Origin of the sequence: Flavobacterium sp. (assembly GCF_044341265.1) — a bacterium.
Lineage (GTDB): Bacteria > Bacteroidota > Bacteroidia > Flavobacteriales > Flavobacteriaceae > Flavobacterium.
In genome coordinates this window covers 1-50,057 of record NZ_JBIISA010000030.1, presented here as the reverse complement: position 1 = coordinate 50,057, position 50,057 = coordinate 1, and the positions used below count along the sequence as shown (strand labels likewise).

The window sequence follows — 50,057 nt, the reverse complement described above, 5'->3', positions numbered from 1 at the left end:
TGATTAACTTGAAATAATAATTCAATTAAACATTTTATATTTGGGCATCAAAAAAAAAGAAAATGAAAATATTAGGAATAGGATCACGTATAAAGCATTCAGAATTTGGATTAGGAGTTGTAACCAATGTAACTTCTAAACATTATTGGGTAACTTTTATCGAAAATGGATTGGAAACTATCGATGTAGACAATGAATTTGAAGTAATTGAAGCTGTGGAAGATGAAGTAGATTCAGTAAGTTTTTATGAAGTGGAGAAAACTTTGAAAAACATTCTTCAAAAATGGAGTGATGTAACTCAAATTGTTCCCATAGCAGACAAATGGAAAGGTGGAAAATTGGTAATGGAACCAGGAACACCAACTCAAAATAAAGAAGTGCCAATCGATACTTTTTTCAATAAAATTATTATGGTTAGAGATCGACTTCGTGTTATGGAACAAAAGATTAATTCAAGTAATTTAGATAATGCTGAAAAAGTTGAATTGCAACAATATATTACTAGATGTTATGGAAGTTTGACGACTTTTAATGTTTTGTTTAAGAGTACTAATGATTATTTTGTTGGTGAGAAGACGAAATAGTGTTCAGTAATCAGTAGTCAGTGTTCAGTTTGCGAACTGCCAACTGAACACTGCTAACTGATATTTCTCTTCCTTTGACGATTTTCAATATAATCTTCAATGGCTTTTTTGGTAGTGTACCAATTTCTACCTTCTTTATGAGCGTCAATTTTTCCTTGACGCGCTAACAGACTTACATATTCTTGGCTGTATGGAGAATTAGGTTCACTAACGATATTAGAAATTTCTTGAAAATCATAATCATTATCGGGTAACGAACTTAGATAAATATTTAATGTTCTTTCTTGAGCCTGACACATTAGCACCATTAATTTTTGATAATTTCCATTATTGGCTTGGTTTAATGCTTCATAATATTTTTTTCTATCAGTAGATAAAATAATGGCAGGCGGAAAACCTTTTCGCATTAAAAGTAAATTCATTGCTAGACGAACTGTTCTTCCATTTCCATCAAAGAATGGATGAATCCAAACAAATTTATGGTGAAAGATTGTAGCCAATTCAATATCGTTTAATTGCAATGGATTGGTATTTACAAAATCAATCAATTCATCTAATAAATCGGAAACTTTATTGGCATTTGGTGGAATAAAATTGGCTCCAGAAATTCTAACGCCGCCATTTCTAATTCTTCCTGCAAAATCCTCTTCTATCATGTTTAGAACTAAACTATGAATATATAGTATATCGATTGCTCGAATTTCATAACTATCATCAACAATAGAAAACAAATAATTGATGGCTTTCTCGTGATTTTTTGCCTCAAAATGTTCGCGAAGTGATTTTCCTTTTACGGTAATTCCTTCTTGCAAAACCATTTGCGTTTCTTGAAGCGTCAATGTATTTCCTTCAATACTGTTGGAATTATAAGTCCATTCTATAGATAATGATTCTTTAATTTTTTGCAAAGCAATATTTGGCAATGGCCTGCTTCTTTTTAAAACAGCCATTTTATCGTACAATCTATCGAATGTTGATTGTAATTCTTCTCTATATTTAATATCAATGTTCCACATAACAACGCAAAGATATTTCTTAATATCGGATAAAGCAAATTTAAAATCTATCCGATATTAAAATTTTTCAAAATTCAATATCAATGACAAAATTCAATTGCAATTGATTTAATCAACATTTTAAGTTTGGAATTTGGAATTTAATTTTTGGAATTTAAATATTTACTCAATTACCATTTCCTTCAATTGCTCGCGATAAGCTTCAAGAATGGCAACTTTAGAAATCAGTCCAAAGAATTTTCCATTTTTGGTAACAGGAAGTATAGGTTGATTTGAAGTTTCAAATTTCTCCATGATGGTTTCCATTCCGTCATCGTGGTTGATGATTTCTTTTGGCTGACTAAGGATTTCTTTGATTTCGGTGAATTTTATTCGATATGGATTAAAAACGATTGAACGAATATTTTCAAAATCAACAATTCCAAGAAGTTTATTCCTTTCGTCTAAAACAGGAATGATTTGTTGGTTTACATTTGATAAATGTTCGATAAGATTTTCTAAAGATTTGTCGAGAGAAATTGTTTTCACATCAGTTTCAACTAATCCAAGGAAATCAATACTTTGCAAGATATTTTTATCTTTATCACTTGTAAAAACGTCACCTTTATCAGCCAATGCTTTAACATCCATTGAATGAGGTTCCATTTGTTTGGAAACCGCAAAACTTATTGAAGAAACAATCATCAATGGAACCATTAAATCATAACCTCCAGTAATTTCACCAATTAAGAAAATTGCGGTTAAAGGCGCATGAAATAAACCGGATAAAATTCCAGCCATTCCTACAATGGTAAAATTAGTTACAGGAAGATGCGAATTGATATTGGTCAAATCCATAAATTTTGCTACAAAAAAACCAAGATAAGAACCTACAAATAGAGAAGGAGCGAAGTTACCACCATTTCCGCCAGAACCTAATGTTAAACCTGTCGCAAAGGATTTTAATAAGACAATCAAACCAACAAATCCTAATAAAATCCATTCGTTACTTTTATGATTTTCTAATAAAGTATTTTCTAGTAAACTTTCTGGATGAGCTGTTGAAAGTGTTTTCATGCTTTCATAACCTTCACCAAAAAGAGTTGGAAAAAAGAATATTAAAACGGCTAAAATAGTCGCACCAAATAAAGCTTTTTTGTAGGTGTTGTTTTTAAATCGACTAAAAAAATGTTCTACTTTTCTGAAATTTCGGGCATGATAAACAGAAACTAAACCAGCTAAAATTCCAAGTAAAATGTAGTAAGGTGTATTGTGAAAATCAAAATTTTGTTCTTGTTCAAAACTCAATAAAACATCCTGACTCAAAAGCACTTTAGAAACTAACGCACCAGTTGCAGCAGAAATGATAATCGGAATAAAAGCAGATATGCTCACATCAGTCAAAACGACTTCAATTGCAAATAAAACTCCAGCGATTGGAGCATTAAAAGCCGCACCAATTCCGGCAGCAACTCCGCAAGCCAGTAGTAAAATTCTATCTTTTTGAGAAAGTTTATATTTTTGAGCAAAATTAGAACCAAAAGCAGCTCCAGTAATTGTAATCGGACTTTCCAATCCAGCAGAACCACCTAATCCAACGGTTAAGGAGCTTGTTATGATTTGGGCATACATTTGTTTTTTTGGAATGATTCCTCCTTTTTTAGCAACGGCATATAGTATTCGCGAACTACCTTTTTCTATTGAACCATCAAGGAATTTTTTGATAACAAAAACAGTCAGCAAAATACCTATAATTGGAAAAATACTATTGGCATAAGGTAGCTTTAAATATTTATTAGCATAATTGGCAAAAATGAAAACATTATGCGCAAAACTTTTAAGAATAATAACAGCCAAAGCACATGAAATAGCAACAGCAACAGCCGATAAGTATATAAAATTACGTTCAGACAAAATTGTTTTTGCCAAGAAGAATAAGGATTCTAATCGGCGAGCAATTTTTCTAAAAAATAATTGAATGATTACTGACTTTCTGTTTGGCATTTTGATTTATTCACTGCGAAAGACAAAAGTAGTGTTTTAAAATTTTACATAAAAAAATCCGATGAAGGATATTTCTTCATCGGATTTTGAATTTAATTTATTTCGCAACTTTTTTTGCTGAGTATAACTTCTATTGGTTTGTAAACTCTTTCACCAAAGGTAGAATCATAATAATCATTCGAATCATAATTTCCACACAATGGAAATTTATCAATTTCAGTAAGTTTAATTTCTTTTGTTCCATAAAAAGTCCAGTCATTGTTTCCATATTCGCAAAAACTTTCAATTTTTAAATAGTAATTTTCAATGTCAAGTCTACTTGGAATGATTACGCTATATTCGTCAGATAAAAATGGGAATCTATTATTTTGAGTTAAAATGTAGACTTTATTATTCACTACTTTATCTTTTTTCTTCTTGACTAAAGTTACTTTCAAATTTGGAATCGTATTCTGATTTTCAATTGTGTGAACTTTTAAAACTATTATATCTGAAAAATCATATGGACAATGTTGTGCGTTAATTACATTTGATACCAAAAAAAATAAAAAGATTAGTATTTTTTTCATATCAGTTATTATAAATTCAACAATTTAATGTCTCCAGCTGCAGTGATGATATAGTAGCGATTGTTTCTAATTATAGTGTTTTTAGGCAATTGGTCTTCTTTAAGTTTGATTCGAATTGTGATATCGTAAAACGCTTGAATAGTTGGTTCAGTAATATCAGGATTCATAACAAAATTGTGATCTTTCACTAAAGCTTGGTTGTAATATTGTGTTGTGTTTTTCTTAATATTATGAATTTCTCCTTTTGGGTCAAAATTGGCATCAGCTTGAGAATAAGCCTGATAGCTTCTATAGCTTTCCATTGGATAGGTTACATTAAAACCTTCTTGAAGTATTTTTTCTTTTTTGTTCAAATCGGTATTCATAATAAGTGAATAATTTGCCATTTGGTCTTTAAAAACTTCCAAAGCTTTTCTTTGCATTGCGCTTCTAACTTGGTCGAAATTGGTAGTTACATAATCTACTTTTGCAATATCATAAATTTCGTTTTTCCCACAAATGGAAAGAATTTTATCAAAGTCATTGTTATTTCTAAATTTGATTAAGATGTTCTTTTTCAATTCAAATCCAGATGGTTTTTCGTTATACGTTTTTGGATTAAAAATCTTTTTATCAACAGCATAATCATAAGTTGGAACAAATGAAATCATATCGGTTTCAACCACAATTTCTTTATTGAAAAGTGCTAATTCTTTCATAACATTTCCAATTCGTTCGTCAATTAAGTTAGTTGCTTCTTCGGCAGTTTTTCCTAATTGAAGCACGGCAAATGTTGCAATTTGAGCAGTAGCACGTTCGTTATAAATTCCTTTAATAGTTAAAACCATTTCGTCTTGACTGCTTGAAGTGGTTTGAATGGTGTTTACTCTATTTATAGTATAACCACCATTTCCGTAAGCGCCATTTCCATAATCAGCGTTTCCTTTTTTTTCGTATTGAGCATTTCCCATGTCTTGCGCATTAGCAAAGTTTAATGCAATTGTAAGAGCGATTGTTGTAATTAAATTTGTCTTCATTTTTTTTAAGTTTTTAAAATTAATGATGCAATGATACTCTCGTTTTTCAAAGTTGGTTTGGTAAAACTACTTTCAACTAACTGTAAAGTTTTTTAATTACATTTACAGCACTTTTACAGTTGGTTTTCAGTAGAAATATCGAATTGTAGCTTTACTTTTGAACCGAATAATTAGAATGACAGAACTTGAAAAATTTCAGGAATTGAAACAAAAAGTGCTTTTGAAATATCAAGAGCATCATCCTTTTTTTCAAGGAACTTGGAAGACATTTAGTTCTCAGGATATTCAAAATTTGATTGGTTTAATCGAAGAAAGGTGTAAGCAAACAATTAGTGAAAAATGGATTTACACGCATTTAAAACCCGAAACCAACAACAAGATTCCACGAAAAGATATGCTGAATATTCTATCGGAATTTGTAGGTTTTTCAGGTTGGGATGAGTTTACATTTGAAGAGAAAAGTGTTCAAACAATTCAAGGAAGTCAATCAGAAAAATCGAAAATATCTAAAAAATGGCTTTTACTATTATTTATTCCATTGGCTTTGATTGTTGTTTTTTTTAGCAAAAAAGAAGAATCTAAACCCAAAACAATTCAGCTAAATAACGAATATACGAATGAAAAAGTAAATGCAGAAGAAGTCAAAGTTTTTGAAGTAAAAGATTCGGTCAAACGAGAATTAGAGATAAAAGAAGGTAAAGTTCAAGTTTCAAATAATGGTAATGAGAAATCAAAGTTGGTCATTCAAAGTCCGTTTTACGAACCTAAAACTATTGTTATAAATTCCAACGGAAGTGTAACTGAACCTCCAAAACGAATTGATTTAAAACCAGATGATTATGCTATGATGCTTAAAGCATTTATGTTATCAGATATTAAAGATTGGCAAACTAGAAAAGAGCAATTGAATAAAATATTATCCGATAATTTGGAAGTAATTGTGATGTTGAAAGACGATTTGGGAGCAGAATATTTCAATAAAAGCGAGTTTTCACAAAAGTTGATTGTACCAACGGCATCATTAAAAAAGATGAAGATTGTTGAAATTAAAAACGATGCTAATGATAAAATCCAGTTCATTAGAATTAAACAAGAATAGAATGAATAAGAAATTTTTATTTATCGTTATTTTATTGTGTAGCTTTTTTGTTAATGCTCAAGATGTTGTGAAAGAGAGTGTTTCAGAAAAGAAAGCTGCTTCAACAATGTCTTTAAATAAAAGATTTTCTGCCAAAGTTTTGAATGCTTATCAAGAAAATTCTAAAACTAAAGTAGAAGATTTGTTTTCCTATTTTCAGATGCTTACTGATGCTTCATTGAATGATGATTTGAAAAATGAAGTAGTCAAAAACATCAATTTATTATTTCAAAATCCCAATACATTGGTTATTGATTTTACTTCAGATTCTTTTGATAAAATTACGTTACAACAGTTCATTCAGAAGCTTTTAATTTCGGAACCCATTTTATTTTCAGTTTCAGATGAAAGTAGGTATGATTCTGTTGAATATCAAAGTTGGAAAACAGGATACACTGTTTCAAGAACAAAATCAGGAATAGTTTCGAAAACTAAAATTGTTCAAAAAGTATATTTTTTTGAAACTCCAAAAATGTTTGGTGAAGAAACTAAAGTTGTTTTTTCTACGCTTCTAGGTGAAATGTAATTGTTCAATTAGATTTTGAAATAACTGTTTTTATAAGATTTGACACGAATTACACTAATTGACACTAATTTAATTTTACTTTATATATTTCACGAATCATTATCTGATTTATCAGATTCCATTAGTGTAATTTTCCATTTTCAATTTGTGTAAATTAGTGTAATTCGTGTAAAAGATGATTGTTTATTTGGCTTTAATATTTAACTCACGTTACTTTATATTTCTCAATGCTTCACGCTGACTTAAAGGTTTTAAATTGGTTGAATTTACATATTCTGAAACTCCACTTGTATTAAAACGACTGTAATCTCTCAAAGCCCAACCAATTGCTTTTTGAATAAAAAATTCTTTAGATTCTTTATGTTTTTCACATTCTGATTTTAGTAAATCGAAATTGGTCTTTTCTTTATAACTCAACTGAAAAATAATGGCACTTCGATTCAACCACATATTATTTGAATTCGAAAAGCTTTCAATAACGTCATAAGTTTCATTTGGAAATAGTTGCAAATAGCCACCCAATAAATATTTGGCAACAACATCAACCGAATCCCACCAAGAGTTTGTAATAATTAAGTTTTCAATTAACTCAATATCTTCTAGAACATAGTTTTTCTTGAATTCTTTCACCAATAAATCTATAGCGCATTGATGAAATTCTCGTTCGTTTTTATTGAATAATTCCCAAGCAATTGTTCTGAAATTTGCTTTTATTTCAGATTTGGATTTTTCGTAATTCTCTTTAAAAATTGCTCTTCTTTCCTCGGTTTTAATTCCCAAAAAAGAAAAATTATTTTTCATATAATTCTCCATCGGAATAGCTAATTCTCGATTGGCTTTTGGATGTAAATCTTGTTCTAAATTTTGTATAAAGTTCATTCTAATTCTTTCAATTTCTCTTCACAATGATTACGTAACTCTTCAAAAAACAAAGTAAATTCTTCTTCAAATTCGGAATAAAACTCTTGAACTTCAACAATTGATTCTTGCATATTGGCACGATGTTTCGTTCGATAATCCATTTGGAACAAAATCATTTCTAAGCCAGCTAATGACGCGTAACTTACTAACCAATTTCGTGCAATCATATAAGGTAACATTCCTTTCGTTTTTTCTGTTAGAATGTCGTAATTATCTTGAAGTAATTTGTAGAATTCATCTGCATAATCTTCTAATTTTTCATCAGAATAGTTGTTCCAATTTTTAGCTAAAAAATGATCATAAACAATATCCATAATCACACCAGAATAATGACCGTATTTTTCGTGTAAACGATGTTTACTTTTTCTATAGATTGGATGAGCATCAGTAAAAGTGTCAATATAACGATGCAAAAGAATACCTTTTCGAATTTCATCAGGATAATCCAAATAATGATGCCCGCGTACACTATCAGCCATAAAATTTCCAATTTTAAGCAAATCGTTGTTTCCAGAAAGGTATATGTGAGCTAGGAAATTCATTATAGGTTGTGGGTTGTAGGTTTTGGGTTTTAGGTTTTTTTTGGTTTAGTAGTTTGTAACTAGGTAAATGTACTAAATTAATTCAAATTTTTTTATTGCTTTCAACTTGTTATATTTGTCTAAATTTAAAAGTAGGTAACCTAAAACCTACAACCCATAACCTAAAACCTTTACAAATGACTTTAATAAAATCAATATCAGGAATTCGTGGAACCATCGGTGGAAAAGTAGGTGATAATTTAACGCCAGTTGATGCTGTAAAATTTGCTTCTGCTTATGGAACGTTTCTGAAAAATAATAGTTCAAAAGAAAAACTAACTGTTGTAATTGGTCGTGATGCAAGAATTTCAGGATCAATGATTCATAATTTGGTTCAAAATACATTAATCGGATTAGGAATAAATGTTATCGATTTAGGACTTTCTACAACACCAACAGTTGAAGTTGCAGTTCCATTGGAAAAAGCAGATGGCGGAATCATTTTAACTGCTTCTCATAATCCAAAACAATGGAATGCTTTGAAATTATTGAATGAAAAAGGCGAATTTTTGAATGGTGCTGATGGTGCGAAAATTTTAGAAATTGCAGAAGCAGAAGCTTTTGATTTTGTTGATGTAGATTCGTTAGGCGAAATCACTACCAACGATTCTTATATGGATATTCACATTGATGAAGTTCTAGATTTACCTTTAGTGGATGCTGATTTGGTAAAAACTAAGAAATATAAAGTGGTTGTAGATGCAGTAAATTCTACTGGTGGAATTGTGATTCCGAATTTATTGGAACAAATGGGCGTTGAAGTGGTAAAGTTATACTGCGAACCAAATGGTCATTTTCCGCACAATCCTGAACCTTTGAAAGAACATTTGGGAGATATTTGTAAATTGGTAGTTGAAGAAAAAGCCGATTTCGGAATCGTGGTTGACCCAGATGTTGATAGATTGGCTTTTATATCTAATGATGGCGAAATGTTTGGCGAGGAATATACTTTGGTAGCCATTGCCGACTACGTTTTGAGTAAAACACCCGGAAATACAGTTTCTAACATGAGTTCGTCTCGTGCTTTGAGAGATATTACTAACAAACACAATGGAAGTTATCAAGCAAGTGCTGTTGGTGAAGTAAATGTGGTGGAATTAATGAAAGCTACAAATGCTATCATTGGTGGTGAAGGAAATGGTGGAATCATTCATCCTGAATTACACTACGGAAGAGATAGTTTGGTAGGTGTGGCGTTGTTTTTGACTTATCTAGCAAACCAAGAGAAAACGGTTGCTGAATTAAGAGCAAGTTATCCGCAATATTATATGAGCAAAAACAAAATTGAATTGACACCACAAATAGATGTTGATGCCATTTTAGTTGCAATGACCGAAAAGTATAAATCAGAAGATATTACTACAATTGATGGAGTAAAAATTGATTTCGCTACTGAGTGGGTTCATTTAAGAAAATCAAATACTGAACCGATTATAAGAATTTATACAGAAGCTCCAACGCAAGCTGAAGCTGATACATTAGCTTTTAGAATTATTGATGAGATTAAGGCAGTTGCTGGAATATAAAAGTTAATAAAATTCAGTAAAATTGAAATTAGAATAAACCCATGATTAGAGTTTATATTTTTTTATCTGCATTATTTTTTATTTTTGGTTCTGAAACTAATAAAGAACAAAATTTGATAGTTTCTTATTCAGTAATTGCATGTAGTTGCGCGCAATGGAAAATAGAAAACAATAATGTAGATGAGAATATTTATCTTGAAAGAGCAGATGATAAAATTTTAGATGCTAATAAAGTTTGGGATGGAGAAACTTTACCTTTAAAATTTAAAGTAAAAGGTTATTTTAAAAAGCAACTCGGAGTTCCAAAAGATTACTCATCAAAAGGAAAATTAGAGTTAGGAAAAGTTTTCATTTACAGTAAAATTGAAAAGATTAAATAATTGCTTAATAATTTAAAAAACAAAACCCTGAAATAGTTCAGGGTTTTGTTTTTTAAGAACTACAAGACAACATAGAACATCCAATTTTTTCTCTTGCCCAATCAGGTCTTTTTGCATACCATTTTTCTGAATTTGGTTGATCGTGATATGGGTTTTTTAATAACTCGTGCAATTCTTTGATAATACTAAAATCATCTTTGTTAGCTGCATCAATAGCCATTTGAGCCATATAATTTCTTAATACATATTTCGGATTCACAGCATCCATTTTTAGTTTACGATCTTCGTCTGAACTACTTTCTCTTTTTAATCTTTTGATGTATTTTTTAAACCATTTCTCCCAATCTTCTAGAATATTTTTTTTGATTTCTTCCGGTTTGTAAAAGGCATCATCAATAATAGCAATTCCACAACCTGGCGTGTGCGCTTTTTTAACTCTACTTAACTCTCTAAAGAAAATAGTCATATCAGTTTCAGATAATATTAAAACATTTTCTAATTCTTCTATTAATTTGATATCCTCTTTTGAGACAATTTTTAAACCCAATTTATCTCGCATCATCTGAATATAATCTTTCGTGAATTTGGTTTGAAAATCATTCAAAACATTTTCTAAAGGAACAGCTATTTCAATTAATGGATAAAGTGCATTTGCTAATTGAAATAAATTCCAAAGAGCAACATCTCCTTGATTGCCAAATCGATATCTTCTATGTTCTCTGTCGGTTGTATTTGGAGTCCAATCGGAATTATAATCTTCTAGCCAACCATATGGTCCATAGTCAATTGTGAGCCCTAAAATAGACATATTATCAGTATTCATCACTCCGTGAACAAATCCAACTCTTTGCCAATGAACAATCATTTCACGAGTTTTATTGGCTACTTTATGAAAAAACTGAATGTATTTTTCAACACCATCAGTTGTAATTTCTGGATAATAATATTTTATAGTAAAATCGGCTAATTTTTTTAAATTTTCTAAATCGTTTTGTGCTGAAAACAATTCAAAATTTCCAAATCGTATGAAAGTAGGAGCAACTCTACAAACTACAGCGCCTTTTTCATAATCAGCATTTCCATCATACATCATATCTCTCAAAACTTCATCGCCTGTCGAGATTAGAGAAAGTGAACGCGTAGTTGGTACACCCAAATAATTCATTGCTTCGCTACATAAATGTTCCCTAATAGAAGAACGCAAAACAGCCAATCCATCAGCACGACGAGAGTAAGGAGTACTTCCGGCGCCTTTTAATTGCAACATCCAATTTTGATTGTTGTATTTAACTTCGCCTAAAACAATAGCTCTTCCATCACCTAATTGTCCAGCCCAATTTCCAAATTGATGTCCTGCATAATTCATAGCATAAGAACGAGAATTTGGTAAAGTTTTTTTTCCTGAAAATAGGTCTAAAAAATCTACAGACGTGATTTCATCTTCAGTTATTCCAACCATTTGAGCAACTTCTTTCGTTGCATGAATTAGTTTTGGATTCGAAGGAATTCTTGGAGTAACATAAGAGAAAGAAGCATTTAGTACTTGTCTGGTGATATTAGTTTCATTAACATCGGCAGATAATTCAGAACTAAATCTATTATTAATTTTTAATTGCATTAATAGTATGTTTGTATTACAAATTTACTTAATTTTTGTCAAATTATTATTAGAATTAAGTTAATATATTAATGAAAATCACATGAAACAACAAATAAATGTATATTTGAAAGTTGGATATTAAAAGTTGTTATTTTTATGAAATTTAGAACATTGAATAATTTGTGTTTTCGTTTATTTTTTACAATTGTAGTTTCTTTACTATTTTTTAGTTGTGTTTCTGTCGAAGAGTACAATAAAAAATTAGCACAACCAATCTCTGAAAAGGATTTAATAAAAGATGTAAATTTCGTTCAAAGAAAATTAGAAAAGTACCACCCTAATTTATACACCTACATTTCTAAAGAAGAATTGAATAGAAAGTTTGATAGTATTAGAAATGTATTAAACAAACCAATTTCAAGCCAAGATTTTTTCTTACTTATCAGTCCAGTTGTTGCTTCGGTTAAGCAAGGACACATGAGTATGTCATCACCATCAAAGAGAATTAGTAAAAAGCAACAAAAGCGTTTAGCTAAATCTGGAACAGGTCCATTATCACAATTTGACTTTGAATGGATGAATGATAAATTGTATGTTTTGAAAAATAAATCTAAACAAAAAGGTATTGTTTCTGGTGCAGAAGTTGTAAGTATAAATTCCATTACGCCGCAACAACTTCATAATAAATATAGAAAAACATATGCTTCTGATGGTTTAAATAAAACTTATTTAAAAAGAGCATTTTCAAAACGTTTTACAAATTATTTAACCAACGAAATAGGAATCAATGATAGTTTATACTATGTTTTTAGGCAAAATGATTCCTTGAAAGAAGTAGTTGTAAGTCGTTTAAAGGCAGAAAAAAAAGAGAAGGTTAAAAAAGCAGAAGCAAATCCGAAAGTAACTGAAACAAATCCAAAAATAGAAAAGAAAGTCGTTGATAGTAAGAAGGATAAGCGAATTTTTGGATATGATGAAACCACTAAAAGTTTCAGTAAAAAATTATCATTTGTTGCTACAGATAGTAGTATTGCTGTTCTGAAGATTAAAGATTTTTCTAAAGGTAAATTTAGAAAAGCTTACGATATAGTTTTTGAAAATCTTAAGCAGAAAAATGTAAAAACTTTAGTTTTAGATTTAAGAAATAATCCTGGAGGAAGAGTTGCTGATGCTGTCGATTTATATTCCTATTTAACAAATAAAGATTTTCAAATGCTTGAACCAGCTCAAGTAGTTTCTAAAACAAGTTTGTGGAAATCGGGAATGTTTTATAAAATTCCAAAAATCACTTATCCATTTGCGGCAATTGGATATCCATTTTATATGGCGTTTTCTTCTTTGAGAACTAAGAAAAATAATGACGGAACTTATACTTATTCATTGGTTGGTTCTAAAAAACAGCAAAATAAAACCAATCATTTTTCGGGTAAGATTTATGTTTTGATTAATGGAAATAGCTTTTCGGCAGCTTGTTTGGTTTCGGCAGCTTTGAAAGAAAACAAGGATATCACTTTTGTTGGAGAGGAAACTGGAGGTGCTTTCAATTCAACTGTTGCCGGATTAATGCCAGTTTTGAAGCTACCAAATTCAAATTTATACCTTAGAGTTGGTCTTATGGATATTGGAACTACTAACAAAACTACTGTTTTTGGTAGAGGTGTTTTTCCAGACCAAGAAATTATTCCAACATTGAAAGATAAAATTGAAAATAAAGATCCAGAAATGGAATGGATTTTAAATGATATCAAATTGAAAAACAACTAGTTTCATCAATTTTTAGTTTACTGAATAATTGTCAAAAATCCGTATATTTGAACACAAATTAAACGCAATGATTTCAACGGAAACTACAACAGCACTAGAACTTTATTTTCAACAGTTTCGAGATAATATCATCGGAATTGATCAAGAGTTTGAATCTGCTTTTGGAAAGAAAAAAATTATATACACTGATTGGACAGCAAGCGGAAGATTATATCGACCTATTGAAGAAAAGTTGATGAATGATTTTGGACCTTTTGTTGCCAACACACATACAGAAACTACAATTTCAGGTACAGCGATGACGATGGCTTATCATGAAGCAAAAAGTATCATAAAGCACCATGTAAATGCTACAGAAGATGATATCTTAATCAATACTGGCACAGGAATGACTGGAGTTGTAAATAAGTTTCAACGTATTTTGGGTTTAAAACTTCCTGAAAATATTAGAGAATTTACTACCATTCCAAAAGAATTGAAACCTGTAGTTTTTATTTCTCATATGGAGCATCATTCTAACCAAACTTCTTGGTTGGAAACAATTGCTGATGTTGAAATTATTCCTGCAAAAGAAGACGGATTATTTTCAATTGAAAATTTGAAACTCCTTTTGGATAAATATAAAGACAGAAATTTCAAAATTGCTTCAATAACTTCTTGCTCAAATGTTACCGGAATTAAAACGCCTTATCATCAAGTTGCAAAGGTTATGCATCAGAATAATGGTGTTTGTTTTGTAGATTTTGCTTGCTCTGGACCTTATGTTGAAATCAATATGCATCCAGAAGATTCAGAAAGTTATTTGGATGCTATTTTCTTTTCTCCACACAAGTTTCTTGGTGGTCCTGGAACATCTGGTGTTTTAGTTTTTAATAAAAATCTTTACAAAAATAGTGTTCCTGATTGTCCTGGTGGCGGAACTGTAAGTTGGACAAATCCTTGGGGTGAACATAAATATATTGACAATATTGAAGATAGAGAAGACGGTGGAACGCCAGGATTTCTTCAAGTGATCAAAACAGCTTTGGCCATTCAATTGAAAGAAAAAATGGGCATTCAAAATATTTTGGATAGAGAGCATGAAATTGTTGATTATGTATTTGAAGAACTTGGAGCTATTGAAAATATCAAGATTTTAGCTAAAGAACATCAAGATAGGTTAGGAGTAATTTCGTTTTATATTGACGACTTACACTATAATTTAGGAGTAAAATTATTGAATGATAGATTCGGAATTCAAACTCGTGGTGGTTGCAGTTGTGCCGGAACTTATGGTCATTATTTGCTCCATGTTGATAAAGAAACTTCAAGTGATTTGGTTTGTTTGATAACTTCTGGTGATTTAATTAGAAAACCAGGATGGATTAGAATGTCTATACATCCAACAACAACTTCAGAAGAGATTAAGTTTGTTTGTGATAGTATAAAAGAGTTAGCAAAAAATCACAAAGAATGGGAAAAAGATTATGTTTACAACGGAAAAAGCAATGAGTTTGTACACAAAAATGCCTCTCATTTAGAAAAAGAAATGGTTCACAATTGGTTTAAAATATAGTAAAACAAAAAAGCGATTTTCAAATGAAAATCGCTTTTTTTATAATAGATATTTTATTTTGAACACTGAACACTGAACACTATATCTTCACAGTCCAACCAAAAGTATCTTCTGCTAATTTATACTGAATTTTAGTTAAATCTTCTTTTAATTGAGAAGCAAAAGAATTTTCAATTTTTGGCAATTGATATTCTGTTCCTTGGTAGGCGAATGCTACAATTGGGCTTACAACAGCAGCCGTTCCTGCACCGAAAATTTCTTTCAAACTTCCGTCTTTGGCAGCATTTACTAGTTCTTCAACTAATACGGAACGCACTTCTACATTCAATCCGTCGCGTTGAGCCAATTCGATTAAACTTTTTCTAGTTACACCATCCAAAATTCTTTCACTTGTTGGAGCCGTATATAAAGTATCATTTATTCTAATGAAAACATTCATAGTTCCAGCTTCTTCAAGTTTGGTATGTGTTGCATCATCAGTCCAAATGATTTGTTGGTATCCTTTTTCGTTAGCTAATTTCGTTGGATAGAATTGTGCCGAATAGTTTCCAGCAGCTTTTGCAGCTCCAATTCCACCATTTGCAGCACGACTGTAGTGTTCCGCAATAATCACTTTTACTTCTCCAGAATAATATGATTTAGCTGGAGAAAGAATTATCATAAAGCGATATTCGCTCGACGGTTGTGCAATTACTCCATGACCGGTAGCTATCATAAATGGTCGCAAATATAACGTGTTTCCAAGTCCTTTTTTAACCCATTCTCTATCTAAATCTACAACAGTTTTCAAACCTTCCATGAAAATATTTTCAGGAACTTCTGGCATTGCCATTCTTTTTGCAGATTTATTGAAACGTTTAAAATTTTCGTCAGGACGAAACAACCAAACATCTTCATTGTCATCTTTATAAGCCTTCATACCCTCAAATATGGCTTGACCATAATGAAAAACTTTAGCAGAAGGATCTATTAAAAAAGGTTCATAAGGTGTGATAATTGGTTTTTGCCACGCGCCATCTTTGAAATCACAAATTAGCATGTGGTCTGTGAAAATATTTCCAAAGGTTAAGTTTTCAAAATCTACTGATGCAATTTTTGACGATGAAGCTTTAACTATATCGATTTCGATAGTGTTGTTTAAAGTCATTTAATGTAAGTTTATTTTTTTAATCAAATTTATAAATAATTGTTTTTCAGTTATTTATAAAAAGCAATTAAATGTTATTTAGTTTTTGCTAAACTAATAAAAAAATAGATTGAAATAGTTGCCTTCAAAATTTATTTATTCACTATTTATTGATGTTATCAACTAATGAATTTTATCCATAAAATAGTATGAAAAATCACAATAAACTCCTTAATTTTGTTCTAATTAAAATTTAAATCAAGATGAGAAAAATAGTTATCGCAGCATTTGTTGTATTAGCATTAATAAGTTGTAAAAAAAATGAAGAAGTAAAAGTTGATGCAAAGCCAGTTTCTTATGCTGAATTTGGTGATAAAATTACAGCTGATAAGGCCATTTCCTCTGAAGAGCTTCTTGAGAAATATAAAACAATGAAAGAAACTGATACACTTCAAGTAAAAGTAGCATCTAAAATTGTTGATGTTTGCCAAAAGAAAGGTTGTTGGATGAATTTAGATTTAGGAAATGACGAGTCTGCCTTTGTAAAATTTAAAGATTACGGATTTTTCATGCCATTCAATGCAGCTGGAAGTGAAGTTGTTGTAAACGGAAAAGCTTTTGTAGAGCTAACTTCAATTGAAGATTTGAAAGAATATGCAAAAGATGCAGGAAAATCACGTGCAGCAATTGATAGCATTGTTGCACCAGAAAAAAAGTATTCTTTCATGGCAGATGGTGTTTTAATTAAAAAATAAATTTATAAAATGAAAAATTTCAAACTACTATTATTAGTTGCTTTCGTTTCAATTGGTTTAAACGTAAATGCACAACAAGCAGCAAAAAAAGCAAAAACACAAACAACTTTAAATTCAAATGATTTTGTTTCTTTTGGAGATAAATTTGAATTGAATAAAGTAATTACCAAAGAGCAAATGTTCAAGAAATATAAATCATTGAAAAAAGGTGATTCTATTACTGTAAAATTTGTTACTAAAATCAACTCAGTTTGTAAAAAGAAAGGATGTTGGATGAAACTAGATTTAGGTAACGGAGAATCTGCATTTGTAAAATTTAAAGATTATGGCTTTTTTGTACCACTTAATGCAGATGGAAGTGAAGTTGTTGTGAATGGTGTAGCTTTTATTGATGTAGTATCGGTTGATGAATTGAAGCATTATGCAAAAGATGCTGGGAAATCTCAAGCAGAAATTAATAAAATTAAAAAACCAGAAATTACTTATTCCTTTACTGCAACTGGAGTATTTATAAAGAAATAATATAAAATGAAGAAATTTTTAATACTATCGTTTTCTGTTTTGCTATTAATTTCTTGTCAGAATAAGCAAACAGAAAAAGCAGAAGATAAAGAAGCTTGTGCAAATGATTCTGTAAAAGAAAAGAAATTTGAAATGTACGAAATGTCAGAGATGGCTTCGCTTATGGAACAAATGTATGCTCACAATCAACAATTGAGATTAAGAATTATAAAAGGAGATACTGTTGGAAAGTTCCCAGAATTTTTCAACAAAATTTATTCTGCAGAATTAACAACTCCTAGTGATAACGATGCTTTTTTTAAAGAAAACGCAGATAAATACATTGCAGCTCAAAAATTGATTTATTCGGAAACTGAAAATGTAAAAGAGAACTTTAATAAAGGAGTTGATGCTTGTGTTACTTGCCATAAAGGTAAATGTGGTGGACCAATTCCGAGAATTAAGAAATTGTATATTAAGTAATCTTGAAAAGAGAAATCCTAACCACTAACGATGGTTCTACAACCATTCATTTACCTGATTGGGATGAAAGTTATCATTCTAAGCATGGTGCAATTCAAGAAGCTTATCATGTTTTCATCAAAAGCGGACTTTCTTTATTCGACAGAAAGTCTGTTTCAATTTTAGAGATTGGTTTCGGAACTGGTTTGAATGCTTTTATAACCTATTTAGAAGCAAAAAAAGTCAATCAAACTATTGATTATGTTGGAGTAGAAGCTTATCCTGTTCAAGTAGAAGAAGCTTTGCAAATGAATTATGTTTCCGAATTAAATGCATCTAATGAAAAGGATGTTTTCGATAAAATGCATCAAATTTCTTGGGAAGAAAAGTATACAATTTCAAGCAATTTTTCTCTAACCAAAAGAAAGCAATTCTTTCAAGATATTACCGATGAAAATGCTTTCGATTTGATTTATTTTGATGCTTTCGGATTTAGAGTGCAACCAGAATTATGGTCGTTAGAAATTTTTAAAAAAATGTATCTTGCTCTAAAACCTAATGGTGTTTTGGTGACTTATGCATGTCGTTCCTCTATTAAAAACGCTATGTTAGAATGTGGTTTTAAAGTAGAAAAGCTTCCTGGAGCACCTGGCAAGAGAGAAATGCTTCGCGCAATTAAAATTTAACGTATTATTTTTATTTTGTATTTAAAAATAATTTAATTTTGATAATAATAAAATCCCAATATTTACGTTCTTATTAAATCTGTGATTTAAAAGTCTAACAATTTAACCACTAATTATGTCAAGATTGATTTATGACTACACTAAATCTGTATTGGAAAGAGTTAGCTTTGATGCGATACTTTTCTGTAAAGAATTAGATAAGGCAGTCAGAGTGCTTTTACCTTATGAAATCGAACAACTAACAGAATGGTTGCTCAATTTCACTAAAGAAAAGCCAGAGTTAAGGCAATGTTTACTGATTATGAACAAATAAAACTAAAAGGAACTTAAACGGTTCCTTTTTTTGTTTTACAAAATAGGGTTACTACTTTTTTACTTGTTTTAAAATAGTAAAAGGTAATATTTTTGTAAGATTTAACTTTTAAAAAATATAAAAAATGTATTTAATCGCAATAAAATGTATTTAATCGATAAAAAACTACAATTTTATTTGTTTAATCAAAATATACTTTTTAAGTTTACATTATGATTCCCAAATCTATCATAGAATATTAACCTACTAATTTTTTTTCTTATGCCAAGAATGATTTACGATTACACTAAGTCAGAATTAGAGAGTGTAAGTATTGATCCTAACCTTTTTAGAAGGAAGTTAAAAAAAGCTGTGAATAGCTTGTTACCTTATGAGATTGACTTATTGCAAAATTGGTTGTCTTATTTTACCATAAACAAGCCTCATTTGCAAGAATGTATAACCGAAACAATAAAAAATAAAAAAGGAGTTTGTTAACTCCTTTTTTTTATTTTATTTATTTGATTTAGGACTTACAATTTCAACATTTTGAAAAGCGATTGCGCCTTTTACAACGCCACTTATTGAAGATCTTAAAGCATCAATTATATGAATTTTTAATTCGTTTTTCGGATAAATTAAACTTACTTCTCTTGCGGGTTTTGGTTCTTTAAATTGACGTAATTTTACTTGATCTTTTTCCTTTAAATCCAAAGTATGAAGATAAGGAAGCAATGTTGTTCCTAAGCCCTCATCAGCAAGTTTAATTAGAGTTTCAAAACTTCCACTTTCAATTTGAAAATGATTGTGTTCAGAATTAGTATTGTTTTTACATAAATTTAAAACGCTATCTCTAAAGCAATGTCCGTCTTGAAGAAGTAAAATTTCATCTAAATTCAAATCTGAAATTTCAATTTCCTTCTTAGAAAAGCTTTCATGATTTTCAGGAATATAAGCTACAAATGGCTCAAAATAAAGCACAACTTCTTTAATTTTTTCTTCGTTTAATGGCGTTGCAGCGATGGCAGCATCAAGATGACCATTATTCAATTTGAAAATTATTTCATCGGTGTTTAATTCTTCAATAATCAGTTTTACTTTTGGGTATTTTTTTATGAAATTCTTTAAAAACATCGGTAAAAGAGTGGGCATAATTGTTGGAATAATTCCTAACCTAAATTCACCACCAATAAATCCTTTTTGTTGATGAACAATGTCTTGAATTCTATCAGCTTCATTAACAATGTTCTTAGCTTGATTGACAATTTTTTGACCAATTTCGGTCAATTGAATTGGTTTTTTACTTCTATCAAATATTTGAATATCAAGTTCGTCTTCCACTTTTTGAATTTGCATACTCAAAGTAGGTTGTGTAACAAAACATTTTTCGGCTGCAAGGGTAAAATTTTTGTATTCAGCTACTGCTAATACGTATTGGAGTTGGGTAATTGTCATTGTATAATAAAATTTGATGCAAATATAAAAACTATCAATTTAAGTTATGGATGTAAATGTTAATAATTTTTAGTTAATTTTGAACAATAACTTTTTTATTCTGATTGAAAAGCTATTTTTGCAATATGAAGTCAGTAGCTAGAATTTTGATGGTTCTTTTTATAGCTTTTCTATCAATGCCAACAATAGTAACATTGATTGAAAAGAATACTGACGTGTCTTTCTTTTATAGCTTTGCTGAAGAGGAAATCCATAAAGATTTAAAAGAAATTAAAGCTGATTTAAAACAACAATTTGTTTATCCTTCTTTAGATTCAAAAATCAAGTTGAATTCTGAAATTGTTTCTGAAAACTTGTCACATCATGATAATGTTGCTGAAGAAATATTCTCACCACCGCCAGAATTGGTTTAGTACATCTCGACTTTTCGTTTTCAAATTGTTTGAAAGCATTCATGTATTAAAATTTTATTGGTATGACAAAAAAAATCAACCTTTTTTCGAACCTTAAATCTGATTTCGCTGCAGGTTTAGTGGTTTTTTTGGTGGCATTGCCATTGTGTCTCGGAATTGCATTAGCAAGTGGAGCACCATTATTTTCAGGAATTATTTCGGGTGTTGTTGGAGGAATTGTAGTTGGGTATTTAAGCCAATCACATTTAAGTGTTTCTGGTCCAGCTGCTGGTTTAACAGCAATTGTTTTAACTGCTATAACCGATTTAGGTTCTTTTAATGCGTTTTTATTAGCAGTTCTAATTGCAGGTATAATTCAATTAATTTTGGGATTTGTTAAAGCAGGAACAATTTCTAATTATTTCCCTAACAACGTTATCGAAGGAATGCTAGCTGGAATTGGTGTTATCATTATTCTTAAACAAATTCCTCACGCATTCGGTTATGATCCAGATTTTGAAGGTGATGAATCTTTTTTTCAACCTGATGGACAAAATACTTTTTCAGAAATTTTTCATGTTTTTGATCATGTACAAATTGGTTCGATTGTAATTGCTTTAATTTCTTTAGCAATATTAATTTTATGGAATAAAGTAGATTTTTTAAAGAAAATAAAGTTAGTTCCACCTGCATTGGTTGCTGTAATTGTTAGTATTTTACTAAATGAGTTTTTTATTCAATCGGGAAGTAATTTAACTATCGCAAAAGAGCATTTAGTAAGTTTACCAGTGCCAACAACGTTTGAAGAATTTAAAAACATTATTGTTTATCCAGATTTCGCTTCTATTTCTAATTCAAAAGTTTGGATTGTTGCTATAACCATTGCTGTTGTTGCTTCGATTGAAACCCTTTTGTGTATTGAAGCATCAGATAGAATGGATGCTCAAAAAAGATATACAAACACTAATGTTGAATTAAAGGCACAAGGATTAGGTAACATTATTAGTTCACTTTTAGGTGGTTTACCAATGACTTCTGTTGTTGTAAGAACTACTGCTAATAATGCTGCTGGGGCAAAATCAAAAATGTCTGCTATAATTCATGGAGTACTTTTGTTAGTGAGCGTTTTAGCTATTCCATCAATTTTAAATAAAATTCCTTTAGCAACTTTAGCAGCGGTTTTATTATTAGTAGGTTATAAATTAGCCAATCCTAAAACAATTAAACATTTTTGGGAGAAAGATAAAATTTATCAGTTTATACCTTTCATATTTACTTTTGTGGCTGTTGTTGCTACAGACTTACTTAAAGGAGTAGCTCTTGGTATGGTTATCAATATTGTTTTTATTTTAATAGGTAATTCAAAACGTGCTTATAATTTTAAAATTGAAGATTATCATGAAGGTGATATCATTCACATCGATTTAGCTCAAGAGGTTTCATTTCTAAATAAATCGGCTATTAAAGACACCTTAAATAAGATTCCTGAAAATTCTAAAGTAGTTATAAATGCAAGTGCTACAGTGTATATTGCTCATGATGTTTTAGATTTAATTAGAGAGTTCAAAAAAATAAAAGCCAAAGATTTGAATATAAACGTTAAATTAGTAGGCTTTAAAGAAGGTTATAATCTTGAAAATAGCGATGGATATCAAAATACAGTAACTATTGAACACAAGTATAACGTACTTAAAAGAAAATTGGAAACCATTGAAAATAAAAATATAATATTTAAATAATAGCTAAGATGAGTAGTGATTTTTATAAAAAGATTTTAGATAACAATAAGAAATGGGTTGAGAATCAATTAGCAATTGATGCAGAATATTTCAAAGATTTAGCAAAAGGACAACAGCCACCTTTGTTATGGATAGGCTGTTCTGATAGTAGAGTTCCTGCAAATGAAATAATTGGTGCTAAACCTGGAGAAGTTTTTGTACATAGAAATATTGCCAATATGGTAATACATAGTGATATGAACATGTTAAGTGTTTTGGATTATGCTGTAAATGTTTTGAAAGTAAAACATGTTATTGTATGTGGTCATTATGGTTGTGGTGGTGTAAAAGCAGCAATGGGAAATCAATCTATTGGTTTAATTGATAACTGGATTAGACATATAAAAGATGTTTATAGATTGCACGAACACTATCTAAACACTATCGAAGATGAAGAGGAGCGTTTTAATAAATTTGTTGAAGTTAATGCACAAGAACAAGTATTTGATTTGGCAAAAACTTCAATAGTTCAAAATGCTTGGAGAAATGGGCAACAGTTAAGCCTTCATGGCTGGACTTATGGTTTAAATTCTGGTTATGTAACTGACTTAGGTGTAAACATGAGTTCTAATGATGAGTTAGATGAAGTTTATCAATTAAAATTTTCAAATTAGTTTTAAATAGAAAGACTACACTCTTAGAATGTAGTCTTTCAAACCAAAACATGTATAAAACAAAATGTAACTGTTAGTTATTTATCTGAATTATTGATAAATAAATTGGCATTCCTAAAGTTATATTAAAAGGAAATGTAACAGCTAAAGCCATTGGTAGAAATAGACCTGGATTTGCTTTAGGCACAGCAATTTTCATAGCTGCAGGCACAGCAATATAAGAAGCACTTGCCGCTAAAACAGATAGCATAAATCTATTACCGATATCATTTGTTACAAGATGACTTACTACTGCAACCAAGCATCCGTTAAAGAATGGAATTGCTACTGCAAAAATTACCGCAAACCATCCACTTTTAAGAAAATCGCCTAGTTTTTTTCCGCTTACAATTCCCATATCTAATAGAAAAATGGCAAGGAAACCTTTGAATAAATCATTTGTAAATGGTTTTATTCCCATTGCTTGCTCATCACTAGCAAGTAAACCAATAATTAAACTTCCTAATATTAGAAGTACACTACCATTGGTAAAAGAATGTCTAACGATTGACAAAATAGAGGTGTTTATTTCTTTTTTTTCATCAAATAATCTAATTAAAATTACACCAACAACTATCGCTGGTGCTTCCATTAAAGCCATTACCGCGACCATGTGTCCACTAAAACTCATGTGTTGAATTTCTAAAAAGGAAGCTGCTGTTACAAAAGTCACCGCACTTACTGAGCCGTAAGCAGCTGCAATGGCACCAGAATCGTAAACATTAAATTTTCTTCTTAAGATGAAATAAGAATAGAAAGGAATAATTAATGCTATAAAAACACCAAACAAAACTGACCAAACAATTTCTAAAGTAAAATGACTGTGTGCTAATTCTTGTCCGCCTTTAAATCCGATAGAAAACAATAAATACAGTGAAATAAATTTTGACGAATTTTGGGGTATTTCCAAATCACTTTTTAGTTTTACTGCTATTATTCCAAGTAAAAAAAATAGTAATGCTGGATTGGTTAAATTATCTAAGAGTAAATTTAAGTTCATTGAATTTATTTTTTTGTCGCTCGTTCTAAACGGTCGTTAATTGATTTTCCTAAATCGTTTTCAGGAAACTTCTCGGCTATAATAAGGTCTAAACCTTTTTTGTCTAATCGATGCATTGCAGCATATAGGTTGGAAGTAGCTTCCTTTAAACTACCTTTAATTGAAAGTATTTCTTTTTCAATATTTTCATCATTTATATTCAAATCTTTAAATGATAAAACTCCAATTTTAGATGTTGGATAGTTTTTTATTTCATATTCAATATTTTCTGACAATATCGTTTTGGTTTTTGGTGCGTAATGTCTGGAAAGCATTCCTGGTGCATTTGGCGAACTATCATTTTTATTGACAATTTGGATAGGTCCAATTATAGATTCAATATCTTCAACAGAAATAGATCCTAAACGGTAAAGAATTGCTTTTTCATTTTCAAAACCTACAATCGTAGATTCTATGCCATTTTCACAGTTACCACCATCAAGAACCATTTCTAAAGTATCTGTAAAATAATCGGCAACATGTTGAGATGTTGTTGGACTTATGGAGCCAAAAGGATTTGCACTTGGAGCAGCCAAGGGAAAATCAAGTTGTTTTAATAATTCTAAAGTTAAAGGATGATTGGGAACTCTTACAGCGACGGTTTCTTTTCCAGCTGTAATGCTATAGGGAATAGTTTCCTTTTTATTTAAAACTAGAGTTAGTGAACCTGGCCAAAAAGCTTCTGCTAATTTTTTAGCTTTTTCGGGTATTTCTTGTGCTATATTTTCTAATAATTCTTTAGAATGAATATGAACGATTAGTGGATTATTGAAAGGTCTATTTTTTGTTTTAAATATTTTATTTATTGCTTTTTCGCTGTAAATATTTCCTGCCAAGCCATAAACGGTTTCAGTAGGAATAGCAACTAAATTTTCATTTTCGAGAATTTCTTTGGCTTTTACTATGTCTTTGGATATTTGAATCATAATTATTTTTAAGGATTGCAGTTGTCACAATAAGTTGGGTCTTCAAATTTTATACCTCTCGGATAATGTAATTCTTTTTCATAGCAACATTTTTTACATTGGTATAAATAACTTAATGTAGATCGAGTAGGTAATAAACAATTTTCGCATGGTAAACCCGGATTTGCTTTGACAATATCAAAACCTGGTAAGGCGCATTTCGGACATAAACTTTTAATTTTTTCAATTAATTTGTGAGTCACTTGTTCAATTACTTTCATTCGAGTTGGATTGAACATGGCTCTCATATCTGTTTCAGCATAAACGCTATTGAATTCTTGTTTTAGTTCATTATAATTTTTGAGCAAAACATCCTTTGTATTTATCCCTTTGAATATTTTTGAAAAATTCTTTTCTTCTGGTTTGAGAATTATCGCATGACTTGGAAAATTAACTTTTTCAGCAAATTCTAATAAATCGGCTTCATTAGTTATTGATTTGCCATTAAAATTGGTTTCCATGCTAATTTCTCTTGCGACAATTTCAATATCGTTTTTAAAATCTTTAAGCATCATCAACTCTTCATTGGCTTGCGCAAAAAATAGTGTTGGATGTGCTCCAAAAGAACCTTCACTTGCTACAACTAAATCACAGTTGGTGGCTTCATTTGCTATAATACATTTTTCTCTTAATGTTGATAGCGCATCTTTTTTTCGGTCTATTTCACCAGAAAAAGTGCCAAGTGAGTCGGTGTCAAAGGCATCAGAAGTGAAACAGTAATTTCTAAATTCTTCCCAGAATAAAGGTGCAATTACTGATTCCTTCTGATGTTTTGTTGCAATAAGAAGTTTTCTTTCGTGAAACATTTTATTTTTCTAACTCAATTGAAATATTGCTTTTTATTACAAACTTTATATCCTCCGATTTTGAATTTTTAATAAGATTTTTAATTTGTTCTTTGGTTTCCGTAAGTTCTTGAATACGTTTTTTTGAATGTTCAATGTCTTTATTAAAACGAATATGATTACTAAAATCTTCTCTGTTATGATAATCAATTTTGTAGTTTAGTAATGTTGTAAGTACTCTGTCGGCATCTTCTATAGAAAATGTTCCGTCGATAAGTTTAAATTCCTGATTGTTTTCCATTTTTATTTGTTTGATAGTTTCATAAATCCGTATCCGCTTGTTAGAATTCCTATGCCAATAATTATTTCATTTGTGAAAGTTTCACTGATTATCGATAAGTAAAACCCTGTCAGTATAATAATCATTGCAAATAGCATTAGTAGATTGTGACTTGTTTTTGAATAAATTATGTTTTTTGTCAAGGTTTTATTGTCCTTGTCCGAGTGAGTAGGCAGGTTTTTCATTAAAGTTGTATAAATTTTCTGTTTTTATTGTGTCAATATTTTCTATCATTGCATCATTAAGAAGTCTTAAAATTTCCTTTTTTTCTAAAACTCCATTAGTTGAAGGTTTAAATCTACAACGCCAATGGTCTGTGCAAAATGTTTCGCTAAATCCATCTGGCCAAACTTTGATACCACGATTAGTTATCATGCTAAGCTTAACGTTATCATTATTTAGCTTTTGAATTTTCTCAGCAAGTTCATTTGGATTAGTTCCATTCCAATGAACGAAAATATCAACTCCTACAAGTTCTTTTTTGGCAGCAGGTTTCTTGATGTATTTTGGTAAATTTAAGGCTCCTTCTTTGGCATAAGATACTTCTTTTAGTAAAGAAGGTTTTTTACCTAAATTTGAAATTACTGCTTGCGCAAATTCTTTTGTTCCCACTTTTTCTTTACTAGTTCCTTCTTTGTAAATGTCATAAGTGTGAATACCATCTTCAATAGTTTTTAACCATGCATTTTGAACTTTTTCGGCAATTTCAGTTTGTCCAATATGGTTTAACATCATTACAGCGCCTTCTAATAGACCAGAAGGATTCGCTAAATTTTGCCCAGCTCTTCTTGGTGCTGAACCATGAATAGCTTCAAACATGGCACATTCTTCTCCGATATTTGCAGAACCAGCTAAACCTACAGAACCTGCAATTTGAGCAGCAATATCTGAAAGCACATCTCCATATAGATTTAAAGTAACGATTACATCAAAAACTTCTGGTGTATCGCTCATTTTTGCAGCACCAATATCAATAATCCAATGTTCGTTTTCTATTTCTGGATATTCTGTTGCAATTTCATCAAATATCTGATGGAATAATCCATCCGATTGTTTCATGATATTATCTTTTGTGAAACAGGTTACTTTTTTTCTTCCATATACTTTAGCATATTCAAAAGCATAACGAATAATTTTTTCACATCCAGGACGACTTATGATTTTTAAACATTGAACTACTTCGTCAGTTTGTTGGTGTTCAATTCCGGCATATAAATCCTCTTCGTTTTCTCTAACTATTACAATATCCATCTTAGGATGTTTGGTTTCAACAAACGGATGTAAACTCATACATGGACGAACATTTGAATACAAACCAAGAAATTTTCTAGTAGTTACATTTAGACTTTTATAGCCACCACCTTGTGGAGTTGTAATTGGAGCTTTTAAGAAAATTTTATTTCTTCTTATTATATCCCATGATTCATTAGCTATTCCAGATGTATTTCCAGATAAGTAAACTTTTTCACCTACTTCGATTTCATCATACTCTAAGTTTGCACCAGCAGCTTTAATAATGTCTAGAGTTGCGTCCATTATTTCTGGACCAATACCATCGCCTTTGGCTATTGTAATTCGTGTCATTTAATTTGTTATTTAGTTAGTTATTAAGTTGTTATTCTTGATTAATTAAAAAAGGAGTTTTACCATCGGTTACTATTATCTTAGTGTTTGGAGATTTTGATAATTCATTGAAAGCATCAATACTTCTTAGCTTTATGATTTCATTTGTCAAACCTTCGGATAATATTTTTTGAGAATCTCTTGTACCTTTTGCTTCAATTATTTTTCTCTCAGCCTCAAATTTTTCTTGTTGTAAAACGAACTCCATTCTCATTGCGTCTTGCTCGGCTCTAAGTTTGCTTTCGATTGATTGCGATAGTCCAACAGGTAATTGAATACTTTTCATTAAAACAGATTCTATTATAATTCCTTTATTTTGCAAATTGCTAGACATCCTCTTCAATATATCTGCTTCTATTTCAGATCTTTTACCAGAATGCATATCTTTAGCAAAATATTGAGCACAAATATCTGCAGATGCAGAACGGAATACATTGGCAATAATTCCTTCATAATTTAGGCCAAGGTCATTTACAATTTTTACCACATCAGTTTTTTCTAGTCTATAAAGAATAGAAATTTGAGAAGTAATACTTAAACCTTCTTTACTAGGCAAGTTTAAACTCAATTCTAAATTTCTTGTTTGAATTGAGGTACGAACGATTTTTGAAGTAAACGGATTAAAAAATACAGGTCCTTGAGGATAAACTTGATCAGATAATTTCCCAAGTTTTTGTTTTAAACCAACTTCACCAGGCTTGATAGTTACACAGCTAGTAAATGTTAAGCCAGTAATTAGAATTGCGATAATTGTTTTCATAGATTTCATATTTTTTTTACAAATTTCAAATATTATATTCATATATTTTTATTTATATTTGTAATGATATATATAAAATATTTTTATGAATTATACCTTACATCAACTACAAGTTTTTTTGAAAATAACTCAAACTAAAAGCATAACTAAAGCAGCAGAGGAGTTGCATCTTACTCAACCAGCAGTTTCAATTCAATTAAGGAATTTTCAAGATCAATTTGAAATTCCTCTCACAGAAGTTATCGGGAGAAAGTTATATGTAACTGATTTTGGTAAAGAAATTGCTTTAGCTGCAGAAAATATAATTAATGAAGTTTATGCAATTAATTATAAAACTCAAGCTTTCAAAGGACAATTATCTGGAAGACTAAAGTTGTCTGTCGTTTCAACAGGAAAATATGTTATGCCTTACTATTTGTCAGAATTTATGAAAAATAATGTTGAGGTAGAACTCGAAATGGATGTTACCAATAAAAGTAAAGTTGTAAAATCATTAAAAAATAATGAAATAGATTTTGCTCTAGTGTCAATACTTCCAAATGATATAACTGTTGAATCAATGCCACTTATGGATAATAAATTATTTTTGGTAGGGAATAGGTTTACCGAAATAAATCAAGGTTCAAGTTTATTAAATTATGTTTCAAATCAGCCTCTTATTTATAGAGAATTAGGTTCGGCAACAAGACTTTCAATGGAAAATTTTTTAGATAAAACAGGAATTGTTCCCAATATGAAAATACAATTAACATCCAACGAAGCTGTAAAACAGTCCGTTATTGCTGGTTTGGGGCTTTCAATTATGCCGCTTATTGGATTAAAAAATGAATTGGAAAAAGGTGACATTAAAATTATTCCGATAAATAAACTTCCTTTAGTATCAAGTTGGAGATTGATTTGGTTGAAAGGCAAAAAGTTGAGTCCAGTGGCAAAAGCTTATTTAGATTTTGTAACCAAGAATAATGAAGAAATTAAAAACAATCATTTTGCATGGATTAATAATTACTAATCCTCCAAATTCTCATTAAAAGCTGAAGGCAATAATTGCGGAATAAATTTTATCAAAATAGGTAATAACAATCCGCCACCAGGAAGTAAAAAAATAGTTAATGACGGAATGCTTTTGCAAATGTCGAGTAATTGTTTTTTTACTTTCTTTTTTTCTTCCGTACTCAAATCTTTTTGAGTTGATTTGGCTAGAAGTTTCATTAATTCCTTGCTCTCAGAGATTTCTTTAGTCAATCGTTTTTGATTTCTTTTAATCAAAACTTGAACTCCAGTAGTGGTTTGGTCGTAAAAATGCTTTACAGGATTGGAATAATTAAAATACTGAATTTCTTTTTTGTGCAAGGTGATAAATTCATTGGTTGCAATAACACTTTCATTTACAAAATCGCTAGAAATTGACATAGCTTCTGCCAATTTATGAAGGAAATATACTTCGTCATTTTCTACTTTTCCATCATTCCAAAGTGTGATTCCTGCTAAATCTAAAAGATAGAATTTTTCCAAATCATTAGTAAAGTAATCCAATGGTAATTCTTCTAAATTCTGAATACTTACTTTTGAAAATTTGGTATAACGAACCGACGCTTCAAATAATTTTATCAATAAATCATCGTGTTGCGACTTAATAGTCTTAACCTTTAATGCTAAAGAAACAATACTCATAATCGTTTCTTCCATGCGTTTCAAGTATTTTTCTGGAATTTCTCCTTTTTGTAGATATTGGTGAAATGCTAAAACATCTACAAACAATAGTGCATTTGTTACAATATGAGAGAAATTTTTACTGATAATATCTTTGTTCGTTTGAACGCGTTCGTTTATCAAAGTTTCTAATTTTGAACTCGAACTAGAAGTCATTATTTTATCTAAAAGCACAAAACCTTTTGGTGTCATTTCTTTGTAAAAGACAACTGTTTTTTTGATAAAATCTTCTGAATTTTCTTTTTGAAAAGTAAAAAGATAAACATCAAGAAGTGTTGTCAGTAAAGCAACTTTAGAAATTTCATCCGATTTCCATTGTGATATTTCTATTGTTGGATTGGAATTTATTGCAATGATATGTCCATAAATAAATCCAGTGGTTCTGATGTTTTTATAAAACGATAAACCATCAATAGTAGTGTCGAACAATGATTTTTGTTCCACAAAATACTTATCAATCCAACCATGTGCAGATGGGTTTATCATAGCTTTATTTAGAGTTACAAAGCTAGGTAATTTTAAGAAAGTTCAAGACTATAAATGTTAAGATTTTATTGCCTTGATTTTATGTTTTCTTCACAAAGCCGAACGATTTCTGCAATTCGGAGGTTGCGTGTTTCTTCACGTTTGGCTTGATTTAGCCAATACAAATAACTTTTTCGGTAGGATGGACTAAAGTTTTGATAATTATTGAAGGCAGTTTTATTCACATCAAAAGCTTTTTGTAAATCAGTTGGGATTTCAAGATTCTCAACAGCATCTAGTGATTCCCATGAACCATTTTGTTTGGCTATTTCAATTTTTCTCAAACCACTTTCGTGCATCAAGTTTTCATCAAGGAGTCTTTCAATGTAAGTTTTATTGAGTTTGCTCCAAACGCTTTTGTCTTTTCTAGGAGTAAACATTTGCTTACGTCGTTCTTCATCAATTTTTTTTACGGTAGAATCAATCCAACCATAGCAAATAGCAACCTGAACGGCTTCTTCCCAACGCATGCTTTCTTCTGAGCTTCCAACTTTGTAAAACATTAAACAGATGCCGCTAGATGAATGATGATTTTCATGCAACCAATCTCGCCATTCTTGAGTGTTTTTAAAATAGTGTAAGTCTTTTTTGTCCAAAATTCATTCTTTGCTATTTTTCAAAAGTAGCAAAAAAATCAATTTTACATAGGCTTTTTGGGTAACTCTTTTGTTTTCATTTCTGAAACTTTGCCTTCTGAGTTTATTGTGATATACAATTCACGTTCGAAATATTTCTTTTCATATTCGATTTTATATCTAAAAAATAAGTCTTCTGTTTCGTTATCTTGAGTTACATCAATTAGATTCAAATCAATAAACTTTCCATTACGCATTAAAATTTTCTGACAAGTTTTTGTTATTTTTTCAACGGTTGTATTTTGAATCACTTTGTCGGTGGCTTCTTCTTTTGAAAAAACTTTAAATCTTGAAGTATTACAAGTTTCTAATAAACGTTTGCCAAGATTATATGCTTTTGTAAGTTTTTGATTATTAACCTCTTTCAGATTAATTTTTTCGAAATGAGTTGTAACTTCAACAGATTCATTTTTCTTAACTTCAGCTATGCTAGGTTGCTTTGATTTGCAAGAAGCAAGTAGTATTAGAAGGAGTATGTAAACTAACTTTTTCATTTTATAATAACTTAAAAGTTAGTTTTTTAGTATTGAAAAAGGCATTAAAAAAACCACTCAATTTCTCGAGTGGTTTCTTCTAACAATTAACTTAACTAAAAATTAAAAACAATAACTATTTTCGGCTACTAATTTTGAAGTGATTGTTTCTCTCAATCCTACAATATTAGGCATGTTGGTATATTTTGTAAAACGTCTTAATCCCATTAACATCATACGTTGTTCGTCGCCTTCTGCAAAAGAAATGATGCTCTCTTTTCCTCTTGAAGCTACGATATCAACGGCTTTGTATAAGTATAATTCAGCCATTGCAACTTGTTCTTTAACAGCTTCTTGACCTTTTGATTTTACTAATTTTTCAGTTCTTAAAATGGTACTTTCTGCCATGTAAATTTCAATTAACATATCAGCTGCAGCCATTAATAGTTGTTGGTGAGCGTCTAAATCCATTCCGTATTTTTGAACTGCAGCACCTGCAACCATTAGGAAGGCTTTTTTCAATTTGCCAACCATTTCTTTTTCTTCCGAAAATAATTCAGAATAATCTGGTGTGTCAAATGATGGAATTCCCATTAATTCTTCTTGAACTTTCATTGCTGGTCCAAGTAAATCAACGTGACCTTTCATCGCTTTTTTGATTAACATTCCAACCGATAACATTCTGTTGATTTCGTTGGTTCCTTCATAGATACGAGCAATACGAGCATCTCTCCAAGCACTTTCCATTGGTGTATCTTCAGAGAATCCCATTCCACCATAAATTTGAATTCCTTCATCAGCACAATTTTGAACGTCTTCAGAAACAGCTACTTTAAGAATAGAACATTCGATAGCAAATTCTTCAACTCCTTTTAATTCAGCTTCTTGATGACTTGATCCTTCAGCTTCACGAAGTTTGATTCTGTTTTCAATATCTTTTGCTGCACGATAAGTAGCACTTTCTCCTGCATAAGCCGAAGTTGCCATTTCTGCCAATTTGTAACGAATAGCTCCAAATGATGAAATAGGTGTGTTAAACTGAACTCTTTCGTTAGCGTAGTTAACAGCATTTGAAGTCACACGACGTTGAGCATCTAAACAAGCTGCTGCCAATTTGATACGACCAACATTTAAAGCGTTCATTGCAATTTTGAAACCTTCGCCACGAGCAGCTAACATATTTTCAACTGGAACTTTAGTATCAGCAAAGAAAACCTGACGAGTAGAAGAAGCACGAATTCCTAATTTATGCTCTTCTTCACCCATAGAAATTCCGTTTGAAGGATCATTTTCTACGATGAAACCTGTAATGTTTTTATCATCTTCAATTCTTGCGAAAACAATAAATACAGAACAAAAACCTGCATTAGAAATCCACATTTTTTGTCCTGTGATTTTATAATGCGTTCCATCTTCTGAAAGAACCGCTTTCGTTTTTCCTGAATTAGCATCCGAACCTGCACCTGGTTCTGTTAAGCAATAAGCTCCAAACCATTCACCAGAAGCTAATTTTGGTACGTATTTTTGTTTTTGTTCTTCTGTTCCGTATAAAGTAATTGGCATAGTTCCAATTCCGGTATGTGCACCAAAAGCTGTTGAAAACGAACCTGTTGCACCCGAAATATAATCACAAACTAAACAAGTATCCACAAATCCCATTCCCATTCCGCCATAATTTTCTGGAACGGCAACGCTCAAAAAGCCCATTTCACCTGCTTTACGCATGGTTTCTTCAGTAAATGCATAATCTTTATGCTCAAAGCGGTCTTTGTTTGGCCAAATTTCTTTATCAACGAATTCTTTAACAGAATCACGCATCATGATTTGCTCTTCCGAGAAATCTTCTGGAGTGAAAACATCTTCACATTTTGTTTCTTTAACTAGGAATTGTCCTCCTCTGGTTATATCGCTCATTTTTTATTTTTTTTAGAGAAAAGAAGAAAGATGTAAGAGAAAAGATTAAACGTCCAATTTACTGATAAAACCAGTTGTCATTTTTTGGAATTCGATAATCTTATTTTCTATTTCTATCGTTTTTTCGTCGGTTATATATTTATTTTGATTTGCTATTAATAATTGTGTTTGTAATTCAAATGATGACCCTAAACTTATATTTAAATAATGTTTAAAGTGTATATTTCCTCTATTGGATCCTTCTGCAATATTTGAAGGCATTGAAACAGCAGCTCTATTCATTTGACTAACTAAACCATAAACTTCACTCTTTGGAAACTCTAAACATATTTTATGAATATCTGAAGTGATTTCCATTGATAAAATCCAAATTTTAAGATTTTTAAAGTTATGTTTCATCAGTCTTGTCTCTTGTATCTTGCCTCTATTTTCTATAATAATTCATAAATTCCAGCAGAACCTTGTCCAGTTCCAACACACATACTCACGATTCCGTATTTAGATTTTCTTAATCGCATTTCTTCAAATAATTGTACTGATAATTTGGCTCCTGTACAACCTAGTGGATGGCCTAAAGAAATTGCACCACCGTTTACGTTAATGATATCAGGATTTAAATTTAATTCGCGAGTTACTGCTAATGCTTGTGATGCAAAAGCTTCATTTAATTCAATTAAATCAATATCATTTAATGTTAAACCTGCTTGTTTTAGTGCTTTTGGAATTGCTTTTACTGGACCAATTCCCATAATTCTTGGTTCAACACCTGCAGATGCAAAATTTACTAATCTTGCAATAGGAGTAACACCTAATTCTTTAACCATTTCTTCGCTCATGATTAAAACGAAAGCCGCACCATCACTCATCTGTGAAGAGTTTCCAGCAGTTACGGAACCATCAGCTGCAAATACTGGTTTTAGTTTTCCTAAAGCGGCAATATTTGTGTCAGCTCTTGGACCTTCATCTTTATTTACAACATACGATTTGGTTTCTTTTTTACCATTTTCATTGATAAACGTTTGCTCTACATTAATCGGAACAATTTGTTTGTCAAATTTACCTTCGGCTTGAGCTTTTAATGCTTTTTGATGTGAATTGAAAGCAAATTCATCTTGATCTTCACGAGAAACATTGAATTGTTTGGCAACGGCTTCTGCTGTTAAACCCATTCCCCAATAGTAGTCTTCGTGTCCTTCTTTTGCAACAGCGTAATCTGGTGTTGGTTTATATCCGCCCATTGGGATAAAACTCATACTTTCAGCGCCACCAGCAATGATACAATCCGCCATTCCACTTTGGATTTTTGCTGTTGCCATTCCGATAGTTTCTAATCCTGAAGCGCAATATCTATTTACTGTTACACCAGGAACATCAGTTACTTTTAATCCCATTAAGGAAATTAAACGACCTACATTTAAACCTTGCTCAGCTTCTGGCATTGCGTTTCCAACCATTACGTCGTCAATTCGTTTTTTATCAAAATCTGGAAACTGTGCCATCATGTGTTCGATGGTTTCTGCTGCTAATTCGTCAGGACGTTTGAAACGGAAAACTCCTTTTGGCGCTTTTCCAACTGCTGTACGAAATCCGGATACTATATATGCTGTTTTCATTTGATTAGTTTCTTAAAGGTTTTCCTTTTGTTAACATAAATTGGATACGCTCCAATGTTTTTCTTTCTGTACAAAGTGATAAAAATGCTTCTCTTTCAATATCCAATAAATATTGTTCACTTACTAATGTTGGTTCAGACAAATCACCTCCAGCCATTACATAAGCTAATTTGTTGGCAATTTTTAAATCGTGTTCTGAGATGTATTTTCCTGCTACCATTTGGTTGGTTCCTACTAAGAACATTCCAAGAGCTTGTTTACCTAACACTTTGATGTCAGTTCTTCTTACTGGTTGTGTGTAACCTTGATCAGCCATTTGTAATGCTACTTGTTTAGCAACTGCAATTTGACGGTCTTTGTTTACCACAACGATGTCTTTTCCTTTTTGTAAAATTCCCAAGTCGAAGGCTTCATAGGCTGAAGTAGCTACTTTTGCCATTCCGATAGTTAGGAAGTTTTCTTGAAGAACATTTAATTCAACGTCATTTTTGCGGAACAAATCGGCTGCGCGAACTGCCATTTCTTTAGAACCACCACCACCTGGAATTACTCCAACTCCAAATTCTACTAAACCAATATATGTTTCAGCAGCAGCAACAACTTTATCGGCGTGCATACTCATTTCGCATCCACCACCAAGTGTCATTCCGTGTGGCGCAACGATTACTGGAATAGATGAGTAGCGAACTCGCATCATAGTGTCTTGGAACATTTTGATAGCCATATTCAATTCGTCGTATTCTTGCTCGACTGCCATCATGAAAATCATTCCGATATTCGCTCCTACAGAGAAATTAGTTCCTTGATTTCCAATCACTAATCCTTTATAGTCTTTTTCAGCTAAGTCGATTGCTTTGTTGATTGCGGTTAAAACGCCACCACCAATAGTATTCATTTTTGAATGGAATTCTAAGTTCAAAATTCCATCACCTAAATCGATAACTGATGCGTCTGAGTTACCCCAAACTTTGTGACTTTCTCTGATATTATCTAAAATGATAAAAGCATCTTGTCCTGGTTTTTCTTCTTGAGTTTTTGAAGGAATGTTGTAGAAACACGTTTTACCATTTTTAACAGAGTAAAATGATTTATTTCCTGAAATCAACATATCAGTTACCCAAGCTGCTGGTTTGTATCCTTCAGCTTCCATGATTGCGATGGCTTTTTCTACACCAATGGCATCCCAAATTTCGAATGGTCCGTTTTCCCAACCGAAACCAGCTTTCATAGCGTCGTCGATTTTGTAGAATTCGTCAGTAATTTCAGGAACTCTGTTAGAACAGTAAGCAAACATTGCAGAGAAATTTTTTCTATAGAAATCTCCAGCTTTGTCTTTTCCTTTTACTAAAACTTTAAATCTATCAATTGGTTTGTCAATTGTTTTTGTTAGTTCTAAAGTTGCGAACGATGCTTTTTTAGCCGCTCTATATTCTAATGTATCTAAGTCTAATGACAAAATTTCTTTGCCTTCTTTTTTGTAAAATCCTTGACCAGTTTTACTTCCTAGCCATTTGTTTTCCATCATTTTGTTGATGAAATCTGGTAGTTTGAACAATTCGTGTGCTTCGTCATTCGGACAATTGTCATAAATACCGTTTGCTACGTGAACTAAAGTATCTAAACCAACTACGTCAACCGTTCTGAAAGTAGCCGATTTTGGACGACCAATAACTGGACCTGTTAATTTATCAACTTCTTCAATGGTTAATCCCATTTCTTTTACTTGGTGAAATAGACTTTGGATTCCGAAGATTCCGATTCTGTTTCCGATAAAAGCAGGAGTATCTTTTGCAATTACAGAAGTTTTTCCTAAAAATTTCGAACCGTATTCAAATAAGAAATCTAAAACTTCTTGAGAGGTTTTTGGACCAGGAATGATTTCGAATAATTTCAAATAACGTGCTGGATTGAAGAAATGCGTTCCACAGAAATGTGCTTGAAAATCATCGCTTCTTCCTTCACTCATAAAGTTAATTGGAATACCTGATGTATTTGAAGTTACCAAAGTTCCTGGTTTACGGAATTTGTCGATTTGTTCAAAAACCAATTTCTTGATGTCTAAACGTTCTACCACAACTTCAATAATCCAATCGCAAGTTGCAATTTTGGACATATCATCTGTTGTATTTCCTGTCGTAATTCGACTTGCAAATTTCTGACTGTAAATAGGTGATGGGTTGCTCTTTAAAGCATTTGCTAAATGGTCATTTACCACACGGTTACGAACGACTTTACTTTCTAAAGTTAGTTCTTTCTTTTCCTCGATTTCGGTTAGTGCGTTTGGCACAATGTCTAAAAGGAGTACTTCCAAACCGATGTTAGCAAAATGACAAGCTATCCCAGAACCCATGATTCCAGAACCTACGACTGCCACTTTTTTAATTGTTCGTTTCATTTTTTTGTTGTATGTTTTGAGTTATATGTTGTAAGTTTATGTTGTAAGACTTATAACTCACAACTTAGAACTTACAACTTTCTAAAAAATCTTCTTCTCTGTTATCAAATCATTTATTACATCGGCTACTTCCATAAAATGGTTTAGTTTTTCTTCAGTGATGTTTTGTTTTACTACTTCGTTAAATTTTAACACTGTAGTTTTTGATTGTTCGCGCATTTGTTTTCCTAAATCAGTCAGGTATATTAAAACGCCTCTTCCGTCATCTGGATTCTTCTTTCTTATGATTAATCCTTTTTCTTCTAATGTTTTTAGGGTTCTAGTTAGCGATGTTGCTTCCATTCCCATTCGGTTGCTTATGTAAGTTGAAGGTGTTCCTTCTTCTTTGTCTATACTTAATAAGGCAAATCCAATTGCCATAGAACCATCAAATTTTGATGCTTCCTCGTTATACATTCGTGAAACTGCTTGCCATGTCGCGCGTAGCACATAATCTATAGTTTTTTCTTTCATCATATTTTACTATATCGTTTTAGTTTCGGATTCAAATATATAAAAAATTTATTATGCACGCATAGTATTTATGTTAAATTTTATGCACGCATAGTATTTTTTTAAGTTTGAAGTACGAAATACGAAGTAAGAAGTGAGCTATATGAAGTTTTATTTTGGAATACTGATTAGAGAAATTATTAAAACTTTTCTAATCTGTGTTGCAGAAAATATTAAAGTAACTTTTTACTATGTTTGTAAAAAAAAGTCATTATGCGTTTCTTTACAAAAAGAGCTATTGTTATAAAATCGTTTATTGCTGGTATTGTTATACTAATGATTAAGAACTTTGTTTTTAAAAATTTGTCTATTTACGGACAAGATTTTCATGATTTGATTGAACTATCCGATATTACCATCATATTTACAGGTGCTTTTTTTGTTTTCGGATTATTACTTGCCGCTACGATGTCGGATTTTAAGGAAAGTGAAAAGATTCCTGGTGAAGTTGCTGCAAATCTAGAAGCGATTAAAGATTGGATTTATTTGGCTTTCAAAGCTCCACGAACAGGTACTTCTGATTTGTGTAAAGAGGAATTGAATAGCGCTTTTCTTCGTGAGGAATTACTTTTTGTAACTGACGGAATTATTTCTTGGATTTATTCTAAAGCGAAAGATTCCAATGTTATTTTTCCTTTGATTAGACATTCTAACGAAATTGCCTATTATTTTGCCGAACGTGGTGTTGATAAAGAAGCTATAAAAGGTATTCAAGAAAATACTAATGCTATGCGTAAACAATTGACTCGTGCGTATTCCATTTCAAGAAATAACTTTATTAAACCTGCTTATACTTTGTTGCAAAGCATTTTGTTTATTGTAATGGCTTTGTTGTTAATCACCAAATTTAAAACTACAGCTGCTGACTATTTTGTGACTTTTTCTATTACTTTTTTGTTTTGTTATTTGTATTTACTTATAGTAGGATTAGACGATCCATTCGATATTTCGAATGACGAAATTGATGTCGATTTAAAAACCTTAGACCGTTTTAAACAGCGCTTGATTTCTGATTTTTTGGTTTAAAATATTAGTAGAATTTTTTTTTTAGAATTGTGTCTTTAGAATTTACTGATTAAAACCAACAATTTCAAAGCTGTATTCTTTGCCTTTTTTAGGCATAATCGTTATGTTTTCTGAAATGCTGTTTTTAACTTCGGCTTCTGTTTCCCAAGAACCTTTTGTGAATTTGAATTGTGCTGGCGAATGTAGCTTTACTTTTAATTCTCTTTCAAAATCCGATTTTTTATTCATTTTAACCTGACTTGGATTCCAATTTCCTAAATTTATTTGATTTCCTGTAATGTAGATTTCATCTTCTTTATTTGGAACTTTAACATTGATTGTAATTTCATATGCTTCTGCAGAAAGTTCTTTTTGTTGGCTTTCATAAATGTTATCAAAATAATATTGAATAGCAGTATTAAAACTCGGTGCAAAAGTACTCCAATGGGTTTCTGTTGAGTAATCTTTAATTACAACTTTCAGCTTATCTGTTTTTAGAGAATCTTGCAGAAACGAATATACTTTTTCTCTTGCAGGTTTCCATTCTTTCCAATTTTGGGCTTCGTTGGCATGACTTACATATAGAAATTTATTGTTTTTTATTTTAGTATAATCAAATTGTTTAATATCATTTACTAATCGTTCTTTATCGAAAGAAAAGTTGGGAGAAATGGCAATGTAATTGTCAAATAAATTGGTTTCGTTTAACATTGCATACACAATAAACGATGCACTCAAAGAATGTCCTACTGCTGTTCTGTGATTTAATGTTCTATAATTGGATTCTACATAAGGAACCACTTCTTTATTTACATATCTCAAGAAGTTGTCGGCATTTCCGGAATAACCATTATAAAAATCTTTCGGATTGGTATTTTTAGGATACGGTAGAAAGTCATTATTTCTGCTGTAATCTAATTTTTCATTGTAAGGTGAAGTTATACCTACAACTATAAACTTTTTAGAAGTATTGCTTAAAAAACTTATTACAGAATGTACATAATCAAAAAACTCTCTGGCGTGTGCATCAAATACATAGATTACATCATAATAAGAATATAGATTTTCATTATAACTTTGAGGAGTGTAAATTAAAATTTCACGTTCTTGTTGTAGCTCTTTAGAATTGATTTTTATGTTTTCAATTTTTGCTATTTCTTGTGCTTTACTACTAACTAGGAAAAGGAAAAAGAACAATACCAATGAATTTTTCATATTTTCTAATTTTAAATTTATTAAAGAGATTTCAAATTAATCAGCCAAAAGGTGTTATTTGAATTTTACCAAATTTCCAATTGGTTACAAATCCAACTAAAATCGATGTTAAAATTAGTATTTCAATACCAATCAATACAAAAAACAATACAATTCTGCAGGTAATTCCTAACTTGGAATATTCTTCACCAAAGGCATTAAAATATCCAAAACAAATGTAAAAAAGAATAAGTGCTATTATTAGTAAACTTATAACAAGACCAATGTATTGAATTGGTTTAAACCAAAAGAGAATGTTAGAGAAAGTGGAAATTAATAGCACACCTAATAATATCATTCCTGCAATTATTGCATGTTCGCTTAAGTTTAGCTTTTTCCTTTTAAATAAAATGAAACTGTTTAAAGCAGCAAAAGGAACGAATAGGAAAATTATTATTTTATTTTTTTGATCAAATAGTTCATCTATTTTTCTGCTGGCTTCATTTATGTATTCTTTACTTTGAGTAATTGTTTCGTCTTGGTTATTTAAAGAATCGCCAATATGACGCGTAAATAACATTAAACCAATAGTAATCAAAATCAAGTAAAACACATTATAAAAGGGTTTTCTCTTTCCTGCAATATATTCCAATGATGCTTTTCCAGGACGCGTTAAAGCTTGTTTTGCTGTGAATAAAATTCCTCTATCTAGATGAAACGTACCATGAAGTACGTCGTGAAAAATAAAATTTTTAAAAGTAATACGATGTGTATCGGCTTTTTGTCCGCAACCAGAACAAAATTTATCGATGAGTACTTTTCCGCAGTTAAGACAGTTGGTGTTGGTCATTTATTTCTACTGTATTGAGATTCAATAGGTATTGACTGATGTTTTAATTACAATTCAAACAAATATATTAAAATTATTGGATTAAGTATAAATATAAAACTTCACCATGAATGATGTATTTTTGTTTATTTGTTGATCTTATTACAATTTTACAGTAATAATTTATTTAGATAATAAACTTATTTGATAATCTAATAACTCTTTTTTAGTCAAGAAATACTCCCTTGAAATTAAATACGCATAATTGTTTATTGATTTAAAAAGGATTTCTAATTTCGATTCGATGTATTTATCATGATTGAAATAAACCAAATTTTCTTTTAAATATAAATCGAAGTTTTCTTTTATTGCTTCTGAAATTTCTGGTTTGCAGATTTCACTTTCAAGAATGTTTTTGATTTCTTTTTTCAAATCAACTTCAATTTCTTTCAACTTACTTAAATGTGATTTTATTTGTTCAATAGGTGTAACATTATGAATGAAAACTGCTGCATTTATAATATTTGAGTACAATTCTGACTTCTTATTATATTCTTTATCGTAATTAAAGAATGTTGTATATGCCGATTTTAACTTACTTTCTTCACCTTTCTTTTTTGATAGGTCATAGAAGAAAGCGTAAATTGTAATATCATTTTGAGTTATTTTATTTTTTAAATCTTCTATTTCATTTTCAATTTTACTTAGTAACGAACTTGTTTCTTTTGTATTATATTTTTGTCCGTCATAATCAAATGTTTTTACTGATATTACTTTGTCTTCTATATTTTTTATAACATTTTTATCGTTTTCTAATGCTATATAATCATATATTACATCTATATTTTCTTTATTAAAAAGTTGCTCAATAGTTTCAGTTTTATTTGAATTTTCAACTGTGTTTACATCAAAATGATTAGGATTTTTATTGTCATAAAAGCCATTATATTTTTTATTAAAGCCATTTTTTTCATACTCTTTACAATAGTCAATTATAAAGTTGTCAGTGTTTATTGAGGTTAAATTGTTTGAGTTTTCTACTATTGAAAATAATTTGTTAGTTATTTTTTCCTGAATTTCATTTGGAGATGTAAATAATGAGATTGCTAACTCTTGATTAGTTGTTTCTTTAATAATATTTAATCTGTCAAGATTTAAAACTCTATCTTCTGTACTTGGGTGAGAAGCCCATTGATCTTTAATAATTAATTTAGACTTATTGAAGCGACTAATGTCTATTGGAGTTACTATTGGTAAATTGTTTTTAATGACTATATTATTTTCTTTTGCTAAATAGTTTAAAACAAAACTTTGTTCCTTGTAAATATTATTACTTTTAATGTTTTCAGCTAGTTTGTTTTCATAAAAATTTAATACAGAATTGTAAGAGTGATTGGATAAGTCCATTCTTAATAATGATTCTTTAAGAGGTAACGAACCAGCTACATTTGCGGCAACTTCGTCTGCATGAAACTCCATTTCTCTTGAAAGAGCTAAATAATTGATATTGATATATTCATACATTTTTTTCAAAATCCATTGAATACCTTCAATTATTTTTACTGCAATTACTACAAAAATTGAAAAGTATCCGCTGATGTTTGCCCAATTTTGAATCATTGTACGAAAAGATTCATTATCATATAGCATGTTGAAAATCACTTGATTTACATTGTAAACATAACTTCCAACCTTCATGCTTTTTTGTGAAAAATGCCCAAATTCGTGAGCTAGAATTGCTTTGAATTCTTGTTCAGTTGTTGTGTTTACAAGTCCCAATCCAATTTGTAAATTTTTCTTTATTGGAAAAAACATACTCCAAAAACTTGAATCATAAAATACACTGGCATTTACATCTGATGAAAGGTATATTTTCTTTGGGAAATCTGTATCAACTTCTTTTACAATTTCGTTAATAAGATTAAATAATTTTGGCTCATTTTCTTTGGTAATTTCTGTAAGATGGCTTAGGTCAATTTTATGTTTTTTGAAAATAAATTTGAATAAGAAAGCTAGGATAAAGAAACCTAAACTAGCTAAACCAATACCTAACCCCAATGTTATAAAATGAAAATGAGATGTAATGATATAAAATCCTCCAATGACACTAGCTATAGTAAGTACAATTGCAAGTAATAGAAGTAAAATGTAAACAATTAAAAATAAAACAATTGACACAATTGCTTTTGTTGTCATTTTTTTAAAATTATTCGAGATTTCAATATTCATTAAAGCTGCTTTTATGGTAAGTATTAAAATTTGATTGAGGTAAATTTTCTTACAATTATACTAAATATTTATTTATTAAATGAAAAAAACTACACCATAATGACAATTAATTGTTGCTATGTTTAACCTATGTTCTTATATAGGTTTTCAATCTTTATTTATGTTGTTTTGTATAAATTTTAAGGTTTAATCTTCCAGATTTTATCTGAAAGCGGTAAGTATTCTGGAAGTGCAGCCGAACCATACCAAGTAAATATCTCGTAGTCTAAAATTCCGTTTTTAATGGCAAGGTCTGTTTGTAATAATTCTTTTGCTTCTTCCATAGTTTTTAAATTATTCAAAATGAAAATACCCCTGTATTTATTGTCATTCTTTCCTAAAGGTCCTGCAACAATTAATTTGCCTTCTTCGACCAAGCGGTTAATGTTGTTCATGTGACCTCTAAAACTTTCGGCAATAAGTTCTTTGTCGGTAGTAGTATTTGTTCCAGTTTTCAGAATGACCAAGAAGTAGCTTTTCATTCCATAATCATCACCGCCTAATTTTTCGGATAGTGTCTTATCGTAATTTGGGTTTGAAATTAAAGTGTCTTTTTCTGAGTTTGATTGTCCAAACGTCAAATTTGTATTAAGCAAAAATGTTATTGCAAAAATATATTTCATCATCTTGATATGTTTATTGTTAAGTTGTTTTACTATTTTCTATAGCAAATTTAACAAATTGCTATAAAGTCAGTAGTCTTAGAAGAGCATCACATTAAATTGAACGCTTTGTGGAGCTGGAAATTTCTTGTAACCGCTTTTGGCAATAGAGTTGCTTTTAATATCCGCGTGTACTCATTATATAACCTAATAAAAAACTACAAATTAAAAGTCCAACTATATTAATCCATTGTAATGATTTTCTATTTTCAAATTTTTTTGTTAATGTTAGTATACTCGGAATAGAAAATAAGTTAGCAAGAATGGTAAAAGGTAGTGCAATTAAACCAAACCCAAAAGCTCCACCGCCAGATAAAATAATCTTTATCGTATTAGGAATAAAATAAAAGAGATTAATTACTAAAACAAGAATAGCTGTAAATTTATTTGGATTCATATAATATTCGTTTTTTTAACAATATAGCTAACGTTTTTCGCTTCATGAAGCTGGATATTTTTAAGCCCTAAACTTTAAATTAAACCTTAAATCTCTGATTTCTTAAAAACGACTGTTAGTGGTTGACATTTTATTCTTGTTGAATCCATTCGTATTTTCCGTTTTTCAGATAAATTATTCCTCCACCACAACTTTCTTCTGCGTGTATATATATTCCATCATTCAAAAGTTTAATTTTATCAGATTCTTTTATTTCTCCTTCTGATATTATTTCTCCTTCTTCATTTACATTATTCCAATAAATTTCATTTTTTGGTGCTTTTTTAAATATTCCTGCCCAATCAATCTCGTCGAAACCTTGATTTAAAATATCATTTCCCATTCCAAGAAAATCTGTCCTTTTTCCGTTTCCGAATACTATTCGCAATCCGCTTTTTCCACTTTTAGTGCTTTTTACAATTTCTATAGTTTCATCCAATTTATCTCCGTCTAAATCACATTTAATTTTGTTGATTTTATGTTTTTTTGATATTTCAATAGTATCAATATTATTTTTTTTGGTTTGTGTTTTCTCTATGTTTTGTTGCTTATCGTTTTCTTTTTTACAAGAAATAAGAGTCATTAAAATTAGTGTTACTAGTACAATTCTCATACTTTTATTTTTTTTAATACTATCCAATATTCGTCTTCGGATGTTCTTAGAAGTTCTTAAATGTTGATTTTAAATTCCAAGTTGTTACTACTGTCAATGTGAGCAATATAAATGTAATTATTCCGTAAACTAATACAGCTTGTTCGTTATAGACAACTAAAGTTTCGTTATCAAAATAGGTTCCTTCTGAATTGTAATCCATTCTGATGCGAATATAAAATGACCAACTAAATAAGGTTGTTAAAAGCACAAGAACAATTAATAGTGGTATAACAATTTTAGCTTTCATTTTAATTTGTTTAGTACCTGTGGTTAGCAACTGAAATTATTTTTTATTGGATTTCCAAATTGAAATAACTTCCTCAAATGTTTTTCTTATTTCGGCTTTTTCGCCGTCGAAACAAACTTTAAATGTGGTACTGTCTTTTCGCATTACATTAATATATGGTGAAAATGAAGCGCCAGCATTTGTAATAGTATCTATTCTTATAATATCCTGATAAAATGCGCTATTTATATTATCTTTAGTTTTATTATTCTCGTCTTTCCAATATGATGCAATACGCTTATTAGTAAAAAAATTGCCAGCAACATTTTTTTTATATTCAGAATAAAATTTAATTATTCCTTCGTTGTCATTTAAAATTCCCAACTTTTTAATTTTCTTAATATCTGATTCTGTTAAATCATTTCCAGAAGTAATTTTATTACAAGCAATCAATAAGAAGGATATTGCTCCAATTAATATTTTAATAGTCAGCCATTGTTTAAAACCACAGTTAAAACATGTTTTTCTATTCATTTTCAAGTTGTTTCAAAAGATTTTTTAAATCTGAATATGGTGCTGACTCTTCGCTTTCCCATTCTTTTTTGTTAGCCATTCTTTTTTTAACAGCTTCTATACTTTCTGGTCTACTGATTTTAAGGATTCTATTAATTTCAGGAATACTCGGAAAGTCTGTAGGATCGTAATACATCCATACGTTTACTAAAAACTCTAATTCATTAAGATTTGTTATTTTGTTGAGTGATTTAAGACTACTAGTCATTAGATCTTTATCTGCTATTGAATCTGTTGATTCTTGAAATTTAACGTAATCGTCAAACACATACTTTATGTTTTGAATTGTCTGTTTATTGTCAATATTGTTGCTTTTCGCTTGTCCGTATATTGAGAAAGATGTTACAATTGTAGATGTCAATATGATTATTAAATACCTCATTTATTGCGATTTAAAATTATTGTTGCTAATGTATTGCGACTTTCGCTTTGTTGCTGCAAACACTTACCAAACAAAACTAGTGAATTAATTTTAAAGATAGAATTGAAAACATATTAGTATTTTCCGCGAAGATAGAAACGCAAGCTCAAGGCTGAGTTTATTATTGCTGCGAAGTCAGGAGACTTCGCAGAGCTGGTGAGACTTGGCAGAGCTTAGGTTTAATATGATATTTTTTTTTCGATTTCTAATTTTGTTTTAGCATCGAATCCAATAAGTTTTTTGATTAAAATTCCTTTTTTATCGAATAGAAAAATGGTCGGCGTTGAAGTAATATTATATAATGCATAAACACTACTGAATCTACCCTCAATATTTCTAAGAAAATTCCAATTCTCATTATCTGATTTTAAAAAACTTTCAAATCCATTTATATCCGCATCAACGTAATAATTCACAATTTTAAGTTTGGAATTGTATTTTTTTGATAAAGCAGAAATTTCTTCAAAGGACTTCATACTTGGGACACAATGATAGGTTGAAAAATTTAATAATGTGAAATGGCTACCAATACAATCTGAAAACTTTATCTTCTCATCGTTTTCATTTATGGCTTCAAAGTCGACATATTTATTACCAATTACTAAACCACTATTGGTTGAATATATCTTAACCAATTGGCCATATCGTGAATTTTTAAGCTCTTTACTCAAATTGCTATACATTAATTTTAGTTCATCTTTTGAAAAGTTTTTGTAATAGCGACTTAGCGTACTGAGACCAAAATAAGTATCGTAATTTTTTGCTATAAATGATTTCGTTTGTTCTTCATATTTTTTATCGATTAATGTAATTAATCCGTTTTTTCCCCAATAAATTGAATCAATTTGTGGAGTTTTATCTTCAATTTTTGAGAACTTAGCTGTTGCTAGTTCACGCTCGTTGTCTAAAGGTTCCATTAATTTATAATATTCATAAAATTCAGACGAATGTTTTGAGCCGCTTATTTTTAAATTTTTCGGATAGTCATTTCCAATATTATCTATACTAATATTTTCATTTGGTTGAAGCATTAAATTCAATATTTTAGTTGACTCTTTTGTTTTAATTTGAAGCCAATAAAGGCTTGGAACGGAATCTTTAAGGTATCCATTTAACTCAAAGTAGCCATTGGTTGCTGCGGAGGATGCAATTTTTTCTTTGGAGGAAATGTCGATTAATGTAATCTCTGCATTGTTCTCAATTCCTTTGAATTTTCCTTGGATAGAAATATTTTCTTTTTGACAAGAGATAAAGAAAATGGAAATTAAAATAACTAATACTTGTTTTTTCATTGTGTTTTTTTTTAATCTTGATGCTAAAGTGTCTAGACTTACACCAGTTGCTGCCGCGAACACTAACCAAACAAATCTAATGAATTTCTTAGAAAGATAAAATTGTAGTCACCAGATTATTCTCCACAAAGATAGAAACGCAAGCGCAAGCCTAAGTTATTATTGCTGCGCAGTCAGGATACTTCGTAGAGCTGGTATTTTTTAAAGACTAAAAGGTTACTTTTCCAAATTTCCAATCCGTTATATAGCCATACAATAGTATTATAAAAGCGAACAATTCAATAAGTAATAGTAGGATAAATAGGAGTAATCGCCAACTAATGTTAAAAGTAGAATAGGAGTTTTTAAAGGTGCTGTAGTAGTTTTTTATTAGGAAAAAAAGAAGAAGTAGTGGTATCAGATAATCAATAATATCAGTAATGACGTCAACATAATTCAAAAAATAAAGGAACGATATAACTATTCCCACGGTTACAATACTTAAAAAACCAAGAAAAATCATTCCGGCAATTATGAAATGTTCGCTTAAATTCAGTTTCTTTTTTCTGAACAATATAAAACTGTTTAAGGCAAATAATGGGATGACAGAGAAAAGAAGTATCTTGGAATAGTTATTTAAGAAGGTATCAAGTGTGGTGCCTACTTTATTTCTAGAAGAATAATCAAATGTGCCAAAATAGTGTTGCGACAATTGATCATAATAATGTGAAAGAAATAAATTTAAACCAATCATTAAAAGTGTCAAATAAAAGACATTATAGTATCGAATTCTTTTACCAGAAATATAATCCAAAGCTGCTTTTCCTGGACGAAGTAAGGCTTCTTTCAATGTAAATAAAATTCCTTTTTCTATATGCCAAACACCGTGAAGTAAATCATGAGTGATGAAATGTTTGAAAGTAATTCGATGCGTATCGGTTTTTTGTCCGCAATTGGGACAGAATTTTTTGGTTACAAGTTCGTTACAGTTTAAGCAAGTAGTGTTGTAGCTCATTACATTTCTTTTTACAATAATAAAAAAAAAAGCACTTTGGTTAGAAAGTGCTTTTAGGATTTTATTTGTTGATATCAACTTCTTTATGTGTATGGATTGCAAATTCGAGTTATCGGGTATTTTCCACAAAGATAAAAACGCAAGTCTATGTTTACTATTGCTACGAAGTCAGGAGACTTCGCAGAGCTTGAGAAATAAATAAGATAGAAAGTAATAAAAAAGGTTTTTTTATTGTTTTAAAATTATAATGTTAAATAGGTACCGTTATATTGTCCAGAAATAGTTTGTCCGTCTGTTCTTGTAAATGAAAAAGTAAAGTTTACAGTTGTTGATGTTATATTATTAATTGTAACACTGATATTATTTGCTTGTAAAGTAGTTTGGTTATCAGATAAAATTTCTGTTCCGCCAGTAATACTTCCGCTTGTTCTATTTGCATTTATTTTTCCGTTATAATCTAGTATATTAGTGTAAGTTGTTTGTTCAACATTAACAGCATTAAAATCAAAATAAAGTGTAGCAACGTTAGTTAAATCATTTCCGCTATTTATTTCGGCAGATGTTTTGTTAATTAAACTAAATCCAATGTCACTTGGATTACTGTTGATTGTGTTTTCGTCATTAATGTAGACAGTTTTAACTTCGTAAAACGTTCCGTTATAAGTGAAACCATTTTGGCTTTGATTTGAATTTTCAGAACTATCGTCTGAACTACAAGATAAAATTAAAATTGTAAATAATAAAATTCCGATTTTTTTCATAAGAGGTTTGGTTTAAAATTGTTTGTAACCGCTGTGCATGTTGCACAACTCAAATATACAAAACCTTGTAAATAAATTTGATTTTTTTTAAATTTACTCATGCAAGGAAAAAAGACATTTACACCACAGTTATTTGTATCGGTAAATTTGTTG

Annotated in this window: 53 protein-coding genes; 18 read left to right on the top strand and 35 right to left on the bottom strand. The window is 30.4% G+C overall.

Annotated features, from left to right (window positions below; all coding sequences use genetic code 11):
• The first annotated feature begins 62 nt into the window (after positions 1-62).
• Positions 63-584: a hypothetical protein gene (locus tag ACIQ06_RS13160; RefSeq protein ID WP_396147054.1), complete on the top strand. Its 522-nt coding sequence runs from the start codon at positions 63-65 to the stop codon at positions 582-584.
• A 53-nt stretch (positions 585-637) separates the two neighbouring features.
• On the opposite strand, the gene ACIQ06_RS13155 is transcribed toward ACIQ06_RS13160, so the two are convergent.
• The 4 genes from ACIQ06_RS13155 to ACIQ06_RS13140 all read right to left on the bottom strand — a co-directional run bounded on the left by ACIQ06_RS13155 (position 638) and on the right by ACIQ06_RS13140 (position 5,168).
• Positions 638-1,600, bottom strand: coding sequence for a Fic family protein (locus tag ACIQ06_RS13155; RefSeq protein WP_396147052.1), 963 nt, complete (start codon positions 1,598-1,600; stop codon positions 638-640).
• Positions 1,601-1,762: 162 nt separating this feature from the next.
• The gene (locus tag ACIQ06_RS13150; protein WP_396147050.1) at positions 1,763-3,583 is read right to left on the bottom strand and encodes a chloride channel protein; all 1,821 of its coding nucleotides are present in this window, start codon (positions 3,581-3,583) and stop codon (positions 1,763-1,765) included.
• Positions 3,584-3,675: 92 nt separating this feature from the next.
• Positions 3,676-4,152, bottom strand: coding sequence for a hypothetical protein (locus ACIQ06_RS13145; RefSeq protein WP_396147048.1), 477 nt, complete (start codon positions 4,150-4,152; stop codon positions 3,676-3,678).
• 8 nt (positions 4,153-4,160) lie between these two features.
• Positions 4,161-5,168 (bottom strand): SIMPL domain-containing protein, encoded by a 1,008-nt coding sequence (locus tag ACIQ06_RS13140; RefSeq protein WP_396147046.1) that lies wholly within the window; start codon positions 5,166-5,168, stop codon positions 4,161-4,163.
• 175 nt (positions 5,169-5,343) lie between these two features.
• Here ACIQ06_RS13140 and ACIQ06_RS13135 point away from each other — a divergent pair, with 175 nt between their 5' ends.
• On the top strand, positions 5,344-6,267 hold the full coding sequence (locus ACIQ06_RS13135; RefSeq protein ID WP_396147044.1) for a hypothetical protein: 924 nt from the start codon (positions 5,344-5,346) through the stop codon (positions 6,265-6,267).
• 1 nt (position 6,268) lies between these two features.
• Entirely contained in the window at positions 6,269-6,832 is a 564-nt protein-coding gene (locus ACIQ06_RS13130) for a hypothetical protein (protein WP_396147042.1), read from the top strand.
• 210 nt (positions 6,833-7,042) lie between these two features.
• On the opposite strand, the gene ACIQ06_RS13125 is transcribed toward ACIQ06_RS13130, so the two are convergent.
• Together ACIQ06_RS13125 and ACIQ06_RS13120 are read right to left on the bottom strand one after the other, a co-directional pair.
• A complete protein-coding gene (locus ACIQ06_RS13125; protein ID WP_396147040.1) occupies positions 7,043-7,711 on the bottom strand; it encodes a DNA alkylation repair protein in 669 nt (222 codons plus the stop codon).
• Positions 7,708-8,295 (bottom strand): ACP phosphodiesterase, encoded by a 588-nt coding sequence (locus tag ACIQ06_RS13120; RefSeq protein ID WP_298177026.1) that lies wholly within the window; start codon positions 8,293-8,295, stop codon positions 7,708-7,710. Before ACIQ06_RS13120 ends, ACIQ06_RS13125 begins: the two co-directional genes overlap by 4 nt.
• A 176-nt stretch (positions 8,296-8,471) precedes the next feature.
• Between ACIQ06_RS13120 and glmM the strand changes: the two genes are divergently transcribed.
• Both glmM and ACIQ06_RS13110 read left to right on the top strand, forming a co-directional pair.
• Positions 8,472-9,860, top strand: coding sequence for a phosphoglucosamine mutase (glmM, locus tag ACIQ06_RS13115; protein WP_396147038.1), 1,389 nt, complete (start codon positions 8,472-8,474; stop codon positions 9,858-9,860).
• A 41-nt stretch (positions 9,861-9,901) separates the two neighbouring features.
• The gene (locus ACIQ06_RS13110) at positions 9,902-10,240 is read left to right on the top strand and encodes a hypothetical protein (RefSeq protein WP_396147036.1); all 339 of its coding nucleotides are present in this window, start codon (positions 9,902-9,904) and stop codon (positions 10,238-10,240) included.
• 52 nt (positions 10,241-10,292) lie between these two features.
• On the opposite strand, the gene ACIQ06_RS13105 is transcribed toward ACIQ06_RS13110, so the two are convergent.
• Complete coding sequence (locus tag ACIQ06_RS13105; RefSeq protein WP_396147034.1) at positions 10,293-11,858, bottom strand: YdiU family protein; 1,566 nt, start codon at positions 11,856-11,858, stop codon at positions 10,293-10,295.
• Between the two features lie 138 nt (positions 11,859-11,996).
• Here ACIQ06_RS13105 and ACIQ06_RS13100 point away from each other — a divergent pair, with 138 nt between their 5' ends.
• Together ACIQ06_RS13100 and ACIQ06_RS13095 are read left to right on the top strand one after the other, a co-directional pair.
• Positions 11,997-13,604, top strand: coding sequence for a S41 family peptidase (locus ACIQ06_RS13100; RefSeq protein ID WP_396147031.1), 1,608 nt, complete (start codon positions 11,997-11,999; stop codon positions 13,602-13,604).
• Between the two features lie 67 nt (positions 13,605-13,671).
• Positions 13,672-15,159 (top strand): aminotransferase class V-fold PLP-dependent enzyme, encoded by a 1,488-nt coding sequence (locus ACIQ06_RS13095; RefSeq protein ID WP_396147028.1) that lies wholly within the window; start codon positions 13,672-13,674, stop codon positions 15,157-15,159.
• Positions 15,160-15,238: 79 nt separating this feature from the next.
• Here ACIQ06_RS13095 and ACIQ06_RS13090 read toward each other — a convergent pair whose 3' ends face one another.
• Entirely contained in the window at positions 15,239-16,306 is a 1,068-nt protein-coding gene (locus ACIQ06_RS13090; RefSeq protein ID WP_396147026.1) for a branched-chain amino acid aminotransferase, read from the bottom strand.
• A 242-nt stretch (positions 16,307-16,548) separates the two neighbouring features.
• On the opposite strand from ACIQ06_RS13090, the gene ACIQ06_RS13085 reads away from it, so the two are divergent.
• From ACIQ06_RS13085 to ACIQ06_RS13060, 6 genes are all read left to right on the top strand, one after another.
• The gene (locus ACIQ06_RS13085) at positions 16,549-17,040 is read left to right on the top strand and encodes a DUF4920 domain-containing protein (RefSeq protein ID WP_396147024.1); all 492 of its coding nucleotides are present in this window, start codon (positions 16,549-16,551) and stop codon (positions 17,038-17,040) included.
• A gap of 9 nt (positions 17,041-17,049) precedes the next feature.
• Positions 17,050-17,562, top strand: coding sequence for a DUF4920 domain-containing protein (locus tag ACIQ06_RS13080; RefSeq protein WP_396147022.1), 513 nt, complete (start codon positions 17,050-17,052; stop codon positions 17,560-17,562).
• Positions 17,563-17,568: 6 nt separating this feature from the next.
• Positions 17,569-18,024: a hypothetical protein gene (locus ACIQ06_RS13075; RefSeq protein ID WP_396147020.1), complete on the top strand. Its 456-nt coding sequence runs from the start codon at positions 17,569-17,571 to the stop codon at positions 18,022-18,024.
• 2 nt (positions 18,025-18,026) lie between these two features.
• Positions 18,027-18,689 carry a tRNA (5-methylaminomethyl-2-thiouridine)(34)-methyltransferase MnmD gene (gene mnmD / locus ACIQ06_RS13070; RefSeq protein ID WP_396147018.1) on the top strand — a complete coding sequence of 221 codons (663 nt, stop codon included), beginning with the start codon at positions 18,027-18,029 and terminating at the stop codon, positions 18,687-18,689.
• Positions 18,690-18,804: 115 nt separating this feature from the next.
• Positions 18,805-19,002: a hypothetical protein gene (locus ACIQ06_RS13065; RefSeq protein ID WP_298308238.1), complete on the top strand. Its 198-nt coding sequence runs from the start codon at positions 18,805-18,807 to the stop codon at positions 19,000-19,002.
• 270 nt (positions 19,003-19,272) lie between these two features.
• Positions 19,273-19,479, top strand: coding sequence for a hypothetical protein (locus ACIQ06_RS13060; protein WP_344814842.1), 207 nt, complete (start codon positions 19,273-19,275; stop codon positions 19,477-19,479).
• A gap of 15 nt (positions 19,480-19,494) precedes the next feature.
• Here ACIQ06_RS13060 and ACIQ06_RS13055 read toward each other — a convergent pair whose 3' ends face one another.
• On the bottom strand, positions 19,495-20,436 hold the full coding sequence (locus ACIQ06_RS13055; RefSeq protein ID WP_396147015.1) for a LysR substrate-binding domain-containing protein: 942 nt from the start codon (positions 20,434-20,436) through the stop codon (positions 19,495-19,497).
• A gap of 125 nt (positions 20,437-20,561) precedes the next feature.
• Here ACIQ06_RS13055 and ACIQ06_RS13050 point away from each other — a divergent pair, with 125 nt between their 5' ends.
• The 3 genes from ACIQ06_RS13050 (at position 20,562) to can (ending at position 23,220) form a co-directional block, all read left to right on the top strand.
• Positions 20,562-20,849, top strand: a complete 288-nt coding sequence (locus ACIQ06_RS13050; protein WP_396147013.1) for a hypothetical protein — start codon at positions 20,562-20,564, stop codon at positions 20,847-20,849.
• Between the two features lie 62 nt (positions 20,850-20,911).
• The gene (locus ACIQ06_RS13045; RefSeq protein WP_396147011.1) at positions 20,912-22,567 is read left to right on the top strand and encodes a SulP family inorganic anion transporter; all 1,656 of its coding nucleotides are present in this window, start codon (positions 20,912-20,914) and stop codon (positions 22,565-22,567) included.
• Positions 22,568-22,575: 8 nt separating this feature from the next.
• Entirely contained in the window at positions 22,576-23,220 is a 645-nt protein-coding gene (gene can / locus ACIQ06_RS13040) for a carbonate dehydratase (protein WP_396147009.1), read from the top strand.
• A 73-nt stretch (positions 23,221-23,293) separates the two neighbouring features.
• On the opposite strand, the gene ACIQ06_RS13035 is transcribed toward can, so the two are convergent.
• The 6 genes from ACIQ06_RS13035 to ACIQ06_RS13010 form a co-directional block, all read right to left on the bottom strand.
• Positions 23,294-24,259 carry a sodium-dependent bicarbonate transport family permease gene (locus ACIQ06_RS13035; RefSeq protein WP_396147007.1) on the bottom strand — a complete coding sequence of 322 codons (966 nt, stop codon included), beginning with the start codon at positions 24,257-24,259 and terminating at the stop codon, positions 23,294-23,296.
• A gap of 5 nt (positions 24,260-24,264) precedes the next feature.
• Positions 24,265-25,224, bottom strand: a complete 960-nt coding sequence (locus tag ACIQ06_RS13030) for an L-threonylcarbamoyladenylate synthase (RefSeq protein ID WP_396147005.1) — start codon at positions 25,222-25,224, stop codon at positions 24,265-24,267.
• Between the two features lie 8 nt (positions 25,225-25,232).
• A complete protein-coding gene (locus ACIQ06_RS13025) occupies positions 25,233-26,069 on the bottom strand; it encodes a DUF6671 family protein (protein ID WP_396147003.1) in 837 nt (278 codons plus the stop codon).
• Between the two features lies 1 nt (position 26,070).
• Entirely contained in the window at positions 26,071-26,349 is a 279-nt protein-coding gene (locus tag ACIQ06_RS13020; protein WP_396147001.1) for a hypothetical protein, read from the bottom strand.
• Between the two features lie 186 nt (positions 26,350-26,535).
• Positions 26,536-27,972 (bottom strand): NADP-dependent isocitrate dehydrogenase, encoded by a 1,437-nt coding sequence (locus tag ACIQ06_RS13015; RefSeq protein ID WP_396146999.1) that lies wholly within the window; start codon positions 27,970-27,972, stop codon positions 26,536-26,538.
• 31 nt (positions 27,973-28,003) lie between these two features.
• On the bottom strand, positions 28,004-28,771 hold the full coding sequence (locus ACIQ06_RS13010) for a prohibitin family protein (RefSeq protein WP_396146997.1): 768 nt from the start codon (positions 28,769-28,771) through the stop codon (positions 28,004-28,006).
• An 85-nt stretch (positions 28,772-28,856) separates the two neighbouring features.
• On the opposite strand from ACIQ06_RS13010, the gene ACIQ06_RS13005 reads away from it, so the two are divergent.
• On the top strand, positions 28,857-29,780 hold the full coding sequence (locus tag ACIQ06_RS13005; protein WP_396146995.1) for a LysR family transcriptional regulator: 924 nt from the start codon (positions 28,857-28,859) through the stop codon (positions 29,778-29,780).
• On the opposite strand, the gene ACIQ06_RS13000 is transcribed toward ACIQ06_RS13005, so the two are convergent.
• The 8 genes from ACIQ06_RS13000 to ACIQ06_RS12965 all read right to left on the bottom strand — a co-directional run bounded on the left by ACIQ06_RS13000 (position 29,777) and on the right by ACIQ06_RS12965 (position 38,549).
• On the bottom strand, positions 29,777-30,967 hold the full coding sequence (locus ACIQ06_RS13000; protein WP_396146993.1) for an LETM1-related biofilm-associated protein: 1,191 nt from the start codon (positions 30,965-30,967) through the stop codon (positions 29,777-29,779). The two genes, ACIQ06_RS13005 and ACIQ06_RS13000, sit on opposite strands and share 4 nt — an antisense overlap.
• A gap of 65 nt (positions 30,968-31,032) precedes the next feature.
• Complete coding sequence (locus ACIQ06_RS12995) at positions 31,033-31,602, bottom strand: YdeI family protein (RefSeq protein ID WP_396146991.1); 570 nt, start codon at positions 31,600-31,602, stop codon at positions 31,033-31,035.
• 44 nt (positions 31,603-31,646) lie between these two features.
• Positions 31,647-32,135, bottom strand: a complete 489-nt coding sequence (locus ACIQ06_RS12990; protein ID WP_396146989.1) for a hypothetical protein — start codon at positions 32,133-32,135, stop codon at positions 31,647-31,649.
• 102 nt (positions 32,136-32,237) lie between these two features.
• Positions 32,238-34,028 (bottom strand): acyl-CoA dehydrogenase family protein, encoded by a 1,791-nt coding sequence (locus ACIQ06_RS12985; RefSeq protein ID WP_396146987.1) that lies wholly within the window; start codon positions 34,026-34,028, stop codon positions 32,238-32,240.
• 45 nt (positions 34,029-34,073) lie between these two features.
• A complete protein-coding gene (locus ACIQ06_RS12980; protein WP_396146985.1) occupies positions 34,074-34,427 on the bottom strand; it encodes a four helix bundle protein in 354 nt (117 codons plus the stop codon).
• 32 nt (positions 34,428-34,459) lie between these two features.
• On the bottom strand, positions 34,460-35,641 hold the full coding sequence (locus ACIQ06_RS12975) for an acetyl-CoA C-acyltransferase (RefSeq protein WP_396146983.1): 1,182 nt from the start codon (positions 35,639-35,641) through the stop codon (positions 34,460-34,462).
• Positions 35,642-35,645: 4 nt separating this feature from the next.
• Entirely contained in the window at positions 35,646-38,036 is a 2,391-nt protein-coding gene (locus ACIQ06_RS12970; protein WP_396146980.1) for a 3-hydroxyacyl-CoA dehydrogenase NAD-binding domain-containing protein, read from the bottom strand.
• 81 nt (positions 38,037-38,117) lie between these two features.
• Positions 38,118-38,549: a MarR family winged helix-turn-helix transcriptional regulator gene (locus ACIQ06_RS12965; RefSeq protein ID WP_298308273.1), complete on the bottom strand. Its 432-nt coding sequence runs from the start codon at positions 38,547-38,549 to the stop codon at positions 38,118-38,120.
• A 252-nt stretch (positions 38,550-38,801) separates the two neighbouring features.
• Here ACIQ06_RS12965 and ACIQ06_RS12960 point away from each other — a divergent pair, with 252 nt between their 5' ends.
• Positions 38,802-39,614, top strand: a complete 813-nt coding sequence (locus tag ACIQ06_RS12960; protein ID WP_396146978.1) for a hypothetical protein — start codon at positions 38,802-38,804, stop codon at positions 39,612-39,614.
• 42 nt (positions 39,615-39,656) lie between these two features.
• Here the strand turns inward: ACIQ06_RS12960 and ACIQ06_RS12955 are convergent, their stop codons facing one another.
• From ACIQ06_RS12955 to ACIQ06_RS12900, 12 genes are all read right to left on the bottom strand, one after another.
• Complete coding sequence (locus ACIQ06_RS12955; RefSeq protein ID WP_396146976.1) at positions 39,657-40,808, bottom strand: alpha/beta hydrolase-fold protein; 1,152 nt, start codon at positions 40,806-40,808, stop codon at positions 39,657-39,659.
• 40 nt (positions 40,809-40,848) lie between these two features.
• On the bottom strand, positions 40,849-41,637 hold the full coding sequence (locus ACIQ06_RS12950; protein WP_396146974.1) for a DUF3667 domain-containing protein: 789 nt from the start codon (positions 41,635-41,637) through the stop codon (positions 40,849-40,851).
• A gap of 162 nt (positions 41,638-41,799) precedes the next feature.
• Positions 41,800-43,812 (bottom strand): M48 family metalloprotease, encoded by a 2,013-nt coding sequence (locus tag ACIQ06_RS12945; RefSeq protein WP_396146971.1) that lies wholly within the window; start codon positions 43,810-43,812, stop codon positions 41,800-41,802.
• 212 nt (positions 43,813-44,024) lie between these two features.
• Positions 44,025-44,510, bottom strand: a complete 486-nt coding sequence (locus tag ACIQ06_RS12940; RefSeq protein WP_396146969.1) for a YciI family protein — start codon at positions 44,508-44,510, stop codon at positions 44,025-44,027.
• Between the two features lie 154 nt (positions 44,511-44,664).
• The gene (locus tag ACIQ06_RS12935) at positions 44,665-44,943 is read right to left on the bottom strand and encodes a hypothetical protein (protein ID WP_396146967.1); all 279 of its coding nucleotides are present in this window, start codon (positions 44,941-44,943) and stop codon (positions 44,665-44,667) included.
• Between the two features lie 130 nt (positions 44,944-45,073).
• The gene (locus ACIQ06_RS12930) at positions 45,074-45,595 is read right to left on the bottom strand and encodes a hypothetical protein (protein WP_396146965.1); all 522 of its coding nucleotides are present in this window, start codon (positions 45,593-45,595) and stop codon (positions 45,074-45,076) included.
• A gap of 46 nt (positions 45,596-45,641) precedes the next feature.
• The gene (locus tag ACIQ06_RS12925) at positions 45,642-45,884 is read right to left on the bottom strand and encodes a hypothetical protein (RefSeq protein ID WP_396146964.1); all 243 of its coding nucleotides are present in this window, start codon (positions 45,882-45,884) and stop codon (positions 45,642-45,644) included.
• 36 nt (positions 45,885-45,920) lie between these two features.
• Complete coding sequence (locus ACIQ06_RS12920) at positions 45,921-46,397, bottom strand: hypothetical protein (RefSeq protein WP_396146962.1); 477 nt, start codon at positions 46,395-46,397, stop codon at positions 45,921-45,923.
• The gene (locus ACIQ06_RS12915; RefSeq protein WP_396146960.1) at positions 46,390-46,818 is read right to left on the bottom strand and encodes a hypothetical protein; all 429 of its coding nucleotides are present in this window, start codon (positions 46,816-46,818) and stop codon (positions 46,390-46,392) included. The genes ACIQ06_RS12920 and ACIQ06_RS12915 overlap by 8 nt, the downstream gene beginning before the upstream one ends.
• Positions 46,819-47,036: 218 nt before the next feature.
• Entirely contained in the window at positions 47,037-48,149 is a 1,113-nt protein-coding gene (locus tag ACIQ06_RS12910; protein ID WP_396146958.1) for a TlpA family protein disulfide reductase, read from the bottom strand.
• A 208-nt stretch (positions 48,150-48,357) separates the two neighbouring features.
• Positions 48,358-49,143, bottom strand: coding sequence for a DUF3667 domain-containing protein (locus ACIQ06_RS12905; protein WP_396146956.1), 786 nt, complete (start codon positions 49,141-49,143; stop codon positions 48,358-48,360).
• A gap of 242 nt (positions 49,144-49,385) precedes the next feature.
• Positions 49,386-49,904: a hypothetical protein gene (locus ACIQ06_RS12900; protein ID WP_396146954.1), complete on the bottom strand. Its 519-nt coding sequence runs from the start codon at positions 49,902-49,904 to the stop codon at positions 49,386-49,388.
• Positions 49,905-50,057: the final 153 nt, after the last annotated feature.

Excerpts from the sequence above, each read along its gene's own strand:
- ACIQ06_RS13160 (WP_396147054.1), top strand. The coding sequence starts at position 63 with ATGAAAATATTAGGAATAGGATCACGTATAAAGCATTCAGAATTTGGA.
- ACIQ06_RS13155 (WP_396147052.1), bottom strand. The coding sequence starts at position 1,600 with ATGTGGAACATTGATATTAAATATAGAGAAGAATTACAATCAACATTC.
- ACIQ06_RS13150 (WP_396147050.1), bottom strand. The coding sequence starts at position 3,583 with ATGCCAAACAGAAAGTCAGTAATCATTCAATTATTTTTTAGAAAAATT.
- ACIQ06_RS13145 (WP_396147048.1), bottom strand. The coding sequence starts at position 4,152 with ATGAAAAAAATACTAATCTTTTTATTTTTTTTGGTATCAAATGTAATT.
- ACIQ06_RS13140 (WP_396147046.1), bottom strand. The coding sequence starts at position 5,168 with ATGAAGACAAATTTAATTACAACAATCGCTCTTACAATTGCATTAAAC.
- ACIQ06_RS13135 (WP_396147044.1), top strand. The coding sequence starts at position 5,344 with ATGACAGAACTTGAAAAATTTCAGGAATTGAAACAAAAAGTGCTTTTG.
- ACIQ06_RS13130 (WP_396147042.1), top strand. The coding sequence starts at position 6,269 with ATGAATAAGAAATTTTTATTTATCGTTATTTTATTGTGTAGCTTTTTT.
- ACIQ06_RS13125 (WP_396147040.1), bottom strand. The coding sequence starts at position 7,711 with ATGAACTTTATACAAAATTTAGAACAAGATTTACATCCAAAAGCCAAT.
- ACIQ06_RS13120 (WP_298177026.1), bottom strand. The coding sequence starts at position 8,295 with ATGAATTTCCTAGCTCACATATACCTTTCTGGAAACAACGATTTGCTT.
- glmM (WP_396147038.1), top strand. The coding sequence starts at position 8,472 with ATGACTTTAATAAAATCAATATCAGGAATTCGTGGAACCATCGGTGGA.
- ACIQ06_RS13110 (WP_396147036.1), top strand. The coding sequence starts at position 9,902 with ATGATTAGAGTTTATATTTTTTTATCTGCATTATTTTTTATTTTTGGT.
- ACIQ06_RS13105 (WP_396147034.1), bottom strand. The coding sequence starts at position 11,858 with ATGCAATTAAAAATTAATAATAGATTTAGTTCTGAATTATCTGCCGAT.
- ACIQ06_RS13100 (WP_396147031.1), top strand. The coding sequence starts at position 11,997 with ATGAAATTTAGAACATTGAATAATTTGTGTTTTCGTTTATTTTTTACA.
- ACIQ06_RS13095 (WP_396147028.1), top strand. The coding sequence starts at position 13,672 with ATGATTTCAACGGAAACTACAACAGCACTAGAACTTTATTTTCAACAG.
- ACIQ06_RS13090 (WP_396147026.1), bottom strand. The coding sequence starts at position 16,306 with ATGACTTTAAACAACACTATCGAAATCGATATAGTTAAAGCTTCATCG.
- ACIQ06_RS13085 (WP_396147024.1), top strand. The coding sequence starts at position 16,549 with ATGAGAAAAATAGTTATCGCAGCATTTGTTGTATTAGCATTAATAAGT.
- ACIQ06_RS13080 (WP_396147022.1), top strand. The coding sequence starts at position 17,050 with ATGAAAAATTTCAAACTACTATTATTAGTTGCTTTCGTTTCAATTGGT.
- ACIQ06_RS13075 (WP_396147020.1), top strand. The coding sequence starts at position 17,569 with ATGAAGAAATTTTTAATACTATCGTTTTCTGTTTTGCTATTAATTTCT.
- ACIQ06_RS13065 (WP_298308238.1), top strand. The coding sequence starts at position 18,805 with ATGTCAAGATTGATTTATGACTACACTAAATCTGTATTGGAAAGAGTT.
- ACIQ06_RS13060 (WP_344814842.1), top strand. The coding sequence starts at position 19,273 with ATGATTTACGATTACACTAAGTCAGAATTAGAGAGTGTAAGTATTGAT.
- ACIQ06_RS13055 (WP_396147015.1), bottom strand. The coding sequence starts at position 20,436 with ATGACAATTACCCAACTCCAATACGTATTAGCAGTAGCTGAATACAAA.
- ACIQ06_RS13050 (WP_396147013.1), top strand. The coding sequence starts at position 20,562 with ATGAAGTCAGTAGCTAGAATTTTGATGGTTCTTTTTATAGCTTTTCTA.
- ACIQ06_RS13045 (WP_396147011.1), top strand. The coding sequence starts at position 20,912 with ATGACAAAAAAAATCAACCTTTTTTCGAACCTTAAATCTGATTTCGCT.
- can (WP_396147009.1), top strand. The coding sequence starts at position 22,576 with ATGAGTAGTGATTTTTATAAAAAGATTTTAGATAACAATAAGAAATGG.
- ACIQ06_RS13035 (WP_396147007.1), bottom strand. The coding sequence starts at position 24,259 with ATGAACTTAAATTTACTCTTAGATAATTTAACCAATCCAGCATTACTA.
- ACIQ06_RS13030 (WP_396147005.1), bottom strand. The coding sequence starts at position 25,224 with ATGATTCAAATATCCAAAGACATAGTAAAAGCCAAAGAAATTCTCGAA.
- ACIQ06_RS13025 (WP_396147003.1), bottom strand. The coding sequence starts at position 26,069 with ATGTTTCACGAAAGAAAACTTCTTATTGCAACAAAACATCAGAAGGAA.
- ACIQ06_RS13020 (WP_396147001.1), bottom strand. The coding sequence starts at position 26,349 with ATGGAAAACAATCAGGAATTTAAACTTATCGACGGAACATTTTCTATA.
- ACIQ06_RS13015 (WP_396146999.1), bottom strand. The coding sequence starts at position 27,972 with ATGACACGAATTACAATAGCCAAAGGCGATGGTATTGGTCCAGAAATA.
- ACIQ06_RS13010 (WP_396146997.1), bottom strand. The coding sequence starts at position 28,771 with ATGAAAACAATTATCGCAATTCTAATTACTGGCTTAACATTTACTAGC.
- ACIQ06_RS13005 (WP_396146995.1), top strand. The coding sequence starts at position 28,857 with ATGAATTATACCTTACATCAACTACAAGTTTTTTTGAAAATAACTCAA.
- ACIQ06_RS13000 (WP_396146993.1), bottom strand. The coding sequence starts at position 30,967 with ATGATAAACCCATCTGCACATGGTTGGATTGATAAGTATTTTGTGGAA.
- ACIQ06_RS12990 (WP_396146989.1), bottom strand. The coding sequence starts at position 32,135 with ATGAAAAAGTTAGTTTACATACTCCTTCTAATACTACTTGCTTCTTGC.
- ACIQ06_RS12985 (WP_396146987.1), bottom strand. The coding sequence starts at position 34,028 with ATGAGCGATATAACCAGAGGAGGACAATTCCTAGTTAAAGAAACAAAA.
- ACIQ06_RS12980 (WP_396146985.1), bottom strand. The coding sequence starts at position 34,427 with ATGAAACATAACTTTAAAAATCTTAAAATTTGGATTTTATCAATGGAA.
- ACIQ06_RS12975 (WP_396146983.1), bottom strand. The coding sequence starts at position 35,641 with ATGAAAACAGCATATATAGTATCCGGATTTCGTACAGCAGTTGGAAAA.
- ACIQ06_RS12970 (WP_396146980.1), bottom strand. The coding sequence starts at position 38,036 with ATGAAACGAACAATTAAAAAAGTGGCAGTCGTAGGTTCTGGAATCATG.
- ACIQ06_RS12965 (WP_298308273.1), bottom strand. The coding sequence starts at position 38,549 with ATGAAAGAAAAAACTATAGATTATGTGCTACGCGCGACATGGCAAGCA.
- ACIQ06_RS12960 (WP_396146978.1), top strand. The coding sequence starts at position 38,802 with ATGCGTTTCTTTACAAAAAGAGCTATTGTTATAAAATCGTTTATTGCT.
- ACIQ06_RS12955 (WP_396146976.1), bottom strand. The coding sequence starts at position 40,808 with ATGAAAAATTCATTGGTATTGTTCTTTTTCCTTTTCCTAGTTAGTAGT.
- ACIQ06_RS12950 (WP_396146974.1), bottom strand. The coding sequence starts at position 41,637 with ATGACCAACACCAACTGTCTTAACTGCGGAAAAGTACTCATCGATAAA.
- ACIQ06_RS12945 (WP_396146971.1), bottom strand. The coding sequence starts at position 43,812 with ATGACAACAAAAGCAATTGTGTCAATTGTTTTATTTTTAATTGTTTAC.
- ACIQ06_RS12940 (WP_396146969.1), bottom strand. The coding sequence starts at position 44,510 with ATGATGAAATATATTTTTGCAATAACATTTTTGCTTAATACAAATTTG.
- ACIQ06_RS12935 (WP_396146967.1), bottom strand. The coding sequence starts at position 44,943 with ATGAATCCAAATAAATTTACAGCTATTCTTGTTTTAGTAATTAATCTC.
- ACIQ06_RS12930 (WP_396146965.1), bottom strand. The coding sequence starts at position 45,595 with ATGAGAATTGTACTAGTAACACTAATTTTAATGACTCTTATTTCTTGT.
- ACIQ06_RS12925 (WP_396146964.1), bottom strand. The coding sequence starts at position 45,884 with ATGAAAGCTAAAATTGTTATACCACTATTAATTGTTCTTGTGCTTTTA.
- ACIQ06_RS12920 (WP_396146962.1), bottom strand. The coding sequence starts at position 46,397 with ATGAATAGAAAAACATGTTTTAACTGTGGTTTTAAACAATGGCTGACT.
- ACIQ06_RS12915 (WP_396146960.1), bottom strand. The coding sequence starts at position 46,818 with ATGAGGTATTTAATAATCATATTGACATCTACAATTGTAACATCTTTC.
- ACIQ06_RS12910 (WP_396146958.1), bottom strand. The coding sequence starts at position 48,149 with ATGAAAAAACAAGTATTAGTTATTTTAATTTCCATTTTCTTTATCTCT.
- ACIQ06_RS12905 (WP_396146956.1), bottom strand. The coding sequence starts at position 49,143 with ATGAGCTACAACACTACTTGCTTAAACTGTAACGAACTTGTAACCAAA.
- ACIQ06_RS12900 (WP_396146954.1), bottom strand. The coding sequence starts at position 49,904 with ATGAAAAAAATCGGAATTTTATTATTTACAATTTTAATTTTATCTTGT.